53 protein-coding genes and 2 pseudogenes are annotated in these 56,048 nt (G+C 70.9%); 28 read left to right on the forward strand and 27 right to left on the reverse strand.

Annotated features, from left to right (window positions below; translation table 11 throughout):
- Positions 1–154: 154 nt before the first annotated feature.
- Complete coding sequence (locus tag ACZ52J_RS33335) at positions 155–1,210, reverse strand: aldo/keto reductase (RefSeq protein ID WP_465624070.1); 1,056 nt, start codon at positions 1,208–1,210, stop codon at positions 155–157.
- A gap of 113 nt (positions 1,211–1,323) precedes the next feature.
- A complete protein-coding gene (locus ACZ52J_RS33340) occupies positions 1,324–2,361 on the reverse strand; it encodes an SMP-30/gluconolactonase/LRE family protein (RefSeq protein WP_465624072.1) in 1,038 nt (345 codons plus the stop codon).
- 144 nt (positions 2,362–2,505) lie between these two features.
- Between ACZ52J_RS33340 and ACZ52J_RS33345 the strand changes: the two genes are divergently transcribed.
- The gene (locus ACZ52J_RS33345) at positions 2,506–3,762 is read left to right on the forward strand and encodes an alpha/beta hydrolase fold domain-containing protein (RefSeq protein ID WP_465624073.1); all 1,257 of its coding nucleotides are present in this window, start codon (positions 2,506–2,508) and stop codon (positions 3,760–3,762) included.
- 109 nt (positions 3,763–3,871) lie between these two features.
- Here ACZ52J_RS33345 and ACZ52J_RS33350 read toward each other — a convergent pair whose 3' ends face one another.
- The 5 genes from ACZ52J_RS33350 to ACZ52J_RS33370 form a co-directional block, all read right to left on the reverse strand.
- Complete coding sequence (locus ACZ52J_RS33350; RefSeq protein ID WP_465624075.1) at positions 3,872–4,354, reverse strand: nitroreductase family deazaflavin-dependent oxidoreductase; 483 nt, start codon at positions 4,352–4,354, stop codon at positions 3,872–3,874.
- Positions 4,355–4,669: 315 nt separating this feature from the next.
- Positions 4,670–5,710 carry an alpha/beta hydrolase gene (locus tag ACZ52J_RS33355; RefSeq protein WP_465624077.1) on the reverse strand — a complete coding sequence of 347 codons (1,041 nt, stop codon included), beginning with the start codon at positions 5,708–5,710 and terminating at the stop codon, positions 4,670–4,672.
- A 304-nt stretch (positions 5,711–6,014) separates the two neighbouring features.
- Complete coding sequence (locus ACZ52J_RS33360; protein WP_465624078.1) at positions 6,015–7,232, reverse strand: alpha/beta hydrolase; 1,218 nt, start codon at positions 7,230–7,232, stop codon at positions 6,015–6,017.
- Between the two features lie 291 nt (positions 7,233–7,523).
- Complete coding sequence (locus ACZ52J_RS33365) at positions 7,524–8,327, reverse strand: hypothetical protein (protein WP_465624080.1); 804 nt, start codon at positions 8,325–8,327, stop codon at positions 7,524–7,526.
- Positions 8,324–8,956 carry an RNA polymerase sigma factor gene (locus ACZ52J_RS33370; protein WP_465624216.1) on the reverse strand — a complete coding sequence of 211 codons (633 nt, stop codon included), beginning with the start codon at positions 8,954–8,956 and terminating at the stop codon, positions 8,324–8,326. The genes ACZ52J_RS33365 and ACZ52J_RS33370 overlap by 4 nt, the downstream gene beginning before the upstream one ends.
- Before the next feature lie 56 nt (positions 8,957–9,012).
- On the opposite strand from ACZ52J_RS33370, the gene ACZ52J_RS33375 reads away from it, so the two are divergent.
- The 7 genes from ACZ52J_RS33375 (at position 9,013) to ACZ52J_RS33405 (ending at position 15,495) form a co-directional block, all read left to right on the forward strand.
- The gene (locus tag ACZ52J_RS33375; RefSeq protein ID WP_465624082.1) at positions 9,013–9,429 is read left to right on the forward strand and encodes a carboxymuconolactone decarboxylase family protein; all 417 of its coding nucleotides are present in this window, start codon (positions 9,013–9,015) and stop codon (positions 9,427–9,429) included.
- On the forward strand, positions 9,426–9,629 hold the full coding sequence (locus ACZ52J_RS33380; protein WP_360509708.1) for a hypothetical protein: 204 nt from the start codon (positions 9,426–9,428) through the stop codon (positions 9,627–9,629). The genes ACZ52J_RS33375 and ACZ52J_RS33380 overlap by 4 nt, the downstream gene beginning before the upstream one ends.
- 268 nt (positions 9,630–9,897) lie before the next feature.
- On the forward strand, positions 9,898–11,934 hold the full coding sequence (locus ACZ52J_RS33385; protein ID WP_465624084.1) for a S8 family serine peptidase: 2,037 nt from the start codon (positions 9,898–9,900) through the stop codon (positions 11,932–11,934).
- Between the two features lie 362 nt (positions 11,935–12,296).
- Complete coding sequence (locus ACZ52J_RS33390) at positions 12,297–12,914, forward strand: hypothetical protein (RefSeq protein WP_465624086.1); 618 nt, start codon at positions 12,297–12,299, stop codon at positions 12,912–12,914.
- A gap of 458 nt (positions 12,915–13,372) precedes the next feature.
- On the forward strand, positions 13,373–14,080 hold the full coding sequence (locus ACZ52J_RS33395) for a hypothetical protein (protein ID WP_465624088.1): 708 nt from the start codon (positions 13,373–13,375) through the stop codon (positions 14,078–14,080).
- A 145-nt stretch (positions 14,081–14,225) separates the two neighbouring features.
- On the forward strand, positions 14,226–14,981 hold the full coding sequence (locus tag ACZ52J_RS33400) for a YcnI family protein (protein ID WP_465624090.1): 756 nt from the start codon (positions 14,226–14,228) through the stop codon (positions 14,979–14,981).
- 148 nt (positions 14,982–15,129) lie between these two features.
- A complete protein-coding gene (locus ACZ52J_RS33405; protein WP_465624091.1) occupies positions 15,130–15,495 on the forward strand; it encodes a hypothetical protein in 366 nt (121 codons plus the stop codon).
- A 67-nt stretch (positions 15,496–15,562) separates the two neighbouring features.
- Here ACZ52J_RS33405 and ACZ52J_RS33410 read toward each other — a convergent pair whose 3' ends face one another.
- Both ACZ52J_RS33410 and ACZ52J_RS33415 read right to left on the reverse strand, forming a co-directional pair.
- Positions 15,563–16,333 (reverse strand): hypothetical protein, encoded by a 771-nt coding sequence (locus ACZ52J_RS33410; protein ID WP_465624093.1) that lies wholly within the window; start codon positions 16,331–16,333, stop codon positions 15,563–15,565.
- Between the two features lie 177 nt (positions 16,334–16,510).
- Positions 16,511–17,197, reverse strand: a complete 687-nt coding sequence (locus ACZ52J_RS33415) for a TetR/AcrR family transcriptional regulator (protein WP_465624094.1) — start codon at positions 17,195–17,197, stop codon at positions 16,511–16,513.
- A 203-nt stretch (positions 17,198–17,400) separates the two neighbouring features.
- Between ACZ52J_RS33415 and ACZ52J_RS33420 the strand changes: the two genes are divergently transcribed.
- Positions 17,401–18,273 carry an NmrA family NAD(P)-binding protein gene (locus tag ACZ52J_RS33420; protein ID WP_465624096.1) on the forward strand — a complete coding sequence of 291 codons (873 nt, stop codon included), beginning with the start codon at positions 17,401–17,403 and terminating at the stop codon, positions 18,271–18,273.
- A gap of 387 nt (positions 18,274–18,660) precedes the next feature.
- Here the strand turns inward: ACZ52J_RS33420 and ACZ52J_RS33425 are convergent, their stop codons facing one another.
- The gene (locus tag ACZ52J_RS33425) at positions 18,661–19,413 is read right to left on the reverse strand and encodes a phosphotransferase family protein (protein WP_465624098.1); all 753 of its coding nucleotides are present in this window, start codon (positions 19,411–19,413) and stop codon (positions 18,661–18,663) included.
- Between the two features lie 442 nt (positions 19,414–19,855).
- On the opposite strand from ACZ52J_RS33425, the gene ACZ52J_RS33430 reads away from it, so the two are divergent.
- The gene (locus ACZ52J_RS33430; RefSeq protein ID WP_465624100.1) at positions 19,856–20,050 is read left to right on the forward strand and encodes a hypothetical protein; all 195 of its coding nucleotides are present in this window, start codon (positions 19,856–19,858) and stop codon (positions 20,048–20,050) included.
- A gap of 90 nt (positions 20,051–20,140) precedes the next feature.
- On the opposite strand, the gene ACZ52J_RS33435 is transcribed toward ACZ52J_RS33430, so the two are convergent.
- Positions 20,141–21,115, reverse strand: a complete 975-nt coding sequence (locus ACZ52J_RS33435; RefSeq protein ID WP_465624102.1) for a GlxA family transcriptional regulator — start codon at positions 21,113–21,115, stop codon at positions 20,141–20,143.
- Between the two features lie 215 nt (positions 21,116–21,330).
- Here ACZ52J_RS33435 and ACZ52J_RS33440 point away from each other — a divergent pair, with 215 nt between their 5' ends.
- Positions 21,331–22,284: an NADP-dependent oxidoreductase gene (locus tag ACZ52J_RS33440; protein WP_465624104.1), complete on the forward strand. Its 954-nt coding sequence runs from the start codon at positions 21,331–21,333 to the stop codon at positions 22,282–22,284.
- 156 nt (positions 22,285–22,440) lie between these two features.
- Here ACZ52J_RS33440 and ACZ52J_RS33445 read toward each other — a convergent pair whose 3' ends face one another.
- Entirely contained in the window at positions 22,441–23,178 is a 738-nt protein-coding gene (locus tag ACZ52J_RS33445) for a GbsR/MarR family transcriptional regulator (protein ID WP_465624106.1), read from the reverse strand.
- A 21-nt stretch (positions 23,179–23,199) separates the two neighbouring features.
- Between ACZ52J_RS33445 and ACZ52J_RS33450 the strand changes: the two genes are divergently transcribed.
- Both ACZ52J_RS33450 and ACZ52J_RS33455 read left to right on the forward strand, forming a co-directional pair.
- A complete protein-coding gene (locus ACZ52J_RS33450) occupies positions 23,200–24,252 on the forward strand; it encodes a serine hydrolase domain-containing protein (RefSeq protein WP_465624107.1) in 1,053 nt (350 codons plus the stop codon).
- Between the two features lie 221 nt (positions 24,253–24,473).
- Positions 24,474–25,178: a DUF4232 domain-containing protein gene (locus tag ACZ52J_RS33455; RefSeq protein ID WP_465624109.1), complete on the forward strand. Its 705-nt coding sequence runs from the start codon at positions 24,474–24,476 to the stop codon at positions 25,176–25,178.
- Positions 25,179–25,565: 387 nt separating this feature from the next.
- Here the strand turns inward: ACZ52J_RS33455 and ACZ52J_RS33460 are convergent, their stop codons facing one another.
- The 5 genes and pseudogenes from ACZ52J_RS33460 to ACZ52J_RS33480 all read right to left on the reverse strand — a co-directional run bounded on the left by ACZ52J_RS33460 (position 25,566) and on the right by ACZ52J_RS33480 (position 29,473).
- Entirely contained in the window at positions 25,566–26,897 is a 1,332-nt protein-coding gene (locus ACZ52J_RS33460; protein ID WP_465624111.1) for a nucleotidyl transferase AbiEii/AbiGii toxin family protein, read from the reverse strand.
- A complete protein-coding gene (locus ACZ52J_RS33465) occupies positions 26,894–27,622 on the reverse strand; it encodes a hypothetical protein (RefSeq protein WP_465624112.1) in 729 nt (242 codons plus the stop codon). The genes ACZ52J_RS33460 and ACZ52J_RS33465 overlap by 4 nt, the downstream gene beginning before the upstream one ends.
- A 101-nt stretch (positions 27,623–27,723) precedes the next feature.
- Positions 27,724–28,548, reverse strand: a complete 825-nt coding sequence (locus ACZ52J_RS33470) for a polysaccharide deacetylase family protein (protein ID WP_465624114.1) — start codon at positions 28,546–28,548, stop codon at positions 27,724–27,726.
- 273 nt (positions 28,549–28,821) lie between these two features.
- Positions 28,822–29,046: pseudogene (locus tag ACZ52J_RS33475) on the reverse strand (IS630 family transposase); the annotation flags it as partial.
- Entirely contained in the window at positions 29,036–29,473 is a 438-nt protein-coding gene (locus tag ACZ52J_RS33480; protein WP_360503803.1) for a hypothetical protein, read from the reverse strand. The gene ACZ52J_RS33480 and the pseudogene ACZ52J_RS33475, both read right to left, overlap by 11 nt.
- Before the next feature lie 1,032 nt (positions 29,474–30,505).
- On the opposite strand from ACZ52J_RS33480, the gene ACZ52J_RS33485 reads away from it, so the two are divergent.
- Positions 30,506–31,285 (forward strand): class I SAM-dependent methyltransferase, encoded by a 780-nt coding sequence (locus ACZ52J_RS33485; protein ID WP_465624115.1) that lies wholly within the window; start codon positions 30,506–30,508, stop codon positions 31,283–31,285.
- 266 nt (positions 31,286–31,551) lie between these two features.
- Here the strand turns inward: ACZ52J_RS33485 and ACZ52J_RS33490 are convergent, their stop codons facing one another.
- Both ACZ52J_RS33490 and ACZ52J_RS33495 read right to left on the reverse strand, forming a co-directional pair.
- Entirely contained in the window at positions 31,552–32,238 is a 687-nt protein-coding gene (locus tag ACZ52J_RS33490) for a response regulator (RefSeq protein ID WP_465624117.1), read from the reverse strand.
- Positions 32,235–33,680 (reverse strand): sensor histidine kinase, encoded by a 1,446-nt coding sequence (locus tag ACZ52J_RS33495; RefSeq protein ID WP_465624119.1) that lies wholly within the window; start codon positions 33,678–33,680, stop codon positions 32,235–32,237. The genes ACZ52J_RS33490 and ACZ52J_RS33495 overlap by 4 nt, the downstream gene beginning before the upstream one ends.
- A gap of 186 nt (positions 33,681–33,866) precedes the next feature.
- On the opposite strand from ACZ52J_RS33495, the gene ACZ52J_RS33500 reads away from it, so the two are divergent.
- Both ACZ52J_RS33500 and ACZ52J_RS33505 read left to right on the forward strand, forming a co-directional pair.
- Positions 33,867–34,454, forward strand: a complete 588-nt coding sequence (locus ACZ52J_RS33500; protein WP_465624121.1) for a hypothetical protein — start codon at positions 33,867–33,869, stop codon at positions 34,452–34,454.
- Positions 34,451–35,122: a class I SAM-dependent methyltransferase gene (locus ACZ52J_RS33505; protein ID WP_465624123.1), complete on the forward strand. Its 672-nt coding sequence runs from the start codon at positions 34,451–34,453 to the stop codon at positions 35,120–35,122. Before ACZ52J_RS33500 ends, ACZ52J_RS33505 begins: the two co-directional genes overlap by 4 nt.
- A 182-nt stretch (positions 35,123–35,304) precedes the next feature.
- Here the strand turns inward: ACZ52J_RS33505 and ACZ52J_RS33510 are convergent, their stop codons facing one another.
- Both ACZ52J_RS33510 and ACZ52J_RS33515 read right to left on the reverse strand, forming a co-directional pair.
- Positions 35,305–38,472, reverse strand: coding sequence for an ATP-binding protein (locus tag ACZ52J_RS33510; protein WP_465624125.1), 3,168 nt, complete (start codon positions 38,470–38,472; stop codon positions 35,305–35,307).
- Between the two features lie 320 nt (positions 38,473–38,792).
- Positions 38,793–38,918 (reverse strand): hypothetical protein, encoded by a 126-nt coding sequence (locus tag ACZ52J_RS33515; RefSeq protein WP_465624126.1) that lies wholly within the window; start codon positions 38,916–38,918, stop codon positions 38,793–38,795.
- 740 nt (positions 38,919–39,658) lie between these two features.
- On the opposite strand from ACZ52J_RS33515, the gene ACZ52J_RS33520 reads away from it, so the two are divergent.
- Positions 39,659–40,411 carry a transposase gene (locus ACZ52J_RS33520; protein ID WP_465624128.1) on the forward strand — a complete coding sequence of 251 codons (753 nt, stop codon included), beginning with the start codon at positions 39,659–39,661 and terminating at the stop codon, positions 40,409–40,411.
- Between the two features lie 60 nt (positions 40,412–40,471).
- The gene (locus tag ACZ52J_RS33525) at positions 40,472–40,972 is read left to right on the forward strand and encodes a GNAT family N-acetyltransferase (RefSeq protein WP_465624130.1); all 501 of its coding nucleotides are present in this window, start codon (positions 40,472–40,474) and stop codon (positions 40,970–40,972) included.
- 129 nt (positions 40,973–41,101) lie between these two features.
- Here ACZ52J_RS33525 and ACZ52J_RS33530 read toward each other — a convergent pair whose 3' ends face one another.
- From ACZ52J_RS33530 to ACZ52J_RS33545, 4 genes are all read right to left on the reverse strand, one after another.
- Entirely contained in the window at positions 41,102–41,566 is a 465-nt protein-coding gene (locus tag ACZ52J_RS33530) for a S24/S26 family peptidase (RefSeq protein WP_465624132.1), read from the reverse strand.
- Positions 41,567–41,927: 361 nt separating this feature from the next.
- On the reverse strand, positions 41,928–42,320 hold the full coding sequence (locus ACZ52J_RS33535) for a nuclear transport factor 2 family protein (RefSeq protein WP_465624134.1): 393 nt from the start codon (positions 42,318–42,320) through the stop codon (positions 41,928–41,930).
- A 248-nt stretch (positions 42,321–42,568) separates the two neighbouring features.
- Positions 42,569–43,591: a hypothetical protein gene (locus ACZ52J_RS33540; RefSeq protein WP_465624136.1), complete on the reverse strand. Its 1,023-nt coding sequence runs from the start codon at positions 43,589–43,591 to the stop codon at positions 42,569–42,571.
- 272 nt (positions 43,592–43,863) lie between these two features.
- Complete coding sequence (locus tag ACZ52J_RS33545; RefSeq protein ID WP_465624138.1) at positions 43,864–44,367, reverse strand: ArsI/CadI family heavy metal resistance metalloenzyme; 504 nt, start codon at positions 44,365–44,367, stop codon at positions 43,864–43,866.
- A gap of 90 nt (positions 44,368–44,457) precedes the next feature.
- Between ACZ52J_RS33545 and ACZ52J_RS33550 the strand changes: the two genes are divergently transcribed.
- The 7 genes and pseudogenes from ACZ52J_RS33550 to ACZ52J_RS33580 all read left to right on the forward strand — a co-directional run bounded on the left by ACZ52J_RS33550 (position 44,458) and on the right by ACZ52J_RS33580 (position 51,795).
- Positions 44,458–44,826, forward strand: a complete 369-nt coding sequence (locus tag ACZ52J_RS33550; protein ID WP_360503774.1) for an ArsR/SmtB family transcription factor — start codon at positions 44,458–44,460, stop codon at positions 44,824–44,826.
- Positions 44,823–45,569, forward strand: coding sequence for an aquaporin (locus ACZ52J_RS33555; protein WP_465624139.1), 747 nt, complete (start codon positions 44,823–44,825; stop codon positions 45,567–45,569). Before ACZ52J_RS33550 ends, ACZ52J_RS33555 begins: the two co-directional genes overlap by 4 nt.
- A gap of 82 nt (positions 45,570–45,651) precedes the next feature.
- Positions 45,652–46,071, forward strand: coding sequence for an arsenate reductase ArsC (locus tag ACZ52J_RS33560; protein WP_360503769.1), 420 nt, complete (start codon positions 45,652–45,654; stop codon positions 46,069–46,071).
- A gap of 29 nt (positions 46,072–46,100) precedes the next feature.
- Positions 46,101–46,575: pseudogene (locus tag ACZ52J_RS33565) on the forward strand (GNAT family N-acetyltransferase).
- A gap of 2,009 nt (positions 46,576–48,584) precedes the next feature.
- Positions 48,585–49,691: a bifunctional DNA primase/polymerase gene (locus tag ACZ52J_RS33570; protein ID WP_360503766.1), complete on the forward strand. Its 1,107-nt coding sequence runs from the start codon at positions 48,585–48,587 to the stop codon at positions 49,689–49,691.
- 260 nt (positions 49,692–49,951) lie between these two features.
- Positions 49,952–51,394, forward strand: a complete 1,443-nt coding sequence (locus ACZ52J_RS33575; protein ID WP_465624218.1) for a DNA primase family protein — start codon at positions 49,952–49,954, stop codon at positions 51,392–51,394.
- A complete protein-coding gene (locus tag ACZ52J_RS33580) occupies positions 51,391–51,795 on the forward strand; it encodes a DUF6009 family protein (RefSeq protein ID WP_030240262.1) in 405 nt (134 codons plus the stop codon). Before ACZ52J_RS33575 ends, ACZ52J_RS33580 begins: the two co-directional genes overlap by 4 nt.
- 61 nt (positions 51,796–51,856) lie before the next feature.
- Here ACZ52J_RS33580 and ACZ52J_RS33585 read toward each other — a convergent pair whose 3' ends face one another.
- The gene (locus ACZ52J_RS33585; RefSeq protein ID WP_465624141.1) at positions 51,857–52,240 is read right to left on the reverse strand and encodes a hypothetical protein; all 384 of its coding nucleotides are present in this window, start codon (positions 52,238–52,240) and stop codon (positions 51,857–51,859) included.
- A gap of 716 nt (positions 52,241–52,956) precedes the next feature.
- Between ACZ52J_RS33585 and ACZ52J_RS33590 the strand changes: the two genes are divergently transcribed.
- Positions 52,957–53,442 (forward strand): SMI1/KNR4 family protein, encoded by a 486-nt coding sequence (locus ACZ52J_RS33590; RefSeq protein ID WP_465624143.1) that lies wholly within the window; start codon positions 52,957–52,959, stop codon positions 53,440–53,442.
- A gap of 45 nt (positions 53,443–53,487) precedes the next feature.
- Entirely contained in the window at positions 53,488–53,895 is a 408-nt protein-coding gene (locus tag ACZ52J_RS33595; RefSeq protein WP_465624145.1) for a Mu transposase domain-containing protein, read from the forward strand.
- A 348-nt stretch (positions 53,896–54,243) separates the two neighbouring features.
- Here ACZ52J_RS33595 and ACZ52J_RS33600 read toward each other — a convergent pair whose 3' ends face one another.
- The gene (locus tag ACZ52J_RS33600; RefSeq protein WP_465624146.1) at positions 54,244–54,519 is read right to left on the reverse strand and encodes a hypothetical protein; all 276 of its coding nucleotides are present in this window, start codon (positions 54,517–54,519) and stop codon (positions 54,244–54,246) included.
- Positions 54,520–55,192: 673 nt separating this feature from the next.
- Between ACZ52J_RS33600 and ACZ52J_RS33605 the strand changes: the two genes are divergently transcribed.
- Entirely contained in the window at positions 55,193–55,528 is a 336-nt protein-coding gene (locus ACZ52J_RS33605; RefSeq protein ID WP_465624148.1) for a hypothetical protein, read from the forward strand.
- The last annotated feature ends 520 nt before the right edge of the window (positions 55,529–56,048 follow it).

The raw sequence follows: 56,048 nt of genomic DNA on the forward strand, positions 1-56,048 counted from the left end.
TAGTTTTGGTTGTGGGGGGGGCGGGGGGGTTTGTGACGAAGGAAACGCCCCCCCTCCCCAAGCTCGCGTGGGAAAAAGTGGTTGTGGGGGGGGGGTCCTCCCCCCCCCCCCCCCCGACGCCGTCCTGCCCCCGGTCAGGCCCGGTCAGGTTCGGTCAGGCCCGGGAGGGGCCCGCTCCTGCCCCGGTGGTCGTGATGGCCGCGGCGATCTCGTCGAGGTCGGCCGGGGTGAGGTTGACGTGGGCTGCCCCGATCCAGCCGTCGACCTGGGCGGGGGTGCGGGCACCCACGATGGCGCCGGTGATGCCGGGCCAGGCCAGGGCCCAGGCGACGGCGGTCTCGGCGACGGTGACGTCGTGGCGCTCGGCGATCGGGCGCAGCGCGTCGGCGAGCCGGAGGTTCGCGGTGAGTCCGGTGGTGAAGTCCGCGTGCGCGGAGCGCCAGTCGTCGGCGGGCAGGTTCGCGGCGCGCCCGGCGGTGAACGCGCCGGTCAGGAGCCCGGATTGGAGCGGGGAGTAGGCGATGACGCCGGCGCCGTGGGTTTCGGCCCAGGCGATGTCGAGGGCGGCGGTGCGGTTGATCGCGGAGAACGGCGGCTGGATGGCGTCCACGTGCGCGATGCCTTCGGCGGCGTCGAGTTCCGCGACGGCGTGATTGGACAGGCCGATCGCGCGGACCTTGCCCTCGGCTTTCAGGTCGGCCATGGTCTGCCAGTACTCGGCCAACGGCGTCGCGTTCGGGGACACCGCCCCCGTGCCGTGGCCGGTGTACTCGAGGGACTCGCCGGTGTCGGGGTAGTGCACCTGGTACAGGTCGATCCGCTCGACGCCCAGGCGGCGCAGGGAGTCCTCGACCTCGCGGCGTACGCTGGCGGCCTTCATGATCCGGCGCGGGGACGCGGTGGGGTCGGCCGGGTCCCAGACCAGCCCGGCCTTGGTGAACACGAAGGGCCGGTCCGCTTCGGGGAGATCGGCGATGGCCTTGCCGACGAGCTCCTCGGAGTGCCCGAGGCCGTAGACCGCGGCGGTGTCGATCCAGTTGACTCCCCGCTTCAGGGCGTGGCGGATCGCGGCGACGGACTCGGCGTCGTCGCTCGCGCCCCAGCCGAACGCCCAGCCGGAGCCGGACACCGCCCACGACCCGAAGCCGAGCCGGGTGATGTCCATGTCCGTGGTGCCCAGGCGTCGGGTGGGCAGGCTGTCATGCGTCATGCCGGTGTGCTCCTCGGTCCTTTTGGTCCTTGCATTCGGTGTTCTGCTCGTGGTCCTCGCCGCTGCTGCTGCGGCTGCTGCTGCTGCCGAACGGGAACGTGCCTGGTCGGACGTCACGTCAGATCGCGCAGCGGGACGCGGACGACGGAGTAGGGCAGGTGCGGATCGGTGACGGCCCACTGGAAGTTGACGGCGAGGATCGCGTCGCCGTCGAAGGCCCCGGTGGAGGGCCGGTCGAGCAGTGGGTTCGTCGCGCGCCGTTCGAGGGTGCCGGAGGCGTACCCGGCGTCGAGCCGGACGACGTCGACGATGCTGTGGTTGTCGCCGATGTGGTCGACGCTGCTGAGCGCGTACAGCGTGTGCCCGCGCATCAACAGGCCGTCGCCGGTGACGCCCGCGCCACCGAGGTCGATCCTGCGGATGTCCTTGGTGCGGCGGTCGATGCGGTACAGGGCGCTGTCGTTGTCATGCGCGACGATGACGTACCGCTGGTCCGGCGTGACCACGATGCCGTTGAGGTTGAAGCCGTCGCGGAAGACGATCGGGGTGCCGGCGAACTCCTCGAGCACCGGCAGCCGGGAGGTGGCCGGGGCGTGACCGCCGAGTTGGTCGGCGGCGATCCGGTACAGGCGCGGCTGCACCGAGTCGGTGACGTAGACGTCGCCGTCGTCGGCGACGGTCAGATCGTTGAGGAAGCCCGCGGTCGGGCCGGCGTCGGAGGTCAGGCCGGTGTCGAAGGTGTGCAGCATCTTGCGGGTGTGCGTGTCGTACACCCACACCTTCCCGGTGGAGCCGCCCGCGATGATCAGGCGTCCGTGCGCGTCGACCTTCATCCCGACCGCGGTGGCACGCCCGTCGGCGCCCGGCGCCAGGAACGGCTCGACGGCCCCGGTGCGCAGGTCGCCCCGGTAGACGGCACCGTCACCGGTGCTCCCGGTGTAGAAGTACGGCTGGTACGGGTCCCGGGCGATCCCCTCCGGACCCGCGTCGGTTCCCGGGATGGCCCACACCGTCGGGCGATGGGCGGCAGGGGGACGCCAATCCTCCGGTGCCTCCGGTGCCGCCGCGGCGAGGGGCGCGGCGGCCGTGGCGACAGCGCCGATGACGGTGGCGAGGGCGAAGGCGCGGAGCATGGTGCGAGATGTACGCATGGTGTGCTTTCGGTTCGTCGGAGTGCTGCGGACCGACGCTTACGCTCGCACTCCCGGATCCGCCGGGGGAAAGGCCGAATGCGCAATGCGGTGATGCACGGATCGCATCACCACGTGCCGCACGTCCGGGAGATACTCGCCCTCATGACCACGGCGAACGCGGACCAGGAACGACCGCCGGGGAGGCTGGTACAGCTCCCCCAGGCACCCGACGCGATCGAACTGCGTCATCTGCGGGCGTTCGTCGCGGTCGCCACCGAACTGCACTTCGGCCGGGCCGCCGCACAGCTGTACGTGTCGCAGCCCGCACTGAGCCGGCAGATCCGCTCACTCGAACGACTCGTCGGCTGCGATCTGCTGCGCCGTTCCACCCACCAGGTGGAGCTCACCCTGGCCGGAGCGGCGCTGCTCGACCGCGCCCGCCGGGTCCTCGACGATGTCGACGAGGCGGTCTCGGCAACCAGGCGGATCGGCGGTGAACTCGCCGCCCGCATGGCCCAGTACTGGGAGCCGGTCGGTGACGCGACGGACCGGGAGCTGCTGGCGCTGCGCACCGCGTACGAGGCGCTGCACGCACAGTTCGCGCCGCCGCCCGAGGTGACCGTGCGGCCCGTCAACGCCGACGGCGTCCCGTCCCTCCTGCTGACGCCGCCGAACGAGGCGAGCGCCACGGTTCTGTTCCTGCACGGCGGCGCGTACGTCAGCGGATCCGCCTTCGGCTACCGGCCGTTGGCCGGTGCCCTCGCCACCGAGTGCCAGGTCGGCATCCTGCTGCCCGACTACCGTCTTGCGCCCGAGCATCCGTATCCGGCGGCGGTCGAGGACGCGCTGAGTGCCTATCTCTGGCTCGTGGACAGCGGGACTACGCCAGGGGAGGTCACCGTTGTCGGGGACTCCGCCGGCGCGCACCTGACCCTGTCCGTCCTCCTCACCCTCAGGCAGCGGCAACTGCCGCTGCCCGGCCGCGTGGTGCTGCTCTGCCCGGGCGTCGACCTCGCAGGCCGCGTCCTGGACGACGAACCGCAGGAACCCCAGCCGGCGGCCCTGACGGCGGAAGCGCTGCGGCGACGATTCATCACCGACTACCTTGCCGGCCACCCGACGGACGATCCCGTCGTCCGCCCGCTGACGGCCGACCTGAGCGGCCTGCCGCCGATGCTCGTCCAGGCGGGCACCGGCGACCCCCTTCTCGCGGACGCGCGCCAACTGGTGGACCGTGCACGCGAAGACGGTGTCGATGTCCGCCTGGAGCTGTACCCGGTGGCCACCCATGACTTCCACATCTTCTGGTCGTTCCTGCCCGAAGCCGCCGACGCCCTCCACCACGCGGGCCGCTTCATCCGGAACACCACCCACAGGCTCTCCCGCCCGACGGCGACCGGGACGACTCCCGCCAGCTGAACTCGGCGCCCGAGCACGCATCGACGAGCCGTGCCGAGCAAGCGGGGCCGAGCGGAGCCGAGCGGGGCCGAGCGGGGCCGAGCGGGGCTGGGCCGGGCTGGGCCGAAGCTCAGTTCCCCGTCGGCGCCGGGTCCTTCGCCGGCCCGGCGAGGGGCTCGGGTTCGAGTACGAAGACCGGGATCACGCGGTGGGTCCTCTCCTGGTACTCGGCGTACGGCGGATACGCGGCGACCGCGCGCTGCCACCACTGGGCCCTCTCGTCCCCGGTGAGCTCACGGGCCCTCATGCCCCGGCGTTCGGGGCCGTCCTGGAGATCCACCTGCGGATCGGCCTTGAGGTTGAAGTACCAGGCCGGGTGGCGTGGGAAGCCGCCCTTCGAGGCCACCGCCGCGTACCGCCCCTCGTGCTCCACGCGCATCAGCGGAATCTTGCGGATCCTGCCGCTCCTCGCGCCGCGCATCGTGACGATGACGACCGGCAGGCCCGTGTCCCAGAGCGTTGCGCCCTGTGCGCCACCCGAACTCTCGTACAGCTCGACCTGTTCGCGCACCCACTGCGCCGGACTCGGCTCGTACTCGCCCTCAAGAGGCATCGCATTCACCCCATCGTCGTGCACGGATCATGTCGGGACATTCCAACACAAGCCTCGCGCCACAGGGAGACCGCCGCTCCCGCCCTGCCGACGACTTCACGTGCGACGGCAAGGTTCCGGTGTCACACCTGGCCTTGTGTCTGCGCAGGTTGTGTCTGCGCAGGTCAGGACATCCTCCGGCAGCAAGGTCGAAGGAGACAGGACAGCTGTAGAGCTTCGCCACAGCCCGTCGTAGGCCGGGCATGCCGCCCTGGGAGGTGAAGCGGGCCCCACAGTCTCAGGCGCAACAACCTCGACCGGCACTCTCGCGAGTCGTCAACTGTCGCTCTGTGGACCGGTGAGGTTCTTGGTGAGCCATTCCAGGGACATCGGGACCAGCTTCTCGAAGTCCGTGGTTTTGTGGTTGCCGCCGGGCTGCTCGTAGTACTCGACGGTGGTCGGGGGGACAGCCTTGGCGACCCAGGCCTTGACCAGGTTGACCTCGTAGGGGGTACCGCCGCCGGCGGTGGCGAGCATCTTGACGGCGGCTTTGCTGGTGGCGATCAGCTTGTCGGGACCGTTGGCGGCCTGCTCGGCCTCGTGGCCCTTCCAGAGCAAGGAGTCCGCCTTGAAGTCGCCGTCGATCGGTACGGCGGCCTTGTAGAGGTCGGGGTGCTGCAGGGCCAGCTTGGCGCTGCAGTCCGCGCCGCTGGAGGCGCCCATCAGGCCCCAGCTGTCAGGGCCTTTGAGGGTACGGAAGTTGGTGCGAACGAAGTCCGGGATGTCCTGGGACAGCCAGGTGCCCATCTTGGGCTGGCCGGGTATGTCGGAGCAGTCCAGGGACCGGTGCTCGTCAGCCGTCAGGTTCTGCACCGGCATGATCATGATGAAGGGGTGCGCCTTCTGCTCCTGGACGAGCTGGGCGTCGATCTCCTGGATCGGCAGCTGGTTGTCCGTCCAGGTGTTGTAGCCGTTGCTCTGACCGCCCGCGTAGAGGGTGAGCACGGGGAAGCCGAACTTGGCGTACCCCGGGTCGCTGTACTGCGGCGGCAGCCAGACCCAGACCTGGGCGGAGACGCCGGACTTCTTGCCCGCCAGGGTGGTCATCATGATCGGGCCGGCCTTGGTGTCGCGGGCCTTCTTCAGGTCGGTGGCCGGGCCGGTCGGCATCATGACCTTGGAGTCCTTCGGCGGCGTGCTGCTCGCCGCGGCGGAGGGCGTGGACGGGGTGCCCGCCGCCGCGTTGTCACCCGCCCTGGGATCGGCAGCCTGCTTGCCGCCACCGCTGCAGGCCGCCAGGGCGCAGCACAGTGCGAGCGCGGTGATACCGGCCAGGACCGCACGGGCGCGGGTGGGGTGTGACTGCGGCTGCTGCATGGTGAAAGCTCTCCGATCGATATCAGGCCCGGCCTTGCCGGTACCGAGCAGTGGTCCTGGGTCCCCGACCTCAGGACGATTGGGTGCGGGCACGGGCGTCCGCGGTCCAAGGCCAGGAGCCCAACGGCGAAGACGTCCCGCCCGCCGCGGTCCGCCGACATCCTGGCGGGCGGGCTCACCCCGCACCCAGGCGTCGCGGTCCGCCGCGCGCGGCGGGAAGCCGGTTGCCTGCCTTGAGGGCTGTCCGCTCCAGTGGGGTGCACCGAGCGCGCGCAAGCGAGCGCGCCCCGCGGCCGGGCCGTCGTCAGCGGGGCGGGATGATCCCGGTCAGCCACTTGAAGGTCGGGACGACCAGCGGCTTCCAGGTCGATGTCAGGTGCGCGCCGGTGGTCTCGAACGGGGTGACGGTGGTCGGGCTCTTCGCGGCCTGCTGGAGGGCGGTCGCGTCCTCCAGGCCGTCGCCCCGCTTGCCGGTCACGTAGAGCGCGACGTTCGGCGGGGTCGGGGCGTGGGTGAGGAGGTAGAGCGGGTTGGCGCTCTCGCGCAGCTTCGGGTCCTTGGCGGTCAGTGAGCTCGGTTCGCCGGCCGGGTCGTTGTAGCCGGACATGCTGATCGCGGCGCGGTAGCGGTTGGGGTGGGCGAGCGCGAGGCGCAGGGCGCAGTGGGCGCCGGCGGAGTAGCCGGACAGGGCCCAGCGGTCCGGGGTGGTGTCGGCGCGGAAGTTGTCCGCGATCATCTGCGGGACGTCGCGCGAGAGCCAGGTGTCGGCGTTGACCTTGCCCGGGATGTCGGCGCAGCCGGTGTCGGTCGTGCCGAGGAGGGTGACGCGCGGTGCGACCAGGATGAACGGCGTCACCTGGCCGGATTTCATCAGTGGTTCGAGTTGCTTGGTCGCCTCCATGGCCTCGCCGAACCAGGCGCTGGAGGATCCGGGGTATCCGGCGAGCAGTTCGACCACCGGGAAGGTCTTGTCCTTGTAGGCGGGGTCGTCGTACTGCGGCGGCGTCCAGACGAGTACCTCGCCGTCGACGCCGGAGAGCCTGCCCTTGAGGTCGGCCTGCTTCACGTTGCGGGGTACCGCGTCCGAGTCGGGCGCGTGGAAGGCCTGCGCCACCTTCGGCGCGTGGGAGCCGGACGGGCCGCCGGCGGCACCCTCGCCGGCCAGGCCCTCGTCCTTCGGAGGCACGGGCACGGCCCGGACGTGGCTGGCGGTGCCCAGCAGGTCGCCCCAGCTGTCGTAGAGCTGGTTCTCGTCGTTGACGATCACGAAGACCATGGCCACGGCGGTGAACTGGCAGAGCAGCACGGTGCCGAGGTAGGAGAGCGCGCGCAGCGGCGTGCGCCGTCGTTGCGCCGTACGTCCCGCCCCCAAGAGGGGTCCTCTGCCCAGCCATTGCGCCATGGCCAGCGCTATGGAGGCCGCGAACAGCACGACGGTGAGGACGAGGAAGGGACTGCCAGTCAGGTTCATCGCGTTCGTGCCCGGTTTCTGTGCCGCCCGGGCCCGTGTGCCCGGTCGCATGGGAGACAGCTTGGAACGGCCGTTCGGTTGCTGTTTTCTGGGAGTTTCCTGGGAGCTGCCGAGGGCCTGCCCCCTGGTGGACGTCGACCACGGCGCGGGCGACGCGGTAACGACGAAGCGGAGCACGCCCTCGACCGCCCGGCCAGGTCGTCCGAGGCCTTCGTCATCGAGGCCGCCACTGCGGGGCCGGGGCCCCGGACAGCCCTGCCACGTGATCACCGTTGCCGAGCGACTACCACCGCCCTGCTTGGCCTCGCGCGGTGAGCCGCCGGCCGACCTGGCCGACCTGGCCTACTTGGGGAACAGCGAGTCCCCGGTGACCGTGCGGGTGGTGCCGTCGGCGAGGGTGAGGGTCACCGACTCCGGCACGCCACCGTTGTTGTGGTCGGAGCCGGGCCACCATGCGGTCCAGCGGCCGTCCTGCACGGTGACCTCGAAGGTTCGCCCGGCGTCCTTCATGGTTACCGCCTTGACGTCGGCTCCGACGAAACCCTCTGCGTAGTTGAACGTCGCCGAACCGCTGCCGTGGGAGCCGCCCGTGTCATAGGTGATCACATCGCGCGCAACGGGCTTCACGGCACCGACCGCCATCGACAGCCCACTGTTCTTCGAGGCGACGTAGCAGAGCATCACGGTGCCGCCGCGGGCGACCACCATGGAGGTGACCTTGCCGCGGAGGTCCGCATTGGTGATCGTGACGGGCTCGCCGGCGCCCGGCATCCCCTCCAGGCACCACTTCAGGGTGGAGGCGCCCCGGCCGGTGGAGGTGTCCACGGGGGTCGGGGTGCTGGTCCAGCTGGAGAGCTCGACGGAGCTCAGCGGCCCGCTGTTCGCCCGGTCGTACAGCGTCACGCCCACCACAGCCGTGCCCACGGCGAGGGCACCGGCGAGCGTGAAGGCCAGCCGTCGTCGCAAGCGCGGCCTGGCGGGCTGCCTGGTGGGCGAGGTGGCGGGGGTGTCGAGTTCGATCCGGCTCATCAGGCGCTCCCGATGTAGGGCATGGCGTCCTGGCGGGAGGTCGCGCTCGGCCGGCACGGGCAGTCGCCCGAGCAGTTCGGCGCGCTCGACCGGATCCGGCCGCTGGTCGGCGTTCACTGGTGTGCCTCCTTGGGGGACAGACCCGCGGTCGCGGGCCCACTCTTCATCTGGTGCGGGGCGAAGTCGGGTTCCCTCTTTTTCCGCGGAGCCTTGCGGGCGGCCGCCTCGGTGAGGCGGTGCAGCTTGGCCCGGGCACGGGAGAGCCGGGAACGGACCGTGCCCACCGGTACGCCGAGGGCCTCGGCGGCCTCCTGATAGTCCAGGCCCGCCCACACGCACAGGGCCAGGACCTCACGGTCCGGCCGCCGCAGCCGCGCAAACGCTTCCTGCAGGGCGGCGATCCGCGCCGCGTCGTCGATCCGCCCAGCCACCTCCTCCGCGAAGTCGGGGAGGCCCTCGGGTACGGGCGGCAATTGGGCCATCACTTGCCAGTGCCGCCGGGCGGCCCGGCGCTGGTTGCTGACCAGCTTGGTGGCGATGCCCAGCAGCCAGGGCCGCAGGGACCCGCCCTCGGCGCTGACCCGGCCGTGCTGACGCCATGCTTCCAGGAAGGTCAGCGACATCACGTCCTCCGCCGCCGACCATTCCCCGGCCAGCCGGAACGCGTGGTTGTACACCGAGCGCGCGTACGCGTCGAAGAGCTGCCCGAACGCGTCCCGGTCACCGGCACGCACCCGAGTCCGTATCTCTGGATCCGAATAGTCCACGCCCACTATCTGGTGCGACAGTTCAAGCCGTTCCCATGACGCACATCACATGGGCTCTGGCGCTCACCGTCGGCCGGCTCACCCGCGGCGTGCTGCGGGCCAGGGTCCGCGAGCAGCTCGCCCTCCTGGTCGCCCAGGAGAACGACTGCACCTACTGCGTCAGCGCGCACTCCCTGCGCGGCAGCAAGCTGGGGCTGAGCGACGAGGAACTGCTCGCCACCCGCGACGCCACGGACACCGACCCGCACACCCGGGCCCTGCTGACGCTCGCCCACGAACTCATCCGCACCCACGGACAGATCAGCGACGAGACCCGCGCCCTGATCAGGGCGGCCGGCGTCACGGACGCGGAAGCCGGCGAGGTGGTCGCGCACGTGGCGCTCAACACGCTCTCCGACTACTACAACCACCTGGCGCGTCCGGAACTGGACTTCCCCGAGGTGAAGGCATGAGTGACGACTGGAACGAGGCGTCCGTCGAACTGGTCGCCGGCTACACGGTGGTGAACGCGGACGGCAAGCCGACCTCCTCGGTACCGCAGGCACTGGTCTCCCTCCAGGGCGGCTTCGCCAAGCTGCGCCTGCCGGGCACCGAAACGGTGCAGGTGGTCTCGGCCCCGGCCGTCCGCCTGATCACCCTGCACTCCGCCTGAACCCGCCGGTCCGACGCCGGCGGCCTGACCCCGGCGGCCTGAATCCGGCCGTCGCCGGATACCTGCGGCTGCACGGCCGTCCAAGCCGGGACGGCCCGGGCCGGGATCCCGGTGCCGACACCCGAACCACCGCACCTCCCCCGGCGCCGTACACGAACCGATGCGGCCTCGCCTGCCACACGCCGTACCCGATCGGTGACACGATGCGACCGCCCCTCCGCATCGCGAGACCCGGGAGTCCGCTTTGGCCCGAATCACCATCAACGGCGTGACCGTCGATCCGCTGGCCCAGTCCATCGAGATGGCCCACGCGTCGCTGGTCTCCGAGGACGCCTCCGCGTCCGACTACCTGCTCGTCCAGACCACCCATGTGCCCACCGCCGAGGAGAAGGAGCAGTTGGCGCGGCTCGGTGTGATGATCCATGAGTACGTGCCGGAGAGCACCTATCTGTGCGGCTACCGGCCCTCCGATCTGGCGGCCGTCCGGGCGCTGCCGTTCGTGGCCTGGGCGGATGTGTACCTCAAGGGTTTCAAGATCGCGCCCTCGCTGCGGTCGGGGCGGATGCGGCCGGCCCTCGCCGTGCTGGCCGATCCCCTCGAGGCGGCCGGCTCGCGCACCCGTACCGTCGACATCGTCCTGCACGAGGACGTCGACGCGGGCGCGGACGCCGTCCGGCAGCGGATCGCCGCGGCCACCGGGGCCGACGCCGGCGCCATCCGGCCGGAGCGGCGGAAGGTACGGATGGAGGTCCGGGAGAGGGACCTGCCCGCACTGGCGGCCCTCGACGAGGTGCAGCAGGTCGAGGAGGTCCCCGTGATGGGACTGCACAACAGCGTCGCCGCAGGGCTGATGAACGCCCGGATCTCGCTCGACGGGACGCGGTTCCGCGGCGAGGGCCAGGTCGTGGCCATCGCCGACACCGGCCTCGACCTCGGCTCCACGACCGACGTGCATCCCGCCTTCAAAGGACGGGTGAAGCGCCTGACCGCCCTCGGCCGGACCGGCCCCGACCGGACGGACGACCCGAAGGGCCACGGCACCCACGTGGCGGGCTCCATTCTCGGCGACGGCTCGTCCGCCCCCATGGGAGAGGCCGTCCAGGGCACGGCCCCCGAGGCCACCCTGGTCCTGCAGTCGCTCCTGGACGACCAGGGCGGGCTCGGCGGAATCCCCACCGACCTCGCCGACCTGTTCGGACCGCCCTTCAACGAGGACGGGGCACGGGTCCACAGCAACTCCTGGGGTCCGGTCCAGCCGAGCCTGCCGTACGACAGCAGCGCCTTCGAAGCCGACCAGATGGTCTGGGACCACAAGGACTTCGTCATCTGCTTCTCGGCCGGCAACAGCGGCCAGGACCGCGACCGCAGCGGCCGCATCAACCAGGCGTCGGTCAGCGGCCAGGCGGGGGCCAAGAACTGCATCACCGTCGGCGCCAGCGAGAGCAGCCGCCCCCACATCCCCCTCACCTACGGCCAGTTGAACTCGATGTCCTTCCCCGTGAGCCCGATCCACGACGACCCGCAGGCGACCGATCCGAAGGGGATGGCGGCCTTCAGCAGCCGGGGTCCCACCCAGGAAGGCCGGATCTGCCCGGACGTCGTGGCGCCCGGTACCTCGATCCTCTCCACGCACTCGCGCGCCGCCGCGCCGAGCACCCTCTTCGGCGTCTCCTCCGACCCCGCCTTCTTCTTCGACAGCGGCACCAGCATGGCCACCCCGCTGGTCGCGGGCTGTGTCGCGGTGCTGCGCGAGACGCTGGTGAAGAACGGGACGCCCGAGCCGAGCGCCGCGCTGCTGAAAGCCATGCTGATCAACGGCGCGGAGGACCTGCCGGGCCAGTACCTGCCCACCGAGGCCGGCGCGTCCCCGAACAACAACTCCGGGTTCGGGCGCGTCAACCTCACCCGCTCGGTCGTCCTCCCGGGCAACGGCGACGGGGCCGGCGGCCAGGCGGGCAACCCGGCGGGCAGCCGGGCGGGCTTCGTCGACGAGGCGGAGCTGGAGCAGGACAAGGAACGCAGTTTCCGCGTCCCCGTCCCCGACGCCGGCCACACCCTGAAGATCACCCTGGTCTGGACCGACCCGCCCGGCGCCGCCCTGCAGAACGACCTCGACCTGATCGTCCGCGCCGGCGGCACGGAACGCCACGGAAACATGGGCACCGACCCCGGCTTCGACCGCGCGAACAACGTCGAACAGGTCCACTGGGACGGCATCCCGGCCGGCGACGCCGAGATCGTCGTCCGCGCCCACCGCATCACCAAGTTCGCCCAGCCCTACGCCGTGGCCTGGCGCATCGACTGACGCCGGCTGACGCCTCCTCGGCCGTTCTCCGGCTCCGGCCCGCGCCGGAGCCGGAGCCTTAGCCGGACGGAGCCTGAGCCGGACGGAGCCTGAGCCGGGCGGATCCGGACGGAGCCGGGCGGATCCGGACGGAGCCGGGCGGAGCAGCGGCGAGCCCACCGATGTCGGCCGCGGCGGTCGGGTGAACTCGTCCTACTCCTCAGGGGTCGGCCTCCCCCGCGAGGGTGAGCCGCTCCGTGCTCAGGGCGGATGTGCCGTCCTTCCTCTCGCTGCGATCTTCGATTCAGCAAGGTGCGCTGACGGGATCGGCGGACGAAGAGACCGTCCGCGCCGACCGGGCGTCCGGACCGGGAGGACCCCTCATGACCGCTCGCTCGTTTCTGGCAGGGCTGCACGGCCGGACAGCGGCTGGAGTGCCCCGTTGGGCGGTGCGGGTCGCCTACGCGATCACGCTGACCGTACTGCCCGCCGGGCTCTGGCGGGTCCTGAGCGTCGACCTCCGGATCCCGCTGATGGATGCCCCGAGCGACGGCCGCCCGCCGCCGGACTGGTTCGGCTTCGAATGGTGGTACGTCATCGGGCTGAGCGCGGTCAGTGAGGCGCTGGCGTTCCTGGCGGTCGGTCTGGTGAGCGGGTGGGGCGAGGTGTGGCCCCGGTGGATCCCCTGGCTGGGCGGCCGCCGGGTGCCGATCCTCGCCGCGGTCATCCCGGCCGGCCTCGGCGCGACGTTCAACACCCTGCTCTGGCCGTACGCGATGACCATGATCTCCTTCGGTCGCAGGATCGACGGGGGCGTCGACCCCGGGGTGGGCTCACACGGCTGGCAGGCCTTCGTCTTCTACGCGTCGTACTGGCCGCTGGCCGCCTGGGGGCCGCTGCTCGGCATCCTCACCGTGCACTACTACCGCCGTCGCCGCGCTGCCGAGTCCGCCGCCGCGGAGGTCCCCCGCAAGATCGAGGCGGCGCTCGACCCGGCATGACGGCCCGTCGGGGCGGGTGGTGATGGCCGCGGCTGTGGGGCGGGATGGCCGGTTCCGGCTCATTGCCCTCCCTGCGCCGGGTAGGACGGCGCTGACGACGCCCATCCCGCGACCGCTGGACCGACGACGCGATCGCGGGACGCGAGGGACGCCTCAAGACCCTGACCACCGGACTGACCGACTACGCCGGCAACATCGTCAAGCGGTACATCTGCGGTACATCTTCGGGGGTGCCTTCGTGGAGCGCATCTGCCTCGACGGCTCGCAGCAGGCCAGTGGTCTCACCATCAGGTACTTCACCTTCGAGATCGGCCAGCCGCCGGGCCGGGGCCAGACCTGGGTGTTGTCACCGCCCGTGCCGGACTGCCAGGACGGGACCGGAACGCCGGGCGGGTTCCCCGGCCGGATTCCGAGGGCGGGTTCACCGGGTCCGGCGTGGCTGTCATGATGGGGCGGCCATGCTCGCGCTCCCCGATCCCGATCCCCCTGGGCCTCGTGCCGCCGCCGACGTGCGGGTGGTGCGGGCGGGGCTGCTTGCCACGGTGAGTGTCGCGCTGGCGGCGGCCGCTCACACCGTCGCGGGCGGTCGGGTCGGGGCCGGGCTGCTGGTGGTCGGCTGGTTTCTCGTCGTGCTCGTCGGCGTCGCCGGGGCAGGGCGGAAGCGGTCGTCGCCCGCCATCACGTGCGGGTTCACGGTCGGCCAACTGGGTCTGCACCTCTTGTTCCAGTCCAGCCCCGGCCTGTGGCTGCCCGCCCCGCCGAAGCGGCCGGAGGCCATGCCCGGCGGGCACGTGCACACCCATCACCCCGCGCCCCCGAGCCATGCCGCGCACGCCGTCACCCATGGCGGGCTGCTCGGGCACTCGCCGGCCATGGCGGTCGCCCACCTCGCCGCTGCCGTCCTGACCGGGTGGCTGCTGCACCGGGTCGAGGTGGCGTTGTGGCGTCTGATGGATCTGGCGCGGACCCTGTCCGCACTGGCGCGTCACTGGCGTCGGCGGTTCACCGACGCACTCGCCCGCCTGCTCGGCGACTCCGGTCCGGCCGCGCCCTGGCCGGACTGTCGGGTCGGCCCGGTCCCTACCGCCCGCAGACCGGTGTTCGGGGCGGTCGTCCTGATGCACAGCCTGGTGAGGCGGGGGCCTCCGCAGGGGGTGGGTGCGTAGCCGACGACCGGGCCTTCCGGGCCCGCGCCGCCGGTTCGACGTGCCTGTCGACCACACCCCCGAACACTGCACGAGCGCCCGGGGCGGCCCTGCGCCGCCACACCGGGCCGCGACGTGCCGATCTCCCGGACGGAGAACCCCCTTCATGCGTTTCACCACCTCTCGCCGCGCCGTCGCCGCGGCCGCACTGGCCACGACCGCCGTGCTCGCCGCCGCGGCCCCCGCGTTCGCGCACGTGACCGTGCAACCCGGCTCGGCGCCCCAGGGCGGTTACCCGGCGGTAGCCTTCCGCGTGCCCGACGAGAGCGACACCGCCTCCACGACCAAGCTCGAAGTCGCGCTGCCGACCGATCACCCGGTGGCCTCGGTCGCCACCGAGCCGATCCCCGGCTGGACGGCCACGACGGAGAAGACCAAGCTCGCCAGCCCGATCAAGACCGACGACGGCGACGAGATCACCGAAGCCGTCTCCAAGATCACCTGGACCGCGGGCGCCGGGACGAAGATCGCCCCCGGCCAGTTCCAGGACTTCCGGATCTCGCTCGGCCCGTTGCCCACGGACACCGACAAGCTGGTCTTCAAGGCCCTGCAGACCTACGACGACGGCAACGTCGTGCGGTGGATCGACGAGAGCACCCCGGGCCAGGCCGAGCCGCAGCACCCGGCCCCGGTCCTGGCGCTCACCAAGGCCGCCGCGGGCGGCGACGGCGACCACGCGGCGGCGGCCGGTTCGCAGGCGGCGCCGGCGGCGGGCGGGTCCTCGTCCTCGTCCTCGTCCTCGTCCTCGTCCTCGTCCGACAGCACCGCCCGGACACTGGGCATCGTGGGCATCGTCGTCGGCGTGGCCGGGACCGCCTTCGGCGTGCTGAGCCTGCGCCGCCGCAGCAGCAAGCAGTCCTGACACCACCCCGGGCGGGCGCCGAACCGGGCGCCCGCCCGGGCAAAACAAGCCGTGGGGCTCCTGGTCCTGCCGAACACCCTTTCCCTCCAAGGCATCTCGACTACGCTCACCGTCGTCATGGCCAAGATCGAACGAGGGGGGTACACCCATGCCGTACGAGACCGGCGCGAAGGTGAAGCTGACCAGGGACACGCAGGTCACCTCAGGCGACCCAGCGGCCAGGATCGGCGTCCCCGGTCCGCTGTTCCTGGCCGAGGGCTTGGGGGGCGTCGTCACGGGCGTGACGAAGGAAGCCGGCGGCGTGGCCCAGGACCACCTCGCGAGCTTCGATCAGCAGATCCGCGGCACCCGGCTCGACGGCTTCGCGGCCCACCTGGTCGAGGACCTCCGTCAGCAGGTCATCCGGCACGGAGCGTTCGACGGCGCAGTCGGCGCTCGGATCAGATACCGGGTGCGCTTCGAGAACGGGTTCGTCCTCGACGGTCTGGAAGAGGACTGGCTGACCAAGGCCTGAGTATCCGCCGACGCCCCCGCCCGGCCGGCGGGGGCGTCGCGGTCTCGCCCAGTGCGTGCGGCCGTCCTCAGCCCGGGTAGGTGATCGAGCCCAGCGGCGGGCAGGGGATGAGAAAAGTGCCGACGCCGGGGCGTTCGACGAAGGCCCGGGCCGCGCCGGCCTGCAGGCGGTGGGATTCCAGGTCGTCGGCGTGCCAGGCGTCGCGCCTGGCACGGGAGTAGTCCCACGTGTCGTCGATGAGGCTGAGGCTGACATTGCCGGAGCTGCGCTGGAGGTCCGCCTTCACGGCGGCCTGCTGGAGTGCGGTCTGGGTCGCGGCGACGTCGATGCGGGTGATCAGGACGCCGAGGGTGTTCGGTTCGCGGGTCGGCATGGGGGCCTGCGGGAGCAGGGACACCCCGGTGTCGAGGCGGCCTATGTTGTCGACGCCGGCCCGCTGGGCGTCCCTCATCATGATCTGCGCTTCCCGGTGCAGCCAGAACAACTCGTCGAGGTCGGCCGGGGTGATGCGCATCCGCTGGTACAGGGCCTGGAATCGGGGGTCCCGGTGCAGCGGGAGCATGGGGGCCATGTGGAGCACCACGCAGTCGTTGAAGCCGCCCGACACCGCGGCCTCGAGGTGGAGGATGGCCGGTTCCGCCTGCCCCTGCGCGCACGCCAGCCCGCCGAGGCTCGCGTGGCCCGCGGCGGCGAGCCACGCACCGCTGGGGCCGAGTGCCGTGGCACGGGCGATGACGTCGTGGAGGCCCCTGGTGCCCGCCACGGCGGCTCCCTTGGTCAGGAGTTCCACCAGCACGTCGTGAAGACGGGTGGCCAGTGAGTTGACGGTGTCGACCATGGATCTCCTCGGACCTCGGCGGTAGCGAGCTGTCGGGACGTCAAGTACGTGCAGTCCCCGTGGAGATGACGGGCGGACGGGGTGAACGGTTCCTTCTCCCGCTCGGCCGTGATCACGAGTGCCGTCGGCCGTCGTGGCCGCTCGTCGTCGCGGCCGGGCCCGTGGCGCGGTGCCGGGTCAGCGTTGCAGCCACTCGTCGAGCAGCGCGGCTTCGGCTGTGCTGAGGGTGGGCAGTTCGGGCAGGAGGGTGCGGAAGGCCGCGACGACGGCCGCCGGGTCCTGGGTGGGGACGGCGGGCCGGTCCACGAGGATGGCGCGGGCGATCGCGTCGAAGGCGGCGTCGGCCAGGTGCGGGTCGCTCTGCCCTGGTGGCAGGGTCAGCAGGGTGTGGACGGTGCCGATGCCCGCCGAGCGGATGAGGTTGACGGCGCGTTCCTCGCTCACCCGGAGCCGTCCGGCGGCGGCGATTCTGTGCACACGCTCGGCGAGGATCCGCACGCCCTCGGCCTGGGCCGGGGTGTCGCGTGCGCGGGCCGGGTCGAGCAGCAGGCCGTAGACGTACGGGTTGGCCAGGCCGAAGCCGATCTGCGTGTTCCAGCCGGCGCGGAGGTCTTCCACCGGGTCGTCCGAGGGCGCGGTGGCCTGCTTGCCGGCGACGTGTTCGGCGAAGACGTGGTCCGCGGCGGCGTCGAGCAGCTCGTCCTTGTCCTGGAAGAGGCGGTAGAGGGCCGGGGGCTGCAGCCCGGCCTCCTGGGCCACCCGGCGCGTGGTCACCGCGGCCGGCCCCTGGTCGCGCAGCAGGCCGGCCGCGGCCTTCACGATGCGGTCCCGGGTGATGTCTCGCCGCTGCGTGTTCTGTGCCATGGGGGCGATGGTATCGCGCACGCATGACCGGCGATGTTATCGCTGATATCACCGGCAGCGGCACGCTCGATTGTACGACCCACCCTATGACACCAACGGATCACGGGATCGCCCGCCGGATGAACGCCCGTGCTTGCATCCAACGGTATTATCAGTGTTATCGTAATTTCCGTTCCGTTGGAAACATCAGATGGGAGCCACCGATGCTGATCGTCACGGGAGCCACCGGCCACCTCGGAGCGCTGATCGTCGACCGCCTGCTGGAACGGGTACCGGCCGACCGGATCGGCGTCAGTGTGCGCGACGTGAACAAGGCCGCCCACCTTGCCGAGCGCGGCGTCCGAGTCCGGGCGGGAGACTTCACCGAACCCGACAGCCTGCAGCACGCCTTCGACGGCGCCGAGCGCGTCCTGGTCGTCTCCGCGGCCATCCGGGGCGCCGGCGCGCTGACCGCCAACACCGCCGCCATCGACGCGGCGCGGGAAGCCGGCGCCCGGCGCATCCTGTACACCAGCCACCAGGCCGCCTCCCCCACATCGCGCTTCCCCCCGCAGAAGGTCCACGCGGCCACCGAGGAGCACCTCAAGCAGCAAGGAGTGCCCTACACCGCCCTGCGCAACGGCTTCTACGCCTCCGCCCTGGGCCCCTACATCGGCGCGGCGCTGGAGACGGGCACGCTCGCCGTGCCGCAGGACGGCCGGGTGTCCTGGACGGCCCACGAGGACCTGGCCGAAGCCGCGGCCGCCGCCCTGACCGAAGAGCCCGGCAAGGGAGCACTCGAAGGGATCACCCCGCCGCTGACCGCCCCCCGCACGCTGGACTTCGCCGACATCGCCGACGTCCTCAGCCGCATCACCGGTCGGACCATCACCCGAGTCGTCCTGGACGACGACGAGTGGACGTCCGCGGCAGTCGCCGGCGGGATGCCGCGGCCGGCCGCGGAGTTCGCCTTGACGATGTTCGGCGCATCACGCAACGGCGAGTTCGACGTCACCGACCCCACCCTGGAAGCCACCATCGGCCACCCCTCGAGGACCGTCCACGAGGCCCTGGAGGCCGCCGTACGCTCCCGGTGACGGTAGACGGATAGTCGTTTTTCGACACCATCCCCTCCGCTGCCGGACGTCTGTGAACGGACAGTCAGGAGTGCAGGGGGTCATCGGGGTTCGAGGGTGTCCTTCAGGACGTCGAGGTTCTTCGCGACTGCGTGCCTGATCCGAGGGCCGGCGACCGCGGCGACGGCCTTGAGGGCGGGTCCGCCTCGTGCGCCCGGCGGCCTCCCGGCTCGATGCCGCAAATCGAACGGGGCAGGACTCCCAGCGCCCGCGGCCCTCCAGCGACGACCACACCCACGCCGCCCGGAACCCCGCCGCTCGTTCTCGCCTACCGCGGACGCCGGAACCGCGCTCCGGTACTCCCTGAGAGCCAGTCAGGCGCTGAGAGCCAGTCAGGCGCGCGCAGCCTCACATCCGGGATCTCAGCACGTCGACCTCACAGCCCGGTGCGAAGGGGTCGAAGCCGTGCTCGATCAGCCAGCGAACCGCCAGCAGGCTTCGCAACGACCACCACGCGTGGATCACGTCGATGTCGAGGTCGATGTCGGTGCCATAGCCGGCCATGACGTCGTCGAGGTGCTCCTCGTGTCCGAGCGTGAAGGTGGCGAGGTCGTACAGGGCATCACCCTGGCCCGCCTCGGACCAGTCGATGATGCCCGTGACCTCGTCGCCGTCGACGAAGACGTGCGCGATCTGCAGGTCGCCGTGCGTGAACGCCGGAGTCCACGGTCGGAGTGCCGCCTCGGCGACCCGGCGGTTGCGGGTGACCAGGTCGGCGGGCAGGACGCCGTTCGTCACGAGCAACCCGCACTCGTCGTCGAGTTCCGCCGCCAGCGCGACGACGCTCCGGCCGGCCCGGCCCGGCCGAGGCGGCAGCGGCGCGTCGTGCAGCTTCCGGATGGCGGTGCCCGCCGCTGCCCACGCCGTCGGCGACCCGGTCGACGGCCCACCGAGGCGCCCAAGCGTCCTCCCCGGAAGTGCGGCGATCGCGAGCACGGGCGGCTTGCGCCACAGGACCTCCGGGGTCGGGACCGGCGCCAGGGACATCGCCTCGACCTCGACGTCGATGCGCGCCTGATCGGCGTCCACCTTCAGGAACACATCGCCGACGCGCAGAGTCGCACGCTCGGAATGGGCGACGACGACTTCGACCTCATCCATGGGCGATCAGTATCCCGGGGATGTTCGCCGACGTCGCCGGGTTTCTCACGTGCGACTACGCGGCTGACCGCGTCCCGCAGTCCGCGGCCTCGCGCACGACGCCGACCGCTGACCGTCCCTGCCCCGCACCCGCGGCCCGCGCCCGAATCGGTCGGGGCGGGTCGCGGGTGCGCCGTGCACGGGTGTCGGGTGTAGCTCTTCGGGTGCTGGGGCGGGATGGTCAGGGGGTCGCCGCAGCCCCACCGACGGGTGGTGCGGCTGGACCACTTCTTGTCCGCCCCGTCCTTGCCGTTCTGGTTGAGCATGCCACCGAGGGCGCTGAGGTTGCTGGCGGAACAGGTTGGCGGTGGCGATGGCCTGCGCGGTCTGGAGGCCGGCCGGGTCGGGCATCGCCATCAGGGGTGTGAACCGCGCCTCGGAGGCGCCCAGGGGGGCCACCTTGGTGTCCAGGTTCTGCGCGCGCGAGGCGGTGGAGACGGGGGCGATGTCGGCCGGGGTGATCTGGATGGGCGAGTCCTTCCAGCTCCAGAACCGGGTGAGGTCGATCTTCTCCGCCGAGTTGGCCCGGCCGAGGACGGCCTCGGCGAAGACGCCCTTGGTGGCGATGGCGACCGTGCTGGTCACCGGCGTCCCGTAGGCGGTGCCGGTCGCCTTGCGGGCGTTGGTCCACGCCTCGCGTTCCTGCTCGCTGGTGAAGTTCCACCGGAACCCGAGGTAGTTGCCGGTCTCAGCAAGCCGCCGGGCGGAAGGTGCGGCGGTAGGCCTGGGGGCTGACGCCGATCGCCGTCTGGAGGTGCCGGCGCAGGGAGGCGCCGGTGCCGAGGCCGGAGCGGCGGGCGACCAGGTCGACGGGCCAGTCGGTGGTTTCCAGGTGGTGGCGGGCGAGGTCGACGCGCTGGCGGGTGAGCCACTGGCCGGGGGTGGTGCCGGTCTCCTCGCGGAAGTGGCGGGAGAAGGTGCGGACGCTGGTGTGGGCGTGCGCGGCGAGGTCGGCGACCGTCAGGGGTTCGGCGAGGCGTTCCATCGCCCAGGCCCGGGTGGCGGCGGTGCCGGAGTTGCCGGCGGCGTTCGGTTCGGGGACGGGGCGTCGGATGTACTGGGCCTGCCCGCCCTCGCGCCACGGCGGGACGATGCAGGAGCGCGCCACGTCGTTGGCGATGCGGCTGCCGTGGTCGCGGCGGACCAGGTGCAGGCACAGGTCGATGCCGGCGGCGACCCCGGCGGAGGTGAGGATGTCGCCGTCGTCGACGAACAGGACGTCGGGGTCGACGCGGGTCGTGGTGAACATCCGCTGCAGACGGTCGGCCTCGCCCCAGTGCGTGGTGGCGGGCCGGTGGTCGAGGAGCCCGGCGGCCGCCAGCACGTAGGCGCCGGTGCAGATGCCGACGATGCGGGTGCCGGGGCGGATGCCGGCCAGTGCCTCGCGCAGCGCGTCCGGCAGACGGCCCTCCTCGCGGATCGGGCCGAGCCCGTGCGAGGGCGGGAGGACCACGGTGTCGACCGCGCCGAGGAGCGCGGCGTCGTGGGAGACGGCGAGGGCGTAGTCGGCGGCGGTGCGGACCGGGCCGCCGTCGAGGCTGCACGTGGTGACGGTGTAGAGCGGGCGGCCCGCCTCGTCGCGGGCGGCGCCGAAGATCCGCGCGGGGATGCCGAGCTCGAAGGGGACGACGCCGTCCAGGGCCAGTACGCCGACATGGTGCATGGCCGGATCCTTTCACTCCGTGGCCGTCGCGCCACCACCAGGGACCCTCCCGTACCGGCAGTCTGACGACGTGCCCGAACAACCGGCGCACACGGAACCCGACGGGACTCGGCGGAGCCCGACGGAGCCCGACGGAACCCCGCTGGATCCGACGGAACCCCCGCGGAATCCGTTGGAACCGACGGAACCGACGAATCCAGGAGAAGAGAACCTTCATGCCCATCACCATGCGTGCCGTCTCCCAGGACACCGCCGGGGCGCCCGACGTCCTCAAGGTCGTCGAGACGCGGCGCCCGGAGCCCGTACGGGGCGAGGTCCTGGTCCGGGTGTACGCGGCCGGGGTCAATCCGGCCGACTGGAAGACCCGCGCCCGCGGCGAGTTCGCCACCGGCGCCACACCGCCGTTCGTCCTCGGGTTCGACGTCTCCGGCGTGGTCGAGGCCGTCGGCGCCGGCGTGACGGTCTTCCGGCCCGGCGACGAGGTGTACGGGATGCCGCGCTTCCCGTACCCGGCCGGCGCCTACGCCGAGTACGTCACCGCACCCGCCCGCCACTTCGCGCCCCGCCCCCGGAGCCTGACCCACCTCGAGTCGGGCGCCCTTCCGCTGGCCGGGCTGACCGCCTGGCAGGCCCTGGTGGACACCGCCGACGTGCGGCCCGGACAGCGCGTGCTGGTCCACGCCGCGGCCGGCGGGGTCGGCCACCTGGCCGTCCAGATCGCCAAGGCCCGCGGCGCCCACGTGACCGGCACCGCGAGCGCCGCCAAGCACGGGCTGCTGCGCGAGCTCGGCGCGGACGAGGTCGTCGACTACCGCACCGAGGACTTCGTCGAGGCAGTCCGCGACATGGACGTCGTGCTGGACACCATCGGCGGCGCCAACCTGCCGCGCTCCCTGCGCACCCTACGCCCGGGCGGCACCCTCGTCTCGATCATCCCGCCGGACGAGACCTTCCCCCACGCCGAGGCCGAGGCGGCCGACGTCCGGGCGGCGTTCATGCTCGTCGAGCCCGACCAACAGGGCCTGCGCGAGCTCACCCGCCTGGTCGAGGACGGCCGCCTGCGGGTGATCGCCGACGCGGTGTTCCCGCTGGAGGAGGCCGCCGAGGCCCACCGCCTGGGCGAGCAGGGGCGCACCACGGGGAAGATCGTCCTGTCGGTCGCGGGGTGAGGCGGTCTGGTTGATCCTGCGATCCTGTGACAGGCCGAGGTGGTTCGGCGGACTCGGCGCCGTCCGGCTCGGTTGCGCGGAGGAAGTCGGCGGCCTTGCCCGGCACGGCGGAGGAGCCGAGGAGCGGAGGAGCCGAGGAGCCGAGGAGCCGAGGAGCTACGGGAGCAACTCGCCCTCGGCGAACCGCTGCTCCACTGAGCGGACGAGGTCGATGCCGATGTGCTCCAGGAAGACCGCCGCCGTTGTGAGCCGCGCCCCGGCGGGGGAGGCCGCGCCGAGCAGGCCGGCGCCGTTGCGGGTGAACTGGGCCAGCGTGGCGTTGCGTCGGGCGCTGGCGAGCATCGAGCGGTACCAGACGTCGTCGTCGATCACGTAGCGTTCGCGGCGGCTGTGCTCGTCGCGTTCGCGGCGGATCAGTTCCTGGCTCTCCAGGTAGGCAACGGCCTTGGAGACCGAGGCCGCGCTCACGCCGAGCCGCTGCACCAGTTCGGCGGCGCTCAGGCGGCCGGTGTCGGTGACGTAGAGACAGCTGAGCACGCGGGCCGCCATGGGCGGCAGGCCGAGGTGCACCAGCAGGTCGGCGAACTGTCCGGTGAACTCGGTGATGGCGGCGGCGTCGCGTCCGTCCACGGCGGAGTCGTGAACGTCGGCGGCCGTCGCGGCGTCACCGGGGAGCCGGGCAGGGCTCGACTGGCGGCGACGGGAGCGCTGGACGGTGGCGCGGTGGGCGCTGGCCGCGCGGTAGCCGGAGGGACCGCCGTTGCGGGCGATCTCCCGGGCCACCGTGGAGGTGGGGCGGGCGAGTTGGCGGGCGATCTCGGCGTAGTCGAGCCCGGCGACGAGCCCGGCGGCGATCGTGCGGCGGTCTTCCTGAGTCAGCCTGGCGCCGGGCACGGGCGGCTCCTCTCTTTGCGGGTGCCGGGGGCGATGGCCGAGGTCCAGGACGGCGGCTCGACCTGGTTCGGTCAGGCCGGCGCAGCCGACCTGACCACCGGTCGCAAGCTCGGCCCACAGGACCGGTTCCGGATCGGCAGCACCACCAAGACCTTCGTCGCCTCCCTGGTCCTCCAACTGGAGGCCGAGCACCGGCTCGGCGTGGACGACACCGTCGAGCAGTGGTTGCCCGGGGTGGTGGACGGCAACGGCTACGACGGAGCGAAGATCACCATCCGTCAGCTGCTCAACCACACCAGCGGGATCGCCAACTTCGCCATGTCGGATCAGGTCAGCAAGGACTTCTCCGGAACGGCCTTCCTGCAGCACCGGTTCGACAGCTTCACGCCGCTCCAGCTGGTCCAGCTCGCCCTCACCGACAAGCCGCTCTTCGCACCCGGCACCGGCTGGACGTACTCCGACACCAACTACGTGCTGGCCGGCCTGATCGTGGAACGGGCCACCGGGCACAGCCTGGCCCAGGAACTGGCCGAGCGGATCACCAAGCCGCTGCACCTGAAGAGCACCTACGAGCCGACCGGGGACGACACCGGCATCCACGGCCCGCACAGCCGCTTCTACTCCCGGCTGGCAGACTCCGACAAGCCCGACACCCCGACCTACGGCATCTACGACGTCACCGACCTCAACCCCTCCTGGGGCTACGGATCGGGCGACCTGATCTCCACCCTCGGCGACCTCAACACCTTCTTCCGCGCCCTGATGCAGGGCCGGGTACTGCCGCCCGCCCAGATGAACGAGATGTTCACCATGGAGGACCCGAACAACGGGTGGGTCCCGGACTCCCACTACGGCCTGGGCATCGGCCAGGTCACCCTCTCCTGCGGTGACGTCTGGGGCATGGGCGGCGCGATCAACGGCTCCTGGTCCTACACCTTCGGCACCCGCGACGGCCGCCACATGCTCTCCACCGAAGTGAACGGCGACTGGGCCTACGGCGACCTGAAGTGGCCGATCGGCGTGTTCACCGCCGAGCTGGAGGCCGAGTTCTGCAAGGGCGGGACGCCCTCCTGAGACGCCCTCCTAAACGGACCTGGGCCGCGACCTGGGCCGCGACCTGCCCGGTCGCCGCCGTTGTCCGGGAGCCTTCCGGATCTCGTCACCGTCCTGTCACACCTGACCGCTCGGGGAACCGGCGCCGGGGCGGCGGTGTGTACCGGGCAGGTGCCTGCGCTGGGTCGGCACCACTCCATCCCTCGGGGGACGCCATGCAGGACATGCAGCACGGACAGGACATGCGGGACAGACAGAAGGCCCGCAGAGCCGCGGTCGCGGTGGTCTCAGCCGCCACCGCCACCCTGCTGATCACGGCGTGCGGGCCCGGGAGCGACGAGCCTTCGACCGCCGGGGCACCGTCGGTGGCGGCCACCGCCTCGTCCGTACCGAGCCCCACGTCCCCGGCCCCCACCAAGGGCAGCACACCGTCGGCGGCGCCGGCCACGGGACCGGCCACGGGAGGCGCGTCGTCCAGTGGAGCGGCGTCTGCCGGTGCAGCGGCGCCGGCTTGCGCAGTCGGCGATCTGAAGGCGGACGCCCACCAGGCGAAGCAGCGCCCCGAGGGCACGGGCGTGGGAGCGGCGATCGTCGCGTTCACCAACACCTCCGCGCACCCGTGCACGCTGCAGGGCTTTCCGACGGTCGCCGGGGCGGCCAACGGCTCCCCGGACCGCAACGCCCCACTCACCGTGACGCACACCGGCCCGACCGCCCCGGTCCGAGTGGCCCCGGGCGGAAAGGCCTGGGTGAAGCTCACCTTCGTCCAGGTCCAGGGCGAGGCCGACGGCTACTGCGTCTCCGGTGCGACGCCGGTCGCCTACCCCACCCTCGTCCTGGGCCTGCCGGGTGCCGGAGCACACCAAGTAGCCCTGGACGACGGCCTCTTCGCCGAGTGCGACAACAAGGTGACCACCACCGCGCTGCTGGCCACCAGCCCGTCCTGACGAACGCTCCTGCCACAGCCGACGGGCGGGCGCGCTTCGGCGCGGCCGCGCCGGTGGCAAGCCACCGTCGGCGCGGGCGGTCTCGCAACCGGTGGAGCGGACCGGTCCCCGGTCAGAGGTGGCAGACCAGGATGCCGCCCAGGCAGGTGATCGTGCCGTGCGGTGTTGCTCGTCACCGGGGCAGCTCCGGAGTGTTCGTGGGCGCGGGCCGAGAGCAGTCCCACCCGGACGATCCCCGGGTGGGACGGGCCCGGTGCGAGACCGAGCAACTCGGCGCGTCGGCCATCCGGCGGCCTCAGCCATCAGGCGCGTCGGCCATCCGGCGGCCTCGGCCATCAGGCGCGTCGGCCATCCGGCAGCCTCGGCCATCGGATGCCGAGCGCGGTGTCAGCCGGCCGCACCGCCGGCAGGGCGGTCGCCTTCGACATCCGAGGCATAGCGGGCGGCGGCCTCCGCCAGCTTGCGGGTCGTCCGCTCCGATGCGCCGCCGAGGTGGGCGGCGAGATGGTCGGTGATGGTGCGGCCGGCTCCGTCGAGGTCACCGCCGAGCAGTTCGCTGGTGACCACGAGGGAGTTGTCCACCGGCAGGTAGTGCTGGCGCATCCGCTGCTGGACCTCGTCCATTCCCTCGCGCGCCAACACCTCCCGCAGTTCCTCGGTCAGCGGGGCCAGCCACCGGGCGCGCAGCGCGTACTCGCCGAGGTCGGCGAAGGTGGCGTGGAGCCCGGCGAGCAGTTGCGCCGGGTACTCCTCGACGGGCTCGGCGAACCGCGGGTAGTCCTTGGCGAATTCGTCCCAGTCCACCTCGAGCCCGCTGATCTGCTGCGGGAGGACCGGCCGGCGTGACCAGTTCTCGTCGGACTGGGTGAAGACCTGGCGCAACAGGTCGTACGGCACCTCGGCGGTGCGCGAGAGCAGGATCGCGTCGTACAGGTCCTTGCCCTGCGGGTGGTTGTCCGAGACCAGCCACAGGACCTTCCACGCCAGCGAGAGCTGCGGCGTGGCTCCGAGCAGCGGGCCGGCGACGCCCGGCAGCCGGTAGGGCTGCGGCGGGACGGGCAGGTGCTCGGTGAAGACGAAGTCCAGCTGGACGGTCCCGCCCGGGACGCCCGGTGCCGTCCACGGCAGGACGAGCCTGCGCCCGGGAACCCTGCTGTACGTCCAGATCTCGTCGCTGACCGCCTGGTCGGCGTGCAGCCGGACCGTACCCGAGAGCCGTTCGGCACCGGCGGCGAGCTCATCGAGCATGCGGTCCGTGCGCTCGTCCTCCAGTTCCCACTCCACCGGGCTGACCACGAAGTCCAGGTCGCCGGGCTCCCGCGCCTCCTCGCCGTACCAGGCCCTCAGCAGGACGCTGCCGCGCAGCACCAGGTGCTCGGCCCACGGTGACCCGGCGACGGCGGACAACGCGGTGTTCAGCGCCTCGCGCCGCGCCGCGAGCCAGCGTTCGGCGAGCTGCGGGTCGGCGAAAGCGGGCTCGCTGGGCCGAAGGGCCCGGCTGTACCCGGCGAGCGCGGGATCGAAGACCGGCTGCTGGTTCACCGCCTCGTCGTCGATCGGCCGGATACTCCTGGGCAGGTCCCGGTCCTCGCGGACGTCCTCCGCCGGCGGCTGCCTGGGCAACACGACGCCCTGCCACGGGCCGTACTTCAGTTCCTCCCACGCCACCGGCGACTGCGGCTGGGGCTGCGGTTGGGACTGGGACTGGTCCTCGGTCATCTCGGGTCTCCCTCTCCGTACGGCCCGGCACTGTGCCCGTGCTCGGTTATCCACCCCGCGTCCAGGGTCTCGTCACTGTCCACGACGACGAACTCGCGTTCCACCGACACCACCTCGCGACCGTCGGCGGCAAGCTCCCCCAGCAGCGCCTCCAGCCGACGGCCCGCGGTGCCCAGGCCGACCAGGCGGCACCGCTGGGTCACGAACCACTCGCACCGGCCGTCCTCGCGCACCCGGCGCGGATTGCGCGACAGGTGCGCACCGTGCGACGCGACGAGCTCGGCGAGGCGGGCCGGGTCGGCGGCTGCGGAAACCGGCCTCGGAAGCAGCAGTTTGACGTGGTGCTCGAAGTACCGGTGGGCTCCGTGCGGCACGGCGTCCTCGTCCGAGGCCGGAACGCCCTCCGCCCACGGCGTGGCCTCGATCTTCGCCCGCAGGACGGTGAACCCGGCCCGGACCAACCGGTCCGTGGTCCGGAAGACGACCGAGGCGACCTCGTCCAGCGAGCCGCCGGCGCACAAGGTCAGCATCGGCTGCGAGGGCACCGCGCCACGCGCCAGCAGAATGTGGGTGAACTTCAGGCCATGACCGTCGGCCCACGCGGCCAGCGCCTCAGCGGCACCGGGCCGCACGGTCAAGTGCACCTCGAAGTCACCCCGGACGTCGGGAGGAGCGGGCAGGACGGGCCGGTCGTCACGGCGCTGGTCAGGGCGGATGGCGAGCATGGGAGCATCCTGCCAAGCCCCTCTGACATCGGATCGCACACCCTGGTCTGCAGAGGCCGCTCCGGGTCATCGCCTCCCTGCGTCGCCCTGGCGGCGAGGTGTCACGGGGTGCTCTGGACCGGGAATCCTGTGGGGCGGCCCTGGGCCTTCAGCCAGCCGAGCACCTGGTCGAGGGCCTCGACGGTCTGCTGGCGGTCGCCGCCGCCGTCGTGGAACAGGATGGTCGGGCCGTTGCCGATCTCCTTCCTGACCGTGTCGACGATGGCGGCCGTACCGGGCTTCTCGAAGTCCTTCGAGTCGACGTTCCAACCGAGCGGACGCATGCCGTTCGCCGCAGCGATGCGCCGGCTGTCGGGGGTGAACGAGCCGCCGGGAGCCCGGTAGTACAGCACTTGGGCGCTGCCGCCCGCGGCCTGCTCGATCATCTTCTTCGCGTCCAGGATCTCCTTCTCCTGGTACGCGACGAGCTTCTTGTCCATGGAGGTGTCATGATCCACGGTGTGGTCGCAGAGCCGGTGACCGCCCGCGACGACCTGCTTGACCAGCTCGGGGTGGGCCTTGGCCTGCGGTCCGATCATGCAGAAGGTCGCCCTCACCCCGTACCGCTTGAGCACGTCGAGGACCTTCGGGGTCCAAGCGGGGTCGGGACCGTCATCGATGGTGATGTTGACGGCGTTGCCACCGGCCTCGGACGCGTGGGCTATGCCCTCCGGTACGGCCCCGGATCCCTGCTGTGCACCGCCGCCGCTGCTCGGGGCGCCGCCGTCCTGGCCGTCATGGCCGTGCGTGACGCTCCGGTTGGGGGCGGGGACCGACCCGGTGACCGTCGGAACAACCCAGGCGCTCGCCGCCACAACGACAACCGCGACGGCGACGGCCGCCCGCGACCGGTTGCCCAGCTTCCCCGTGCGCGCCTTGAAATCCATCAACGACCACTCCCCCGAACGCACCTGCCCGCTTCTGAGGTTTATGACGTCAGCCGGATCGGAGCGGGTTCCCCGGCCCGGCGCCCGTAGCAGGACAGTGACAACTTGATGTTTCGATCTCAGCGTCTTTGCACCACACACCAGGGCTTCTCCGGTCCCTGCGGAGAATCGCCTCAACGGCGTAGGTCCGGTCACGGCACCGGACAAGTACAGGCTGGTGGTGCGATCAGCTCCCGCGGCTACCCCTCAGGAGTGACACGGAGCCGCCGAAGCCCGGCCAGGAGCTCGAAGTGGCGGGCAGGCCAGGCCGATCTCATCGAACCCGATGAATGACATTCCGCACGTCTCCTCGTCCGCCGGCACAAGCTGGGCAATCATCGGGACCCGGTTCCCGCCGGCGGAGGCCAACCGCAGCATCGCCCGCCGATAGCGAACCGAGCCGGTACTGCCCCGCCGCACGATCCTCTGTAACCGGTGGCCCTCCCGGTCAGTCACCACTCCGCAGGTCACCCAGGCCCTCCTCGAAAGCCGGGAGGACGTACTGCTCTGTGCCACGCCCCGGCATCTCGAGCTTCTTGAGCTGTCCGCCGACGATGTGGGAAACCAGCGGCACGGGCAAGCCCTCCGGCCAGAGTCCGGTCCTCCTGCCCTCCGAGAGCACCCGGCGGAACGCGCCGGTGGATCCCCGAAGACTTCGGCCGTTCGCTTTCAACTCGCCGGCGGCGCACTCGCCTTCGCCTTCGACGACCTGGAGCAGGATCTGCTGCGCACGGGGCGGCAGGCGGTCGTAGTACGACCGGGCCCGCTCCGGGGTCCAACGGTCGTCGGGCACCGCAGTCACGACGGCGGCCGGCATGGCAGCGAGGGCGAGCAGCTTCTCGAGCGCCTCGGGGGTCGGATTCTCCACCGTGATCGTGATCTTCATGGCGGACACCCTTGCACCTCAGAGGCCTGAACACAAATAACCACAGCAAACATGCCAGAGACAAGGAGGACACCTCGAGTGCTCCTTGTGTACCGATCTATGTGCTGCGCCCCATGAACTGGATTCAGAGGACGCCGTACAGGGCCTGGTACCGATCGGCTGTCCCAGACGGATCATCAGCCCGCCCCGGCGGAAGGGAAGCCCCCATGGACGACGCGGCCGCCGACGCCTGCCCTGGGTTCCGCAGCCGCGTCGTGTGCGGGCCGGTCGGTTACCCCCGTATGACATTCTCCCGTGGATGGGTCCACGAGACCCGTCTCGTGTTTGCCGACACAGTTGCTGAAGATCGGCTCGGCGCTGCCGACGTCGAGATTGGCTCCGGCGGTCTGTGCCATGGACGCGGTCATGTTTTGGGCCCAGTCCTGGGCATCCTGGCGGGCCTTGACGGGGAGAGGATCGTCGGGACCGGGCGAGGACATGCATCCTCCGACGTACACGCCCACCTCCGTGCATGCCGTCCCTGCCGTCCCAACTCCTCCCCCGCCGTGGGCGGACTGCGGAGGATGCCGGGCAACATGCGACGCCCGGTCGGGTCGTGATCCGGTCCGGGGCGAACGGGGGTCGGCGGCAGCTGATCGAGGGTGCGGAGCTCGCCGGGCCGGGAGCTGGTGGACGTTGCTTCCGGCCGGGAGCCCGGTGGACGTGCCTCCGGCCGGGTCCGTCCCCTGCGCGGACCCGGCCGGTAGCCCATGGGGCGGGTGCGGGACGGGCGCGTCGACCGAGATTGGGCCCGGTGTGCACCTGTCCTGTGCCGTGGGGCTCGAGCCTAGGGAGGGGCGTCTTACCGATGGCTTACCGATTGCCTGCGGGCGGTGAGGCTTCGGTAACGACCGCGGGAGGAATTGAGTTCGGGTGTGCTGGCATTGACCTGGTGGTTGATCAGTGGAGAACCTGCGCACGCTGTTTCCAGGTCGGCGCCCCTGGGCGCGGTAACCGGGATGGACGTGTTGACAGCGTGGCTAGGTTTGGATCATGAGCGAACGCGGGGCGGACGGCAGCGCAGGGGATGCGGACTACGGCAGGATAGGCGGCGGCTACGCCACCTACCGGCAGCCGGACGCAAGGATCGAGCAGGTGATCACCGCCGCCTTGGGTGGGGCGCGCACGGTGGTCAACGTCGGGGCCGGGGCAGGGTCATACGAGTCCCCAACGCTGGAGGTGACGGCAGTCGAGCCGTCGGCGACGATGCGCGCCCAGCGGCCCGCGCACCTGTCGCCCGCCGTCGATGGCGTCGCCGAGCACCTGCCGTTCGGCGACGATTCGTTCGACGCTGCGATGACCACCTTCAGCGTGCACCAGTGGAGCGACTACAAGGCCGGGATGCGCGAGATGCGCCGAGTGGCGCGGGGCCCTGCGATCGTGCTGACCTGCGACCCCGATCTCGTGCGGGACTTCTGGCTGTACGAGTACGCGCCGGAGGTGTTGGACACCGAGGCGCGCCGCTATCCGGCGATCGCGGATTTGACCGAGGCCCTTGGTGGACATACGACGGTGACCCTGGTGCCGATACCCGTCGACTGCACCGACGGCTTCAACGAGGCGTACTACGCGCGCCCCGAGATGCTGCTCGACCCCGGTGCCCGGCAGGCGTGCTCGGCGTGGAGCTTCGTCGACGAGCGGGCGCGCGAACGGTTCGCCGCGGATTTGCGGGGTGACCTGGACAGCGGAGCTTGGGACGCCCGGTTCGGCACTCTGCGGCAGCAACCTTTTTACGAAGGTTCGTTGGTTGTGATCCGGTCCGTTCCGGCCTGATTCCTGCTCACAGCGCTCTCGGTCCTGGCCGAGTTCTTCGACGTGGACCGCTCCACCGTCTCTGGCGCGATCCGCCGGCTCCGTCCCCTACTCGCAGCCCGGGGCTTCGCCACGAACCGCGCGGCGCGTTTCTCAGGTCGGTTCGTTGAGGGTCCGTGACTTCCTGAACAACCTCGGCCCGAATCCCGCCGCGGCCAGGTGGGTGAGCGCGCGCATCTGGCGAACGCGGCGAACTCGGGGTCGGCGATCGTTCTTCTCACCCTGCCCTACCGTCTACCCGGCGTGAGTCCGTTCTCGTAGGCGATGATCGCCAGGTGGACGCGGTCCCGGGCCTCGAGCTTGGCGAACAGACGCGCGACATGGGTCTTCGCCGTCGCCGCGCTGATCACCAACCGCTCGGCTATCTCACCGTTCGACAGTCCCTGTCCGACCAGTGCCAGCACCTCGCGCTCCCGGTCGGTGATCCCCGCGATGAGACGTGAGTCCGCGGCGGGCTCGGTGGCCGGTGCGGGGGCCGCGGGGGTGGCGGAGGTTCCGGCGAAGTCGGCGATCAGCCGTCGGGTGACGCTCGGCGCGATCAACGCGTCGCCGGCCGCCACCACGCGGATCGCGTCCAGGATCGCGTCCAGGGCCATGCTCTTGAGCAGGAATCCGCTGGCGCCGGCGCGCAGCGCGCCGTAGACGTACTCGTCGTCGTCGAAGGTCGTCAGCACCAGCACCTTGGGCGGGTCCGGCTCGGCGGTCGCCTGCCTGGTCGCCTCGATCCCGTCCATGCCCGGCATCCGGATGTCCATCACCACGACGTCCGGCCGCAGCTCACGGACCAGGCGCACCGCCTCGCGGCCGTCGCCGGCCTCGCCGACCACCTCCAGGTCGGCGGTGCCGCCGATCAGGATCCCGAGCCCGACCAGCATCAGCGGCTGGTCATCGACCAGCAGTACTCGCACGCTCATGCCGGGAGCCTAGCCGTTACCCGGAATCCGCCCTCCGGACGCCGGCCGGCGCTGAACTGGCCGGACAGCAACGTCACTCGCTCGCGCATGCCGAGCAGGCCGAAGCCGCTCCCGCCGGCCGCCGTCGAGGGCCTGGGACGGCCGGGCCCGCCGGGACCGTCGTCTCCGTCGTCCACCACCTCGATCGTCACTCCTTCCGGCTCGTATCCGACCGCGACCCGGCACGTCCGCGCACCGGAATGCCGCAGCACGTTCGTCACCGACTCCTGGATGATCCGGAACGCCGACAGTTCGATCTCCGGCGGCAGCGGACGCCGCTCGCCCCGCCAGGCCACGTGGACCCGCACCCCGGCGTCGGCCGTGCGTTCGGCGAGCCGCGGGACGTCGGCCAGGCTGCCGGCCGGCGCCAGCGGAGCGGCCCCCGGCATGGCGTCGTCCGGCTCGGCGCGGCGCAGCGCCCCGAGCATGCGCTGCAGCTCGAGCAGCGTCTGGCGGCTGGTGGACTCGATGCCGGTCAGCGCCTGCCGCGTCTGCTCGGGCTTGGTGTCCACGACCCGCGCCGCCGCTCCCGACAGCACCGTGATGATCCCGATGCTGTGCGCGACGCTGTCGTGCAGTTCGCGGGCGATCCGCAGCCGCTCGGCCATGACGGCGCGGGCCGCCCTCTGCTCGTGCAAGGCTCCGAGGTATTCACGGCGTTTGCGATACACCCCCCCGATAACCCACGCGACCGCGAGCCACAACGCGTAATGCCCGGCCCACCCGGCCGCGTCGCCGACGGAGCCCTCGGGGTTGACGTGGGTGAAGTTGACGAACGCGGTCGCGACGGCCGCGACGGAGCCGACTGCGGCAGCCTTCGGCCGCCGGACGGCGAGGTACCCGCCCAAGGCGACGAGCAGGACGAACACGGTCAAAGGCCGCGCGCCGAAGATGTCGCTGAGGGCTGCTTCGCCCAGGATCGCCGCGAAGACTGCCGCCGGCAGACGGTGCACCAGCAGAACCGGAAGGGCGAGCACGACGCACAGACCGATCGTCTGGAAGGGCCCGAGGCCGGGAAACCAGAACAGGCCGTCGAAGTGCCTAGCCTCAGGGACCGGCATCGTAAAGCGGAGCATCAGCGCGTAAAAGCAGGCGGTGGCCAACACCACGGCCTGTGACCTCAGCCAGGTCACGCGCTTCGATGTCGGGAGACGCTGGAGAAGCTCTTCCATACGGAGATCGTATTCAGCGGCTTCGGCTCCGCGCGTCGCCCCGGGGATGTACGCGGGGTACACCCCCGAGCCGACGGCCTGGGGAACGGTGACATCCACCAGCCGACGCGACGGATCACGCTCTGTTCGTAGGTTCGTGACCATGACGAACGCACCGATGATCGATCTTCGCGACACGACGAAGAAGTGCGACGGCGGCCCGCCCGCGCTGGCCGGTGTGACCTTGTCCACGACGATGCGGATGATCCTGGGCCCGGGCGCGCCCGATTCCGGCGCCCCTTTCGCCGATGGACGCCCCCAAACCAGGCTCTGCGACCCGGTCAAGCAGGTCTGGGCGCCAGCGGATGCCACCGCAACGAACCCGTCGCTCGAGCGCCCCGCACCTCACGTCCTGGCCGTAAGTAGCCTGGCATCACTGTGCTCTGGACCAGCGAGGTGCTGACCGCTTCCGGCGTGTCCGGCATCGTGCGCCGCCATATTGGCGGGTTCTCCCCGGGCATGAAGCAGGGCCCGGAATGTCGGACCACCAACACGATCGAAGCGCTCAGAAGCGCTGACCACGTGCGCTGGTCGGCGGTGCCGGACAGACCCGGTACCCGAAGCCCGCGACGTCTCGGCAGGGCCTTCGCCACCGCGGGCCTGATGATGATCCCGTGGGTTCTCTATCTGTCGATGTCTTTGCCGAAGAAGGCGATGGATAGTCACTGGGCCCTGGACTGGGTGGGTCTGGACAGTTGCGAGGCACTGGCCTTATTCACCACCGGTCGATTCCTGAAGCGGGCGGATAACCGCTCCACGCTGACCGCCACAGCGGCCGCTGCGCTTTTCCTGACAGACGCCTGGTTCGACGTTACCGCGGCGACATCCGGGGGCGCGCTGGCTATCGCGGTCGTGATGGCAGTATGCGCGGAAATTCCAATCGCCATCGTGTGCACCGTCTTGGCCTTGCGACTGATCCGCCACCCATTCCCACAGTCCGAAACCACTGAACAGGAATCACTATGAACGCCAATATCAGTCGGATGCCGAACCGTACCTACCCGACACGCCACACCAAGATCGCGGCGGCGGCCGGTGTCGCTGCTTTGACGGCGGGAGCCTTGTGGTTCACCGATCAGGCACCCTACCCATACGCACAACGTCGACTACTCGACATTCAGCTTCCATTCCTGACCAAGACAGATTTGGACTCGATGCTCCAGCCGCGAGCAGGAGAACGCATCCTGGAACTGGGCCCTGGCACCGGCCTGCAAGCGTTGCACGTCGCACCACAGTTGGGCCCGAACGGACGCCTGGACATCGTGGACATCCAACAGGAAATGCTGGACCACGTAATGACACAGGCAGGGCGGGGTGAAATCTCCACGATCCACCCACACCGCGCGGACGCTCGTGAACTGCCCTTCGAGGACCACAGCTTTGACGCGGTCTACGTGGTTACAGCTCTTGGCGAGATCCCTGAACCGGAGCGAGTGCTGAGCGCGGCGACACGCGTACTGAGGCCCAGCGGGCGATTGGTGGTGGGCGAGTTCTTCGACCGGCACTGGATTTCGTTCGGCCGCCTACACCGGATGGCCGACCAAAACGGCCTGCACTTCACTGCGCGTCGTGGGCCCAGCTTGGCGTATATGGCCCGATTCCGCCCGTGCGGACGCACGGCCACCAGAGGCTAGAACACCTGGTCGCTGCGTTCCTTGTTCTTGAGGCACGATTTCCGTTCCTGGTCAGGCTGTTCGTGGGAGTCTGGCCAGGGCGATGGCGTGGTTGACGTGCTGGTCGAGGAGTTTCAGGGCCCGTCGGAATTTCTCCCGAGGTCGTAAGGGCGTCCCCGCCGGTCGAGCCCGGGTGGCGGCCGTCAGTTCTCGCGGGTCGGGGAGTCGGGGCCGGTGACAGGCGTGTCGCTCACGTCGCAGGCCTCGGCGAGCACGCGTGCGGCCGAGTCGGGCAGGCCGGCCGCGTCGTAGGCACGGCCGAGGGCGCGGAGCGCTCCGGCGAGGAAGGAGCGCCAGCCCCGGGCGCGCCACACCAGGACGGACTCCTCCAGGTGGGCGATGGCCGAGGCGTGCTCTCCGGCCGCCAGGTCCAGTTCGCCGAGGATGCCGAGGGCCTGGGCGAGGTGGTGTCCGAGGTCGAAGCGCCTGGCGATGGCCAGTCCGGCCTCGGCCGTCTCGCGGGCGCGGGCATCGCCGGTGGCCGCGTACAGGGTGGCCAGGTAGAGCAGGGAGAACACCTCGACGTAGCGGTCGTCGAGGGAGCGGGCCATGGCGAGCGAGCGGGTGAGCAGTTCGCCGGCTCGTTCCGGCTGCCCGGCGCGGCCGTGGGCGGCTCCCAGGAACTGGATCGCGGTCGCCTCGAAGCGGGTGTTGCCGATCAGGCGGGCGAGCCGGAGTGTCTCGGTCAGGTGGTCGATCGTGCGGTCGAGGTCGGTCTCCCCGTAGGCGATCGCGATGATCTGGTGGGCCCGGGCCTGGACGCCCGGGTGGTCGTGGGTGGTGGCGAGGTCCAGGGCACGGCGGGCCGCGTCCAGGGCTTCCTGTTCGCGGCCTTGGGCCACCAGGCTCCAGGCGGCCAGGACCAGGGCGTCGGCCGTCCCGCCGGGTTCCCGTACCTGCTCGAAGAGACGCTGCAGGTGCCGCGCGCGGTCCTCCAGGGCGACCATCGTCTGGGCGCCGTCCGGCAGGTCGGCCGTGGTGTGGGTGCCGTCGGCCGGGGTGGTCCAGGTGGTCACCTCGATGAGGCCGCGGGTGAGCACGGCCGTGCCCAGGGTGTCGCCGGCCGCCCGGCAGGCCTGGAGGGCGGCCAGGTGCGTGGTGCGCCAATCGTCGTACAGGCCGCGCACGTCGCAGTACTTCTCCTGGCAGGCGGCGAGGTCCCAGGCCAGCGGCACCATGCGCAGCGCGGCGGCCTGCCGGGCGCTCGCGTTCAGGGCCGGCTGTTCGGCGTCGAACCAGGCCGTCGGGTCGTCCAGCAGTGCTGCCGCGAGGGCGGACGGCAGCGGGTGACGGGGCGCGTCGCCGTGGATCGGGGCGAAGCACGGCCCGGGCACCTGGTCGGCGGCCTGCTCGGCGAGCCAGAGCCAGGCGCCGAAGGCCCGTCGGAGCGCGGCGGTGCGTGCGGCGGGTTCGTCCGCGGCCTCGGCGTGTTCGCGCGCGTACAGCCGGACGAGGTCGTGGAAGCGGTAGCGCGGGTGCGGTTCCGTGCCGGTCTCCTGCAGGAGTTGGGCGTCGATCAGCTCTTCCAGCTGCCGCTCGGCCTGCTGCAGCGGGATGTCGGCCATCGCGGCCGCGGCCCACGGTGCGAAGTCGGGGGCGTCGAGCAGGCCGAGCAGCCGGAACGTGCGGCGGGTCGGCTCCGACAGCCGCGCGTAGCCGACGGCGAAACCGGCCCGGACGGCAAGGTTTCCGGCCTCCAGTTCGTCGAGGCGTCGCCGTTCGTCGCGCAGCAGGTGGGCGAGCCGGGCCAGGGTCCAGCGGGGCCGGGCGGCCAGGCGGGCCCCGGCGATGCGGACCGCGAGCGGCATGCCGCCGCACAGCTCGACGATCTGGGCGGCGGCCACCGGTTCGGCGGCGACGCGGTGGTCTCCGAGGATGCGGCGCAGCAGGGTCTGCGCGTGGGGGGCGTCGAGTTCGTGGAGGTCGATGAGCTGGGTGCCGGGCAGCGCCGTGAGCGGGGTGCGGCTGGTGACGAGGACGGCGGGGCGGGCAGCGGGATGCCTGAGTGAACGGTGGGCAGGGTGGCCGGCCGGGAGGTCGGCAGCGTTGTCGGCAGCGTTGTCGGCAGGGTGGTCGGCAGGGTGGTCGGCAGGGTGGTCGGCAGGGTGGTCGGCAGGGTGCGCCGGTGTGCCCGGGAGCAGCGGGCCGATCTGCTGCTCGTCGGCGGCGTTGTCGAGGAGGACGAGCGTGCGCCGGTCGGCGAGCAGGGTGCGGTAGAGCGCGGAGCGCTCGTCGAGGGAGGCCGGGATCTCGCGGGGGTCGGCGCCGAGGGCGCGCAGGAAGGCGGCCAGGACGCGGGCGGGGTCGGCGGGCGACTCGTCCACCCCGCGCAGGTCCGCGTACAGCCGGCCGTCCGGGTAGTCGGCGGCGGCGCGGTGGGCGGCGCGGACGGCCAGCGCCGTCTTGCCGATGCCGCCCATGCCGGCGATCACCGGCACCCGGCCGGCCGCCAGGGCGTCCAGGACGAGCCGCACCTGATCGTCGCGGCCGGTGAAGTCGGTTACGTCTCGCGGTAGTTGGGAGGGCACCACGCGGGACCGCTCGGGGTCGGTACGGGCGCCGTCGCGGTCGTGGGCCAGCAGCGCCAGGAAGACGTTCTGAACCTGCTCGCCCGGCTCGATCCCGAGTTCCTCGGACAGGCGTCGGCGCAGCGACTGGAAGCGGCGCAGCGCCTCGGCCGCCCGTCCGTCCGCCGCCAGGAGCTCCAGCAGGGCCGCGTGCACGGGCTCGTCGTACGGATACTCCTCGGCGAGCGCCGTCACGGGGGGAACGGCGGCCCGGGCCGCTCCGGCGGCTCCGGAGGCTCCCGCTGCTCCGGACGTTCCGGCGGCCAGGGCCGCCCGGGCCAGGGCCAGGACCGTGGCGCGCACCGCGCCCTCCACGGACGTCACCAGCGGGTCGTCCCTGTTCACGCGCTCCAGCCCGGCCAGCACCGGGCCGCGCCGCAGATCGATCGCCGCGGCCGGGTCCCCGTCGGCGGCAAGCCCGCGAAACTGTCCGAGGTCGACCGCGTCCGGCCCGGTCACCAGCCGGTACCCCTGCGCGTCGGACTCCAGCGCCACCGCCTCGTCCCCGAACCGCCCGAGCCAGGTGCGCAGCCGCGACATCCCGGTGTGCACCGAGCCCCGGCCGATCCGGTCCGCCTGCTCCGCCCACACGAGTTCCAGCAGCCGCCCGACCGGCAGCCACTCCCCCTCCGCGAGCAGCAGGGCCCCCAGCAACCCGCGCAGGACGGTGGCCCTCGGCAGCGGCTGGGGCTCGGAGTCCACGGCGACCGTCAGAGGGCCCAGCACGCCGAACGTCATCGTCATCCGCTTCAGCCCCCAGAAGTCACGTCCGCGCCGGTCCCGGCTGTGCCGCCCGGTCGGGTGGGGACCGCGGCCGCGGCACGACCATGACACTAGTACGGGCACTGAGCGACGACGGCCACCGGCCCTGCACGGTGTCGTCCCGTCGGCGCTGTGGGCTCTCAGGATCGTCTCCCGGAGCGACTCCCCGGATGCCGCCGGCACGTTCGGATCGCGTCGCGGCGGACCGCGTCGAGGTGGATGTGTTGATGGGGATGTGTCGAGGTGGATGTGTCGATCACTTTGGCTCGACCGAAGTGGCGGCCGGCGCGGTTGTCGCGGCCTCAGCTGCTCTGCACCTGGTAGCCCAGCACACGGGCCTGCGTGGCGACGGTGTCGAAGTTCGCGGTGGCCGACAGCGCGGCAACCGTACGGCGGTCGAGCGGGGCGCCCTTCAGCACGGCCGCCACCGCTTCCCCGTCGACGGAGCGCTGGTGGTCGTCCTCGGCGAAGCCGGCGAACGCTCGCGCGCCGTCGGCTTCGGTGAGGAGTTCGAACAGCCAGTCGGCGCCGTCCGTCTCGCCGTCGGCGAATTCGACCGGTCCGCACTGCCACGAGCGCGACGGTGAACACGGCGGCGCAGCACGGGCATTCGGCCTTGCCGAAGAGATGGGAGATCCCGTCGGCGAGTCGCTCCTGCTCGTCGCGGACAGCGGTCTCGTACATCCACCGCCCCGTGCCGGCGAGTTCCTCGCTGGGCGCCGGCCGAGGGAACGCGGCGAAGCTCGCGAGGAAGACGAGGTCGCTCGCGAGGAGACAGCCGGAAGCCCAACTCCTGCCACGCCTCGGCGTTGTCCTCGTGTTCCACCTCTTCCTGAAGCCGAGGGACTCGGTGGACATCGCGGTAAATGACGGTCTGTGCCTCGGCGTTGTGGGTGTCGATGAACGAGGCGTGCCGTGGCCGTTGGCAGCGGCCACGGAAGAGACTCGATTTTCTGCGGAAAATCCGCGTCGCACTCCCACCCACGGCGCCGCGCGCTCCCGCAGCGAGAAGGGCATCCGTTGGGGCGGACGTCCCCTCGCCAATGCGGCTTGACCGGCCCGGCGACCTTGCCGGCCTGGTCCTAGTCCCGTGCTTCGCAGGTCGTTGATTCGGATGGATCGTGGCTCGTGGTGGTGTCCCCGGCGTGGGCATTGAGTGGGTGTGTCGATGACTTCCCGGTCCCCGCGGTTCGTGATGGTCGCGGACTCCAAGCTGGTGTCCTACCCGAACGTGTCCGCCTTGCTGAAGGCCGAGGTGCCGTTCATCGCGCCGGTCCCGGCCGCCCAGGTCAAGGACGAGGTCTACGCCGCCCTCGACCTCCAGCAGGCGCAGGTCGTGGACTGGGTGCCACAGCGGGATGCGGGCAAGCAGCCCGCCGAGCGAGACGTCTACCGGGTACTCGAAGACGTCCACACCCTCAACAACCCTCGCAAGAGCGACCCCGTGCTGAGGCTGCGCCGGATCCTGGTGGCGGATGGTTGGTACGCACTGATCACCCCCTTGACCGCCGAGCAGGCCGACCCCGGGCAGGTCCTGATCCGGTACAAGGGCCAAGGCTCGGTGGAGCGCCGCTATGCGGACTTCAAGGGCCCGCTCGCGGTCGCCCCGGTGTTCGTCCAGCACAACCGCCGCGTCGCCGCTCTGATCCAGGTGATCTGCCTGGCCCTGCTCGTCTTCTGCCTGATCGAACGCCAGGCCGGACGCTCGCTCGGCCCGGAACGGACCATGGTCGGCCTGTATCCCGACAACCGCCGCGTCCGACCCACCGGCCGCATGATCCTCTACCACCTCGGCGAACTCACCCTGCGCGTCGGCAGCATCGCCGACCGGCCGACAGTGCAGATCGCCCGCGGCGACCAACTTCACCTCCTCGAACTCCTCGGCGTCGACGTCACCCAAACCCGCTGGCCACAGACCTGAAACCGTGACCCCTGCAGTGCAGGCCCGGCCCTCGGGGCCGGCCCCGTACGATCAGATGCCGTGATCACGACCAGGGCAGACGGCCTCACCCTCGATACCGACCCCGCGCGCATCGATCTCGACCGCGTGCACCACTGGCTTTCCACTGACGCCTTCTGGGCCCTGGGCCGCAGCCGAGAGACCGTGGCGCGATCGATCGAGCACTCACTCGTCTTCGGTGTCTACACCCCGGACACCGCCGAGCAAGTCGCATTCGCCCGAATCGTCACGGACTACGCCACCTTCGGCTGGCTCTGCGACGTCTACGTCGCCCGCGAGTCACGCGGCCGGGGCATCGGCACCTGGCTGGCGGAGTCGGTCGTCGCGGCGCTGGCTCCCTACCGGCTGAAGCGGTTGATGCTCTCCACCGCGGACGCGCACGAGGTCTACGCACGTGTCGGCTTCTCGGCCGTGTCCGAACCGGAGAAGCTGATGTTGATCACCGCGCCGGCCCCTTCGGCAGTTCCGACCGGCCCGGCAACCGGAGGCGTCAAGCCACTGGCCACAGACCTGAAACGGTGACCCGCGAAGTACGGGCCTAGCAGTAGCCGTCCACCCTGGCGCCGGCTGGAGCGAGGTTGGGCCAGGGATGCCCTGCGTCGACCTCGCGGCCGGCCCGCCTCGTGTTCTGCAAACCCGGAACTCCGGGGGTCAGCAGTCACGTGTCTTGTTCGGCGCTTGGCTACTGCTGCAGCGTCGGATCTCGGCAGGGCGGCCGATGCCTGTTCCCTTTGCTGTTCCCCTTACTGTTCCGGGCCGGTTGTCAGGGTCGGCGGCCAGGGTCTTGTCCGCGGCACCGGCCCGGGGGACCCCGTCGACGGCGACGCAGATACCGAAGACGCGGTCGTGATGGGTCCAGCCGTTGATCCGGCCCCGGTTGTTGCTGATCTGCACTCGTTTCCTGGCCGGATCGATGGACGACACCAGATGCAGGTACACGGTTCCGGCGACACGGGCGAGGACGATGTCCCCGGGCTCGAGCCTTGACGGGTCGACCGGGGCGACGACCACCGACTGCCGACTGCGTATCAGTGGGACCATCGACGAACCGCTGGGCCGGAACTCAACGGTGGCCCCTCCGGCGACCCCGGCCGACACCGCATCCAATGCTCCCATCCGGCTATCGTGGCAGATCCCGCTGAGCCGCCCCACCGATTTCCTGCCCCGCGTCCGTGACCGGGGTTGGAGTAGCCCATCAGGAAGACCGGCCCTCAGCTCGTCGCTGTGGCAGCGGATCGCAGCAGGCTACGGTCGCCAGATGACTACACCGTCACGTACCACCAGCGGCTCGGCCTGGCGTGATTCATGGAATCGGATCCGTCCCAGGTCGACGCTGCCGTCGCAGCGACGGTGACAATCGCCGGCCTTGGTGGCGAGCCAGCCGAGTAGTTCACCACGTGTCCACCACGCCATGCTCGGCATCGGCCGCCTGCACAATCTCGTCGTCACCGGTTGGGACCAGGCGGGATGTACCTGGTCAGCCCAGCTTTATCATCCCGCCCAAGGGAGTTCGGCGTGGCGACACCTTGCGATGGCTGATCCGCCAGCCGTCAGCGGTGCGCACGACGGTGTCGTCGTAGGAGACGGAACCGCAGGAGCCGTCCGCTTTGATGCCAAGCCCTTTGGAACGGACCTGCACCCGGCCATCCGCCGACGCCGTGACGACGACGTTGGTGACGTGATGTGCGACAGGGTTGGCCGCTCCCAGTGCCCATGCCGCTTCTCGGATAGCTGCCACCCCGGACAGTGGCTCCTGGCCGAAGTCGGTGAGGTCGTAGACCACATCGGTGGTGAACAACTCCTCCAACCGGTCAAGGCTTCCGTCGTCAACGAGGTGGCCGTGCAACGAGACCAGTTCGGTGATGGCCAAGCGATCTTCAAGAGCGAGCGACACACGCGTCCTCTCCGGCCGGCGCGGAAAGCGCCAGACCGAGCATCGATCCGATGTCAGCACGGCACCACCACCGCGCAACGCATCCAGGCGCGTCCGGCAAGAGCAGGGCCATGCACGTCGTGATCGTCTCGTACCGACGGTCAGCCTGCCACCAATTTGTCGACCTGTGCCCTGTCACCGTCAGCCGAAGCACGGCCTACGGGACAGCCTTAGCTGGGTCTGCGCTACTGCATGATCGTGCGCGGTAGGTGGGACGGCGTGCTGACGCAGTTGTAGAACTGCAGGGTGTAGCCGCGTCCGATGGTCACCATCGTTGGTTCCCGCAGGGTCCGGTACGGATGCCCAGCCGGCTTCTCCGCGTCCTCGCCCGTCTCGATCGGACGCCAGCTGCCAGTGGCTCCGTCCCACTCGGTGCCGTCGATGGTGAGCAGCGCCTCCACCGGCCCGCCGCACTCGCCGCACTGCAGTTCGTCGGAGTCCGCCGGATCGCGGAAGGTGAAGTTCGCCGGCCACCCACCTGCCTTCCATCCGGGAGCGACGGACAGGTCGCTTCGGTAACTCACCGACTGCTGCGCGCACCAGTGGTCCAAGCGCTCCGCGAGTTTCTCGTCAAGGTTCTGATGGGGAGGGAACTCACGCACCGGCTCCGGGTGGAGTCGGCATGGCTCCGGCACGTGGTCACTGCACTCGACATAGGCGGGCTCAGGAGGACTGGTCAGGACTTCCCGGACCCCCGAAGCCAGCCGCCACCTCAGCTGCACGGCTTCGGAGCACCCTTCAATCTCCGCGGACGGCTCCCACAACACCTGCAGCAGGTCAGTCCCCTCCGGGAACGGCAATCCGGGCACGTCCCGGGCGTAGAGCTGCACGAGCGGAATCAGCGGCAGCGGCCCCGGAGGCAGCATCTCCGGGGCATGCTTGGCATGGATCCGGTCCACCGCTTCCTTCTCCTGCGCAGCCAGGAGGTTCTCCCGGGGCCCCCGAGGTCGGGACCATGCCTGGGTGAGCAGGGCCCGCAGCGCGCGAACATCCGCAAGCGTCGTCATCGGCCGGTAGGGCGGGTACTCCGACCCGTACTCCGGCCAGGGCTCGTCCGCCGGCCACAGCAGCGGCCCGCCCACCGAACTGTCATGGACGGTTGGTGCACCCGGGCTTGGGTGCAGACGGGTGGCCGTCTTTGCCAGGCTGGCCAGCTCCGGAAACGCCATCTCGACATCCAGCGGCCACGGCGGTGTCGTACGCGTCATGTCTTCCCCTTTTCCGACGCCGGTGCCGTATCCAAGCACAGGGCACTGACAGCCTCCTCAGGAGCCTTCGCTACGACGGAGTGGCCCCCTGAAGAGGGCGGAGATGGCGGACGGATGCAGGCGGCTGCTGTTCCAGCATGAGCGCCTGAAGCTCGGCGATCCGTTCACGGAGTCCGGGAGGGCTGACAGCACGAATCCGCCGGTCTCTGGTGACCGTATGGGGCCAGGGACCAACGGGTTCGCGGGATTCCCGCCGGCGATCTGACGCCTGCTCAGCTGCCGCAGGCGCATGCTGCCGCGGCAGTGGCCGACTCGGCGGCGGCCACCGCGGCGGCGGCCGGCTCGGCATCCTGCCCGCTGCTGGTGCAGCAGGCGTGGCCGCCGGCGGTGGCGCTCTTGCCGAGGGTGCCGGCGTCGGCTTTAACGACGTAGACCTCCCAGGGCTCCTTGCCGGGGCCGTGCACCCAGGTCTTGTCCTGGAGGGCGTAGCAGCAGGACGTGTCGTTCTCCTCGAAGGTGGCCAGGCCGGCGTCCTGCAGTCGGGCGGTGGCGGCGGTGACCTGCTCGGTGTTCTCGACCTCGATGCCGAGGTGGTCCAGGCGGGTGTCCTCGCCGGCCTCACCCTCGATGAGGACGAGCTTGAGCGGGGGCTCGGTGATGGCGAAGTTGGCGTAGCCGGGGCGGCGCTTGGCCGGCTCGGTGCCGAACAGTTTGGAGTAGAAGGCGATGGAGCCTTCGAGGTCGGCGACGCGCAGGGCGAGCTGAACGCGGGACATGGGCGGTTCTCCCCGATCCGGGTCCTTGATTCGACGGTTATCGATATGGATGACGTTGCCACTGGATTAGATGACTGTCAACATAGACACATGTCGAATCTGGAACTGCCGGTGCTCGGCCAGGACGACGCGGCCGCGTGCTGCTCGCCGATGGTCCGCGAGCCGCTGGGCGAGGAAGCCGCTGTTGATCTGGCCAGGATGTTCAAGGCCCTCTCCGACCCGGTGCGGCTGCGGCTGCTGTCACTGATCGCCTCGCACGAGGGCGGCGAGGCCTGCGTCTGCGACCTGACCGGCCCGTTCGACGTGTCCCAGCCGACGATCTCCCACCACCTGAAGGTGCTGCGTGAAGCCGGGCTGGTCGGTTCCGAGCGCCGGGGGACCTGGGTCTACTACTGGGTACTGCCCGCAGCCCTGGCCCGTCTCTCCTCGCTCCTCGAGGCTCCGGCAGGCGCGAGATGACCGAGCTCGCCCCGCTGGGCCGCCGGACGGCCGTCGAGTTCGTCGGGACCGGCGCGCTGGTCGCGATCGTGGTCGGCTCCGGCATCCAGGCCACCAAACTGTCCCAGGACGTCGGCGTGCAGCTGCTGGCCAACTCCCTCGCGACCGTGTTCGGCCTCGGCGTACTGATCGCCCTGCTCGGCCCGGTCTCCGGCGCCCACTTCAACCCTGTGGTCACCCTGGCCGCCTGGTGGACCGGCCGCCGCAGCGGGGAAGGGCCCGGCCTGCGCGAGGTCGCGGCCTACGCCCTGGCCCAGGTCTCCGGCGCGATCGGCGGGGCGGTGCTCGCGGACGCGATGTTCGCCGAGCCGCTCGTGCACTGGTCGACCCATGCCCGGTGGGCACCGCACCTGTGGCTGGGCGAGGTCGTGGCGACCGCCGGTCTGGTCCTGCTGATCTTCGGCCTGGCCCGGGCCGGTCGCGCGCACTTCGCCCCGGTCGCGGTCGCCGCGTTCATCGGCTCGGCGTACTGGTTCACGTCCTCGACCAGCTTCGCCAACCCGGCGGTGACGATCGGCCGGGCCTTCACCGACACCTTCGCCGGGATCGCCCCCGCCTCGGTGCTGCCGTTCATCGCCGCCCAGCTGGTCGGCCTGGTGGCCGGCATCACACTGGTCGCGCTGCTGTTCGGCCGCCCGACCCCGGCCGCCGAGGACGTCGTCGTCCCGCATGGCGACCATCACCCGGCCGCCTCCGGCCGCTGAGCACCGCCCGCCCCGACGTTCCCGTCGTTCCGACATCCCCGCTGTTCCCGCTGTTCCCGACGTTCCCGATCAAGGACATCCTGTGAGTGATCCCGCCGTCCCCTCCGTGTTGTTCGTCTGCGTGCACAACGCCGGCCGCTCCCAGATGGCCGCCGCCTTCCTCACCCGCCTCGGCGGCGAGCGGGTCGAGGTCCGCTCGGCCGGCTCCGCCCCCGCCGGAACCGTGAACCCGGCCGTGGTCGAGGCCCTGCGCGAGGTCGGCATCGACATCTCCGCCGAGACCCCGAAGATCCTCACCACCGAGGCGGTGCAGGCCTCCGACGTGGTGATCACCATGGGCTGCGGCGACGCCTGCCCGTACTTCCCCGGCAAGAAGTACCTGGACTGGAAGCTGGAGGATCCGGCCGGCCAGGGCGTCGAGGCCGTCCGCCCGATCCGCGACGAGATCGAGCGCCGCATCCGCGGCCTGCTCAGCGACCTCGGCATCCAGGCCCAGCCGTGACGGCCGCCGGGCCGGTGCGGATCACCGGCATGCTGCCCGAGCACGCCGACCAGGTCCTGGCGATCTACCAGCTCGGCATCGACGGCGGCGACGCGACGTTCGAGACCACCGCCCCCACCTGGGAGACGTTCGACAGCGCCCGCCTGCCCGACCGCCGTCCTGGTCGCCCTCGACCAGGACGGCGGGGTACTGGGTTGGGCGGCGGTCGCGCCGGTCTCCGACCGATGCGCGTATGCCGGCGTGGTCGAGCACTCCGTCTATGTCCATCCCGACGCCCGCGGCCGAGGCGTCGGCGCCGCCCTCCTTCAGGCACTGATCGCCTCGACCGAGCAGGCGGGGATCTGGACCCTCCAATCCGGGATCTTCCCGGAGAACACCGCCAGCCTCGTCCTGCACGCCAAGGCCGGGTTCCGGGTCATCGGGACCCGCGAGCGGCTCGGCCGACACCACGGCCTCTGGCGCGACGTCGTCCTCGTCGAGCGCCGCAGCCCGATCGTGCGCTGATCGCTGCAGTCCGACCACGAGCCGACCGGGTCGGGGCCGATGTTGGCGGCGCAAGCGGGATGCGCGCGGGACACGCGGGTGCGCGAGGTGCGCGTCGCCAACGGGGCCTGGCAAACGGGCGTCGACCAGGTGCCAGCCGACTGCCAGCCAGGGGCCGACCGTGGGTCAGGGTGTGGGTGCGGCGGCTTCGAGGGCGTCGACGGTGCCGGACAGACGTCAGGAGTAGAGCGACGTCCCATGGTGTCTCGCACGCTGCCACCGTTCGACCGCTTCGCCCGGCCCGCACCGGGCGAAGCCGCAGCCCGCACGGGCTGCCTTTGGGGTGCCGGAACGGCCGGGTGAGGCCGCCGGTGTCGCCGCCCGTGCACCGGATTTTCGGCGGAAAATCCGAGCGCCTCCCCGAGACAGAGAGTGGGCTTACAGGATTCGGGCATCCGCCTGCGGTCGCCGCTCCCCCGGTCTGTCGGCCCGCTGTCGGTACCGCCCGGCTGTGGTGCCCAGCTCTGATCAGGAGCCGGGCAGCGGGGACACAAGGTAGGGCCGGGTCGCGTGGATGTAGTAGGCGTTCAGCCCTGGGCCGGGTAATGCAGCTCTGGCTGGTCGTGGCCACCAAGGCAGGTGGTGACCTCCCCGGGCTTTAGTGGGGCGCTCGTGCCCAGACGTGGGACGTACCGGCGCCGAGTGTGTCGTCCTCGGCGCCGCCCCGGAAGCCGACCACACCGAGGCGGGACCCTGCTCGCAGGCTTCCCGGACCAAACGGAAGATGTCGGTGCGGGGCAGTAAGCCGTCACAGCATCGCTCTCCCGGGGGTCACCGAGTCCAGGAGCGCGGGACAGCTCCCGTTTTCGATCGCCCGTCGTCAGCACCACCACGCCCAGCATGACGCCCATCCGCAAAGCCCTTACCACCGAGGAAAGCGTTTGCCGTCGCCCCGGTCGGTCGGGGAGACGATCCATGCCCAGCAGATCCGCGTGAACAACGACTGTGGAACGGAAAGGTCACGCCTGTCCTGGGGCGGGCTTCGGTCGCTCTCCGGATGCCAGCGACCGAGAGCGACCAAGAGCGACCGAAGGGCAACGGATCCGGGCTCACTGAGTTCGGTCGCTTCTTTCCTCGGCACGGTGAGGGGCACGTTTCCCCGGGTCAGACGCCTAGGGCCGCTACGCGGCCTGTCCCCCTGCAGGGCAAAGCGCTCCTGCAGTGGGGCAGCAGTCCAACCCCGGGGCAGAGTCGCTTCGGTCGCTGCCGGCGTCAGGTGCCCGGCGCCGAGACGGTGGAAGCCTGGCGCCACGCGCGTTCCAGCCGATCTCCCCGCCCGGCTTGGGGGGAGCTACCGAAGCGACTCAAGCGACTCAAGGAAGGGACTTCTCCGCGCAGCAAGCGCGGGAGGGTCGAGAGGACTCCACGACAGGGCTCCGCCACTCCCCCATTGACCGGGAGCTACCGAAGCGACTCAAGCGACCGAACTCCGGACCTTCAGACAGTCCTGACACGCGCGACACGCCGAGCGACCGGGCGCGAGAGACTCGGTAGCTACGGTCGCTGGGCTTCAGTCGCTGGACAAAATCCCAGGTCAGAGGCGTTGTACCCACCCAAGAAGCGACTGAAGCGACTCAAGGTTGGGTATATGAAGACATTCCCGTGTGCGTGTGCGCGTTATAGACCCGAGCTACAGTCGCTTCAGTCGCTGTTTGGCTTGAAAACCGGTTTTGACCTGCGAAAACGTCGGCGGACCGAAAACAGCGACCAAAGCGACTCGGTCGCTGCCCCAGGGTTCGGTCGCTGAGTTTCCGCGTAAGGTCCGCCACTCCGGGTGCGTACGTCCTCGCTCCGATAGTCTGTGTGAGCTATCTTCTGGACTTCGGTCGCTTCAGTCGCTGATCCGGCGTTTGCCAGTGCCCTGACCTGGCTTTTTGCCCTCAGCTACTGAACGAGCGACCGAAAGTCGGGCAGCTACCGAGCGACTGAAGCAGCTGAAGCAGCTACTGAACCAAGGGGGAGGGACCAGCGTGACGGCGCCGCAGGCCGTGGGGAGCGACCGAACGGGCCGCCAGCCGGATGCGCTGGCCGTTGCCCGGTGGTGCGCTTCCCAGGGCTGGCCGGTCCATCCGCTGGCTCCGGGGCGCAAAACGCCGCCCGCCAACTGTCAGCCGTGCCAGGAATCCCCGCACTCTCCCGCCGAGTGCGCCTGTTCCCGGTTCGGTCGCTGGTGCCACGGCTTCCATGCCGCCACCCTCGACCAGGACGTCATCACCGCCTGGTGGCAGACCAACCCCGACTTCGGCATCGGTGTCGCCTGTGGCCCTGCGGGCCTGGTCGTCATCGACGTCGACAGTCACCCCGGTGCCGTGCCTGCCCGGGACCGGATCCTGCCGGGGATCCCGATCCACGAGCACGTCGACCTGGAGGGCCTGGAGAACGGCTACCACACGCTCGCGCTGCTCGCGGCCCTCCGTCGCTCCCCCGCCCCCGCCGAGGACACGTCCACGCTGCGTGTGCGCACGCCCTCCGGCGGCCTGCACATCTGGTACCTGGATGACGCCAACCACCGCTTCACCTGCTCAACCGGCTCCTCCACCGGGCGGGCCCTGGCCTGGCAGGTCGACGTCCGTGCCCACGGCGGCTACATCGTCGCTCCCGGCACCACGACGAGCGCCGGCACCTACACGGTCCTGCCCGGAGCCAGAACCCCCGCCCCGCTCCCCCGGTGGCTCGGCGAGGAACTAGTCCGCACCGGGCACCTCAAGGACAAGCAGGAGCCCAAGCCGGCGGCCGTCCCGGCCCCCGTACCCGACCGTGCCCGCCAGGCCGTCGTGGCCGCCGGCGGCGGTAAGCGCGGAGCCGAACGCGTCCTCGACACCGTTCTGCAGGACGTCACCGACTGCGCCACCACCCCCGAGGGCGCAGGCTTCACCGGCAAGCTCAACCGCGCCGCCTACACCGTCGGAGGCCTCGTCTCCGCCGGGCACCTGACGCACACCACCGCCGAGCGGCTCCTCCTCGACGCCGCCCGCACCGCCCGTCCCACCCAGGACCGGCAAAGCTCCGCCGTCATCCGTTCCGGCCTCGCCGCCGGCGCCCGGCAGCCCCTGCACATCGGGAAGGCCCGCGGATGACCGACAGCACCCGCAAGAGGACGGTCTTCGACCCCGTGGCCGCAGCCCAGCAGATCCTGGAATACCCGCCGGTCCCCGGCCCCTCGCAGGCCCCCTGGCACGGCGCCGCCGTCCAGGAAAGCCTCCTGGACGCCCCCGCCGAGGCCTCCCAGGCGCCCGCCCAGCCGACCCAGCCCTTCCACACCACACACACCACACACACCGCACAGAGCGCAGCGGTAGCCCAGCCCGTCCAGCCCGTCCAGCCCGCCGAGGCCCTCATGGGCCCCCAAGCGGGCTCCCAGACGGGCCCCCATGCGGGACCGCAGGCGAGTGCCCACGGCCTGCTGCCCGACTCGCTTTCCGACCGCGGCAACGCCAAGCTCTTCGTCCACCTCTACGGGCGCGACTACCGTCACGTCCCCGGCATCGGCTGGTACCGCTGGTCCACCCACCGCTGGCAGCTCGACGAGGACGACACCGTCCTGTGGGCCGCCGGCGAGATGGCGGAGAGCGTCGCGACCCACGACCCGCGCGGCGTCTACACCAACACCGACCTGCGCCGGCACCGCCGCCGCGCCCTGTCCACCTCCGGCATGAACGCCATGCTCGCCCAGGCCAAGTCCGCCCCCGGCATGGTCCTCAACGCCGCCCTCCTCGACGCCGACGCCTACGCCCTGTGCACCCCCGGCGGCGTGGTCGACCTGCGCACCGGTGCCATCGCGCCGCCCGACCCGCAGGTCCACCACCACTCCCGCTCCACCACCCTCGCCCCCGCCCGGATGCCCACCCCGCGCTGGAACCGCTTCCTCACCGACACCTTCGGTGACGACCAGGAAGGCCGCCAGACCCGCGACTTCCTCCACCTGCTGCTCGGCTACTCCATCAGCGGCGACGTCGGCGCCCAGGTCATGCCCTTCCTCTACGGCCAGGGCAAGAACGGCAAGTCCGTCCTCCTCGACGTCATGATCCAGCTCCTCGGCGACTACGCGGACGCGGCCCCGCCCGGCTTCCTCATGGCCAAGACCTTCGACGGCCACCCCACCGACCTTGCCGAGCTCCACGGCCGCCGCATCATCGTCTGCTCCGAGCTCAAGCCTGGCGACCGCTTCGACGAGGCCCGGGTCAAGCTCCTCACCGGCGGCGACAAGATCAAGGCCCGCCGGATGCGCCAGGACTTCTTCTCCTTCGAGCCCACCCACAAGCTCTGGCTGCTCGGCAACCACCGCCCCGAGGTCGGTACCGGCGGCTTCGCCTTCTGGCGGCGCATGCGCCTGATCCCGTTCGAACGGGTCGTCCCCGAGGAACGCAAGATCGACAACCTGGCGCACGTCCTCGTCGCCGAGGAGGGCCCCGGCATCCTCGCCTGGCTCATCGACGGCGCCCGCCGCTACTTCGCCGGTGAGAAGGACCTCGCCGGCCCCCAACGCGTCCAGGTCGCCACCACCGCCTACGCGGAGACCGAGGACCACGTCGGCCGCTTCCTCAAGGAGGCGTGCGTCACCGGCGAGGGCATGCGCGCCGAACAATCCCAGCTCTTCGGCGCCTACACCCGTTGGTGCGGGTTCGAGGGCGCCAATCCCGTATCCGGGCGTGCCTTCGCCGCACGAGTCCGCGAGACACTGGGTATGACCTCTCCCAAGGAGATGGTCCTGTCCAACAGCCGCAAGTACTACCCGGGCATCGGCCTGATCACCGACGACACAGAGGAGCAGAACGCGTGAGCGCGCTGATCGACCCGGCCGAGCTCGCCCACGAAACCGACCTCGTCTGGCTGGAGGACACCTCCGACCTCGACTACGTCCGTCAGTCGCTGGACCGCCTCACGACCCGCCGCGGCCGCCCCGCGTACCACCGCGACGGCCGCATGGTCGGCTACGCCATCCTCGGCCCCGACGCGAAGTCCTCCCGCGCCTCCGGCACCTTCCGCCGGCGCGTCTTCTGGCTCCTCCCCCACGACCGCGACCAGGACCCGGACGGCCTGTACTCCACCGGCGCTCCCTCCGAGGCCGTCGACCCGCGTACCGTCGCCCCGGGCGTCAAGGGCTACAAGACCGAGCGCTCCGAGGGCGGCCCGGCCTCCCCGGCGATGCTCGAGTTGGGGATAACGCTTCCGAAGGCCTGAGTCCTGCCGAGCGGCGGTGGGGGCTGCCCGTGTTTTCGGGTAGCCCCCACCGCCGTAGTGCTCAGCGGCCCTCCGGGCGCCGTTCCTCCTGGAGGACCGCCTGGCCTGCCAGGAGGCTCTCCAGGAACCGGCTGTGCTGGACGAGCGTGCTGCTCCGGCTTTCCGGAGTCCGGGCGTGGGCCCGCAGCACCCGGGTCTGCTCGGGGTCTTGCTCGGGTTTTTGCTCGGGGCTTTGCTCGCGGGGCTGCTCGGCCTGGTCGGAGACCATGACGCCGACGGCGTCGGCGAGGCAGGTCATCGACTGGCGCGGCTCGATCCGGTCCGTGGAGACGACGTCCGGCACCCGGGTGCGGTCGTTCGCGGAGGAGCCGTCAGCCGCAGTGGAGCGGGCCTCCGTACCGTCCCGGCCGGGCGCCGTTGTCGCCGTTGGTGTCGCGGTCGTCACTGTCGTCGCTGTCTGTGCCGGCGACGTTGTCGTCGTCGCGCGCCTCGTCTTCGCAGGCCTCGTCTTCGTGTGCGTTGCCGCAGACTCCTCGCGCAGACGCCCGACCTCCGCCTCCAGCGCCGCCACCCGCGCCCGCAGCTCCTCCAGCTCGCCCATCGTCTCCACTGCCCATAACCTCCCCCGGCCGCCGCTCACGGCCATTGACGTGCGGCTTTAGCCTAGCCGGGGGACTGCCCGCGCCCGAGGGCGTCCACCTGCTCGGCGCCACGCGCGACGAACCGCCACATCGGCGAGAACGGCACCCCTGGTCCGGGCCAACCAAGACGTACGGCGGCTTCTCCACGTCCGGGTCGTGCGCGACGGCGACGACCACGACCACCCCCCGCATGACGGCGCCCTCGTGCCCCGTCCCGGCCCACGACGCGGGGCTGGGAGCGCCTTGCTCAGCTCGACGACCCAGGCTTCAAGCGACTCGACGTGCATCGCTTGGAAGCAACAGACGTCACCCTCGTCGATGCGCTGGGACTACCGCCTCGGAGGGCCTGCGGTGGCTGAATCAGGTTGCCGGTCAGGTGGGAGAAGCAGAGCCTGTGAAGGGCCGGCACCGAGGTTCCGTTGCTGGGCATCTGCGACAGCGCGGCGGCCAACCCTGCCCCCGGGATTCCGTCGCGGAGTGACGGGCTCCGGCTGTCCGATCCGGCCACTACGATCCCCCGGTGACCGATGACGAGATCGTCGAAGCCTGCCGGAGGATCGCACGAGACCGGCAGGCTCCCCCGCCCGCCCCGCACGAGGCGGTTGCCGAGGCGGAACGTGTCATCGGATTCGTCTGTCCCCCGCTTCTGCGGCGCCTGTACACCGAGGTGTCCAACGGCGGCTTCGGCCCCCTGGACGGGGTACTGCCGGTCGACGTGGGGCAGCGGGACGAGCACATTGCGGAGTCCTATGAGCACGGACCGGACCCCACCGGTGGAGTGCCTGCCGGAGTGGTGCCGCTCTACGACTGGGGCTGCACGATGTGGTCGATGATCGACTTCCGCGACCCGGACGGCGCGATGTGGTCCAACGCCGAAGGTGACTGCCGGCCCCAGGGCGTCAACCTGGCCCAGTGGTTGGCTGCCGCGATGGACGGCGAACTGCGCTTCGCCTGGCCGGACGGTGTGCCCTCGGACAGCGAATGGCCTCGGCCCCGGACACATTGATCAGCAGTCAGAAATCGACGGTTCGGATCGCCAATGGGACGGGACGTGGTGCCCACCGCGGTGAACCTGAGAGGCGGGTACGGCGACTTCGCCGAGCCGCAGGAAGCCTTGCGAGACCTTCATGCCCGAGGTCACGGCCGGGTCTACCGCGAGACCCGCCGGATCCCAGCCGAGCTGCTGGCCGAGGAGAGACTGCGGCTGCCACCGGTGCCCGAGCAGCCGTTCACCGCCGCGTTCGGCGAAAGCCGACGGGTGGGCAAGGACTCCACGATCTCGGTCAACTCGGTGCGCTACTCGGTGCCACACAAGCTTGTCGAGGACAGCGTCCGGGTCCGTTTTCACGGCGAGGACCTGATCGTGACCGCCGTGGTCGCGGGGCAGCGTGGTCCGGGTCGCCCGCCACGCCCGACCCACCCCGGGCAACCCGCGGATCGCCGACGAGCACTACCCTGACGCCCCGCGCGGCGAGCGCACGCCGAAGCCGACCAACCCGGCCGCGGCTCAGTTCCTGGCCATCGGCCCGGGAGCGGCGTGACTGATCGAGGTCGCGGGGGCTGACACCCGCCGGATCGGGCGAAGATGGCCAACGCCATCGCGCTGGTCATACGGCACGGCAGCGCCGACGTCGACCGAGCGCTCGGTATGGCGGCGACTCTGCCGCTTCGCCGAGGGCAACCTCCTGTCGATCCTGGGCCACCGGGGCGAGCACGCCACAGCGAGACACCCAGCCAGCAGCCGGGCACCTCCGCCTGGTCCGGGTTCGGGGCGAACGGAGCCGCGGCTGGCTCGACCCGACCAGGTTCAGACCTCGTCCGCGACCAGGCCGCAGGCGGAGGGGAATGACTCCAGGAACTCCCGCCGCTGCGGGTTCGGCTCGGCTTCGGCGAGGTTCGTGAGCGTCCGTAGGAACCGGTCGCGTTGGTCGTGCGGAAGTTGCTGCAGCACTCCGGCCACGCTCTCCATCGTCTTCACCGCGGAGTCGGGGTCCACCTCGTCGTCCTCGCAGCTGTCGAGGAACCAGACGGTGTCGATGACCAGCCCGGCGAGGATGGGCACCAGCGGGTCCATGGCAGTCATCCAGGCAACCTATCCGACCCCCATGACAGCACGAACACCCACTCGGTCGGCGCGGGAATCCGCGCGGGCTGCGATCAGGAAGAGCACCACCGTCATGAATGACAGCGCCACCGACCATGCGTCGGCACGGCACAGATCGCAGGCCCCGGCCGGCGGTCGCCGCGACCTCGGGCGCCGCGTTTGACGAGGCACCGTGGGGTCATCAGGGGTGCGTCTCGTAGCCTTCGGGACGCCGGTATGGCTTCGCCGCATTCGGTATCAACGGCCCATCCACGTCCACCAGCAGTATCGGCGGCACCAGATCGCCCCCGAAGATCGTCCCCGTACGGTACTGGCTGGTCTGGTGCCGACCCAGGGGTGTCTGGCCTGCGCCCGCCGGTTCCCGAGCAGCGGAGCCGAACCATGCTGTGCTCGGCGTTGGACGCCCTGGGGTTGCTTCCCCGGGCCACTCCCCCGTCGTCTACCGGGATCGTTCTAGGATCTGGCCGGACGATTTTCCGCGGAAAATTCCGTGGCCTGGGACGGTCGGCATCACCGGTGTCCAGGCCGTCCAACCGGCCGCCCGAGGAGAGGAAGCCGCACCCCGCGGACTCACTCGGCTCCTGGTACGGCCCGTGTGGACTACGGGCCGTACGGACTTCGGGTTGTCAGGGGCTAGGGGGATGATCTCGGGATGCTTGTGATGCGAAGTGGCGCGGTCGTGCTGGTCGAGCGCCCGTCGGAGTCAGCGATCAGCTCGACGGTGGCCAACCTTCAACGTGGCGGTTCCTTGATTCTTGAGCGCCTCGATGAGGAGTCCGGCGACTGGTATGTCCAGGTCTGGATGCGTGAGGACAACACGTTCCAGCTGGAGTACCGGGACGGGATTCCAGCAGAGCACCATCAGACCCGAACGGTCTCGCGTGACAGGGTCATCGCGGCCATGCTCGGCTGGGCGAAGAGGGAGCCCAGCTGGAAGAACGACTTCATGTTGAACAACATCGGGTCGTGGTTCGAGGCGGACGGCTGAGCAATCGACCAAACCGCTGATCACGACCCGGTGCTCCTCAGGATTCGGGGCAGGTGAACATGGAGGTGCTCGACCTCGGTCTGGGGGGCGACGGCTTTGGCACAACGCTGAGTACGTCGTCGGCAAGACCGTGGACGGTTTCGAGCAGGACGAGCACAAGGTCGTCGCGCACTTCTCCGACGGGTCGTCCGGCGAGTTCGACCTCCTGGTCGGCGCCGACGGACAGGGATCACGCATCCGCCGGGCGACCCTCCCCGAGGGCTTCGACCCGTACTGGCGGGTCGGCATCCACATGGCGTCACTGGTTCGTCCCGCGCACCGATTCCGACAGCAACATCCGGAACACCTCTATGGTCCCGGGCGGCCGTCAGATCATTCGCCGCAGCCACAATCCGACCGAACTCGGCGGGCAGCCACCCATCAGCCGTGTCAACAACCCGGCGGGTCAATACATGCGTGGGTGGCCGGATGTGTGCTCCCTGTGCGCTGGCAGGACTCCGAGCGCTTGCCGGCGTCGACG

The sequence above is a fragment of the Kitasatospora sp. NPDC034035 genome (assembly GCF_055575755.1).

Bases quoted from the DNA above. Each gene is read 5' to 3' on its own strand.
- ACZ52J_RS33415 (WP_465624094.1), bottom strand. From the start codon at position 17,197: ATGGCACAGAACACGCAGCGGCGAGACATCACCCGGGACCGCATCGTG.
- ACZ52J_RS33375 (WP_465624082.1), top strand. From the start codon at position 9,013: ATGACGCACATCACATGGGCTCTGGCGCTCACCGTCGGCCGGCTCACC.
- ACZ52J_RS33420 (WP_465624096.1), top strand. From the start codon at position 17,401: ATGCTGATCGTCACGGGAGCCACCGGCCACCTCGGAGCGCTGATCGTC.
- ACZ52J_RS33545 (WP_465624138.1), bottom strand. From the start codon at position 44,367: ATGTCCCGCGTTCAGCTCGCCCTGCGCGTCGCCGACCTCGAAGGCTCC.
- ACZ52J_RS33510 (WP_465624125.1), bottom strand. From the start codon at position 38,472: ATGACGATGACGTTCGGCGTGCTGGGCCCTCTGACGGTCGCCGTGGAC.
- ACZ52J_RS33395 (WP_465624088.1), top strand. From the start codon at position 13,373: ATGCTCGCGCTCCCCGATCCCGATCCCCCTGGGCCTCGTGCCGCCGCC.
- ACZ52J_RS33405 (WP_465624091.1), top strand. From the start codon at position 15,130: ATGCCGTACGAGACCGGCGCGAAGGTGAAGCTGACCAGGGACACGCAG.
- ACZ52J_RS33455 (WP_465624109.1), top strand. From the start codon at position 24,474: ATGCGGGACAGACAGAAGGCCCGCAGAGCCGCGGTCGCGGTGGTCTCA.
- ACZ52J_RS33460 (WP_465624111.1), bottom strand. From the start codon at position 26,897: ATGACCGAGGACCAGTCCCAGTCCCAACCGCAGCCCCAGCCGCAGTCG.
- ACZ52J_RS33400 (WP_465624090.1), top strand. From the start codon at position 14,226: ATGCGTTTCACCACCTCTCGCCGCGCCGTCGCCGCGGCCGCACTGGCC.
- ACZ52J_RS33410 (WP_465624093.1), bottom strand. From the start codon at position 16,333: ATGGTCGACACCGTCAACTCACTGGCCACCCGTCTTCACGACGTGCTG.
- ACZ52J_RS33520 (WP_465624128.1), top strand. From the start codon at position 39,659: ATGACTTCCCGGTCCCCGCGGTTCGTGATGGTCGCGGACTCCAAGCTG.
- ACZ52J_RS33345 (WP_465624073.1), top strand. From the start codon at position 2,506: ATGACCACGGCGAACGCGGACCAGGAACGACCGCCGGGGAGGCTGGTA.
- ACZ52J_RS33380 (WP_360509708.1), top strand. From the start codon at position 9,426: ATGAGTGACGACTGGAACGAGGCGTCCGTCGAACTGGTCGCCGGCTAC.
- ACZ52J_RS33530 (WP_465624132.1), bottom strand. From the start codon at position 41,566: ATGGGAGCATTGGATGCGGTGTCGGCCGGGGTCGCCGGAGGGGCCACC.
- ACZ52J_RS33480 (WP_360503803.1), bottom strand. From the start codon at position 29,473: ATGAAGATCACGATCACGGTGGAGAATCCGACCCCCGAGGCGCTCGAG.
- ACZ52J_RS33350 (WP_465624075.1), bottom strand. From the start codon at position 4,354: ATGCCTCTTGAGGGCGAGTACGAGCCGAGTCCGGCGCAGTGGGTGCGC.
- ACZ52J_RS33575 (WP_465624218.1), top strand. From the start codon at position 49,952: ATGGGCCCCCAAGCGGGCTCCCAGACGGGCCCCCATGCGGGACCGCAG.
- ACZ52J_RS33505 (WP_465624123.1), top strand. From the start codon at position 34,451: ATGAACGCCAATATCAGTCGGATGCCGAACCGTACCTACCCGACACGC.
- ACZ52J_RS33490 (WP_465624117.1), bottom strand. From the start codon at position 32,238: ATGAGCGTGCGAGTACTGCTGGTCGATGACCAGCCGCTGATGCTGGTC.
- ACZ52J_RS33465 (WP_465624112.1), bottom strand. From the start codon at position 27,622: ATGCTCGCCATCCGCCCTGACCAGCGCCGTGACGACCGGCCCGTCCTG.
- ACZ52J_RS33360 (WP_465624078.1), bottom strand. From the start codon at position 7,232: ATGCGACCGGGCACACGGGCCCGGGCGGCACAGAAACCGGGCACGAAC.
- ACZ52J_RS33390 (WP_465624086.1), top strand. From the start codon at position 12,297: ATGACCGCTCGCTCGTTTCTGGCAGGGCTGCACGGCCGGACAGCGGCT.
- ACZ52J_RS33555 (WP_465624139.1), top strand. From the start codon at position 44,823: ATGACCGAGCTCGCCCCGCTGGGCCGCCGGACGGCCGTCGAGTTCGTC.
- ACZ52J_RS33600 (WP_465624146.1), bottom strand. From the start codon at position 54,519: ATGACTGCCATGGACCCGCTGGTGCCCATCCTCGCCGGGCTGGTCATC.
- ACZ52J_RS33485 (WP_465624115.1), top strand. From the start codon at position 30,506: ATGAGCGAACGCGGGGCGGACGGCAGCGCAGGGGATGCGGACTACGGC.
- ACZ52J_RS33605 (WP_465624148.1), top strand. From the start codon at position 55,193: ATGCTTGTGATGCGAAGTGGCGCGGTCGTGCTGGTCGAGCGCCCGTCG.
- ACZ52J_RS33550 (WP_360503774.1), top strand. From the start codon at position 44,458: ATGTCGAATCTGGAACTGCCGGTGCTCGGCCAGGACGACGCGGCCGCG.
- ACZ52J_RS33470 (WP_465624114.1), bottom strand. From the start codon at position 28,548: ATGGATTTCAAGGCGCGCACGGGGAAGCTGGGCAACCGGTCGCGGGCG.
- ACZ52J_RS33355 (WP_465624077.1), bottom strand. From the start codon at position 5,710: ATGCAGCAGCCGCAGTCACACCCCACCCGCGCCCGTGCGGTCCTGGCC.
- ACZ52J_RS33340 (WP_465624072.1), bottom strand. From the start codon at position 2,361: ATGCGTACATCTCGCACCATGCTCCGCGCCTTCGCCCTCGCCACCGTC.
- ACZ52J_RS33440 (WP_465624104.1), top strand. From the start codon at position 21,331: ATGCCCATCACCATGCGTGCCGTCTCCCAGGACACCGCCGGGGCGCCC.
- ACZ52J_RS33540 (WP_465624136.1), bottom strand. From the start codon at position 43,591: ATGACGCGTACGACACCGCCGTGGCCGCTGGATGTCGAGATGGCGTTT.
- ACZ52J_RS33335 (WP_465624070.1), bottom strand. From the start codon at position 1,210: ATGACGCATGACAGCCTGCCCACCCGACGCCTGGGCACCACGGACATG.
- ACZ52J_RS33435 (WP_465624102.1), bottom strand. From the start codon at position 21,115: ATGCACCATGTCGGCGTACTGGCCCTGGACGGCGTCGTCCCCTTCGAG.
- ACZ52J_RS33425 (WP_465624098.1), bottom strand. From the start codon at position 19,413: ATGGATGAGGTCGAAGTCGTCGTCGCCCATTCCGAGCGTGCGACTCTG.